The organism is Robertmurraya korlensis NBRC 107688 (assembly GCF_001591645.1).
In the GTDB taxonomy this organism is placed as follows: Bacteria; Bacillota; Bacilli; order Bacillales; family Cytobacillaceae; genus Robertmurraya_A.
Genome location: NZ_BCVH01000014.1, coordinates 1 through 57,671 on the forward strand (window position 1 = coordinate 1; position 57,671 = coordinate 57,671).

General features: G+C 36.8%; 46 protein-coding genes and 2 pseudogenes (1 of these 48 running past the window's edge). 13 read left to right on the top strand and 35 right to left on the bottom strand.

The window, feature by feature from the left end; all coding sequences use genetic code 11:
- Positions 1–339 precede the first annotated feature (339 nt).
- Together BKO01S_RS16675 and BKO01S_RS16680 are read right to left on the bottom strand one after the other, a co-directional pair.
- Positions 340–660, bottom strand: a complete 321-nt coding sequence (locus BKO01S_RS16675; protein ID WP_066056658.1) for a DMT family transporter — start codon at positions 658–660, stop codon at positions 340–342.
- A gap of 26 nt (positions 661–686) precedes the next feature.
- A complete protein-coding gene (locus BKO01S_RS16680) occupies positions 687–1,511 on the bottom strand; it encodes an AraC family ligand binding domain-containing protein (protein WP_066056660.1) in 825 nt (274 codons plus the stop codon).
- Between the two features lie 767 nt (positions 1,512–2,278).
- On the opposite strand from BKO01S_RS16680, the gene BKO01S_RS16685 reads away from it, so the two are divergent.
- On the top strand, positions 2,279–2,932 hold the full coding sequence (locus BKO01S_RS16685) for a trimeric intracellular cation channel family protein (RefSeq protein ID WP_066056663.1): 654 nt from the start codon (positions 2,279–2,281) through the stop codon (positions 2,930–2,932).
- Positions 2,933–3,379: 447 nt separating this feature from the next.
- Here the strand turns inward: BKO01S_RS16685 and BKO01S_RS16690 are convergent, their stop codons facing one another.
- The 7 genes from BKO01S_RS16690 to BKO01S_RS16715 form a co-directional block, all read right to left on the bottom strand.
- Positions 3,380–4,918: a DUF1593 domain-containing protein gene (locus BKO01S_RS16690; RefSeq protein ID WP_066056666.1), complete on the bottom strand. Its 1,539-nt coding sequence runs from the start codon at positions 4,916–4,918 to the stop codon at positions 3,380–3,382.
- Between the two features lie 98 nt (positions 4,919–5,016).
- Entirely contained in the window at positions 5,017–5,502 is a 486-nt protein-coding gene (locus tag BKO01S_RS16695; RefSeq protein WP_369691003.1) for a prolyl oligopeptidase family serine peptidase, read from the bottom strand.
- Complete coding sequence (locus BKO01S_RS25050) at positions 5,478–5,609, bottom strand: hypothetical protein (RefSeq protein WP_269748546.1); 132 nt, start codon at positions 5,607–5,609, stop codon at positions 5,478–5,480. Before BKO01S_RS25050 ends, BKO01S_RS16695 begins: the two co-directional genes overlap by 25 nt.
- Positions 5,610–5,772: 163 nt before the next feature.
- Complete coding sequence (gene glpK / locus BKO01S_RS16700; RefSeq protein ID WP_066056671.1) at positions 5,773–7,263, bottom strand: glycerol kinase GlpK; 1,491 nt, start codon at positions 7,261–7,263, stop codon at positions 5,773–5,775.
- 12 nt (positions 7,264–7,275) lie between these two features.
- Positions 7,276–8,241 (bottom strand): transketolase family protein, encoded by a 966-nt coding sequence (locus BKO01S_RS16705; protein ID WP_066056674.1) that lies wholly within the window; start codon positions 8,239–8,241, stop codon positions 7,276–7,278.
- Complete coding sequence (locus tag BKO01S_RS16710; protein WP_066056835.1) at positions 8,238–9,068, bottom strand: transketolase; 831 nt, start codon at positions 9,066–9,068, stop codon at positions 8,238–8,240. The genes BKO01S_RS16705 and BKO01S_RS16710 overlap by 4 nt, the downstream gene beginning before the upstream one ends.
- Before the next feature lie 17 nt (positions 9,069–9,085).
- Positions 9,086–10,522: an L-fucose/L-arabinose isomerase family protein gene (locus BKO01S_RS16715; protein WP_066056676.1), complete on the bottom strand. Its 1,437-nt coding sequence runs from the start codon at positions 10,520–10,522 to the stop codon at positions 9,086–9,088.
- Positions 10,523–10,901: 379 nt separating this feature from the next.
- On the opposite strand from BKO01S_RS16715, the gene BKO01S_RS16720 reads away from it, so the two are divergent.
- Together BKO01S_RS16720 and ribB are read left to right on the top strand one after the other, a co-directional pair.
- Positions 10,902–11,936, top strand: coding sequence for a LacI family DNA-binding transcriptional regulator (locus BKO01S_RS16720; protein ID WP_066056679.1), 1,035 nt, complete (start codon positions 10,902–10,904; stop codon positions 11,934–11,936).
- Between the two features lie 16 nt (positions 11,937–11,952).
- Positions 11,953–12,549, top strand: a pseudogene (ribB, locus tag BKO01S_RS16725) (3,4-dihydroxy-2-butanone-4-phosphate synthase); the annotation flags it as partial.
- Positions 12,550–13,051: 502 nt separating this feature from the next.
- On the opposite strand, the gene pfkA reads toward ribB, so the two are convergent.
- Entirely contained in the window at positions 13,052–14,011 is a 960-nt protein-coding gene (gene pfkA / locus BKO01S_RS16730) for a 6-phosphofructokinase (RefSeq protein ID WP_066056685.1), read from the bottom strand.
- A gap of 198 nt (positions 14,012–14,209) precedes the next feature.
- Positions 14,210–14,413: pseudogene (locus tag BKO01S_RS24450) on the bottom strand (redoxin family protein); the annotation flags it as partial.
- Positions 14,414–15,252: 839 nt separating this feature from the next.
- Here BKO01S_RS24450 and BKO01S_RS16735 point away from each other — a divergent pair.
- Positions 15,253–16,089: a Cof-type HAD-IIB family hydrolase gene (locus BKO01S_RS16735; RefSeq protein WP_066056687.1), complete on the top strand. Its 837-nt coding sequence runs from the start codon at positions 15,253–15,255 to the stop codon at positions 16,087–16,089.
- Between the two features lie 76 nt (positions 16,090–16,165).
- Here the strand turns inward: BKO01S_RS16735 and BKO01S_RS16740 are convergent, their stop codons facing one another.
- Positions 16,166–17,023, bottom strand: coding sequence for a MurR/RpiR family transcriptional regulator (locus tag BKO01S_RS16740; RefSeq protein ID WP_066056690.1), 858 nt, complete (start codon positions 17,021–17,023; stop codon positions 16,166–16,168).
- A 186-nt stretch (positions 17,024–17,209) separates the two neighbouring features.
- Here BKO01S_RS16740 and BKO01S_RS16745 point away from each other — a divergent pair, with 186 nt between their 5' ends.
- The 4 genes from BKO01S_RS16745 (at position 17,210) to BKO01S_RS16755 (ending at position 19,644) form a co-directional block, all read left to right on the top strand.
- Complete coding sequence (locus BKO01S_RS16745) at positions 17,210–18,220, top strand: Gfo/Idh/MocA family oxidoreductase (protein ID WP_066056693.1); 1,011 nt, start codon at positions 17,210–17,212, stop codon at positions 18,218–18,220.
- Between the two features lie 44 nt (positions 18,221–18,264).
- Positions 18,265–18,975, top strand: coding sequence for a Gfo/Idh/MocA family protein (locus tag BKO01S_RS16750; RefSeq protein WP_369691004.1), 711 nt, complete (start codon positions 18,265–18,267; stop codon positions 18,973–18,975).
- Between the two features lie 106 nt (positions 18,976–19,081).
- The gene (locus BKO01S_RS25235) at positions 19,082–19,222 is read left to right on the top strand and encodes a hypothetical protein (RefSeq protein ID WP_369691005.1); all 141 of its coding nucleotides are present in this window, start codon (positions 19,082–19,084) and stop codon (positions 19,220–19,222) included.
- A gap of 113 nt (positions 19,223–19,335) precedes the next feature.
- The gene (locus BKO01S_RS16755) at positions 19,336–19,644 is read left to right on the top strand and encodes a hypothetical protein (RefSeq protein ID WP_066056696.1); all 309 of its coding nucleotides are present in this window, start codon (positions 19,336–19,338) and stop codon (positions 19,642–19,644) included.
- Between the two features lie 175 nt (positions 19,645–19,819).
- On the opposite strand, the gene BKO01S_RS16760 is transcribed toward BKO01S_RS16755, so the two are convergent.
- The 5 genes from BKO01S_RS16760 to BKO01S_RS16780 form a co-directional block, all read right to left on the bottom strand.
- Entirely contained in the window at positions 19,820–21,538 is a 1,719-nt protein-coding gene (locus BKO01S_RS16760) for a SulP family inorganic anion transporter (protein ID WP_232311265.1), read from the bottom strand.
- 164 nt (positions 21,539–21,702) lie between these two features.
- A complete protein-coding gene (locus tag BKO01S_RS16765; protein WP_066056703.1) occupies positions 21,703–22,668 on the bottom strand; it encodes a formylglycine-generating enzyme family protein in 966 nt (321 codons plus the stop codon).
- 39 nt (positions 22,669–22,707) lie between these two features.
- A complete protein-coding gene (locus tag BKO01S_RS16770; protein ID WP_066056706.1) occupies positions 22,708–24,480 on the bottom strand; it encodes a sulfatase in 1,773 nt (590 codons plus the stop codon).
- Positions 24,481–24,571: 91 nt separating this feature from the next.
- Positions 24,572–26,476 (bottom strand): beta-glucoside-specific PTS transporter subunit IIABC, encoded by a 1,905-nt coding sequence (locus tag BKO01S_RS16775; protein ID WP_066056710.1) that lies wholly within the window; start codon positions 26,474–26,476, stop codon positions 24,572–24,574.
- A 268-nt stretch (positions 26,477–26,744) separates the two neighbouring features.
- On the bottom strand, positions 26,745–27,506 hold the full coding sequence (locus tag BKO01S_RS16780) for a MurR/RpiR family transcriptional regulator (protein ID WP_066056713.1): 762 nt from the start codon (positions 27,504–27,506) through the stop codon (positions 26,745–26,747).
- Between the two features lie 219 nt (positions 27,507–27,725).
- Here BKO01S_RS16780 and BKO01S_RS16785 point away from each other — a divergent pair, with 219 nt between their 5' ends.
- The gene (locus BKO01S_RS16785) at positions 27,726–28,967 is read left to right on the top strand and encodes an anaerobic sulfatase maturase (protein WP_066056716.1); all 1,242 of its coding nucleotides are present in this window, start codon (positions 27,726–27,728) and stop codon (positions 28,965–28,967) included.
- Positions 28,968–29,210: 243 nt separating this feature from the next.
- On the opposite strand, the gene BKO01S_RS16790 is transcribed toward BKO01S_RS16785, so the two are convergent.
- The 3 genes from BKO01S_RS16790 to BKO01S_RS16800 form a co-directional block, all read right to left on the bottom strand.
- Positions 29,211–29,666: a DinB family protein gene (locus BKO01S_RS16790; RefSeq protein WP_066056718.1), complete on the bottom strand. Its 456-nt coding sequence runs from the start codon at positions 29,664–29,666 to the stop codon at positions 29,211–29,213.
- Positions 29,667–29,676: 10 nt separating this feature from the next.
- Positions 29,677–30,075: a MarR family winged helix-turn-helix transcriptional regulator gene (locus BKO01S_RS16795; RefSeq protein ID WP_066056721.1), complete on the bottom strand. Its 399-nt coding sequence runs from the start codon at positions 30,073–30,075 to the stop codon at positions 29,677–29,679.
- Between the two features lie 206 nt (positions 30,076–30,281).
- Complete coding sequence (locus BKO01S_RS16800; RefSeq protein ID WP_066056724.1) at positions 30,282–30,860, bottom strand: LysE family transporter; 579 nt, start codon at positions 30,858–30,860, stop codon at positions 30,282–30,284.
- Between the two features lie 133 nt (positions 30,861–30,993).
- Between BKO01S_RS16800 and BKO01S_RS16805 the strand changes: the two genes are divergently transcribed.
- A complete protein-coding gene (locus BKO01S_RS16805) occupies positions 30,994–31,890 on the top strand; it encodes a LysR family transcriptional regulator (protein WP_066056727.1) in 897 nt (298 codons plus the stop codon).
- A gap of 26 nt (positions 31,891–31,916) precedes the next feature.
- Here BKO01S_RS16805 and ahpF read toward each other — a convergent pair whose 3' ends face one another.
- The 5 genes from ahpF to xylA form a co-directional block, all read right to left on the bottom strand.
- Entirely contained in the window at positions 31,917–33,446 is a 1,530-nt protein-coding gene (ahpF, locus tag BKO01S_RS16810) for an alkyl hydroperoxide reductase subunit F (protein ID WP_066056730.1), read from the bottom strand.
- 11 nt (positions 33,447–33,457) lie between these two features.
- Positions 33,458–34,021: an alkyl hydroperoxide reductase subunit C gene (gene ahpC, locus BKO01S_RS16815; RefSeq protein WP_066056731.1), complete on the bottom strand. Its 564-nt coding sequence runs from the start codon at positions 34,019–34,021 to the stop codon at positions 33,458–33,460.
- Between the two features lie 470 nt (positions 34,022–34,491).
- Complete coding sequence (locus BKO01S_RS16820; protein ID WP_066056734.1) at positions 34,492–35,148, bottom strand: SGNH/GDSL hydrolase family protein; 657 nt, start codon at positions 35,146–35,148, stop codon at positions 34,492–34,494.
- Between the two features lie 127 nt (positions 35,149–35,275).
- Positions 35,276–36,775: a xylulokinase gene (gene xylB / locus BKO01S_RS16825; RefSeq protein ID WP_066056739.1), complete on the bottom strand. Its 1,500-nt coding sequence runs from the start codon at positions 36,773–36,775 to the stop codon at positions 35,276–35,278.
- 74 nt (positions 36,776–36,849) lie between these two features.
- Positions 36,850–38,181 (bottom strand): xylose isomerase, encoded by a 1,332-nt coding sequence (xylA, locus tag BKO01S_RS16830; RefSeq protein WP_066056742.1) that lies wholly within the window; start codon positions 38,179–38,181, stop codon positions 36,850–36,852.
- A 179-nt stretch (positions 38,182–38,360) separates the two neighbouring features.
- Between xylA and BKO01S_RS16835 the strand changes: the two genes are divergently transcribed.
- A complete protein-coding gene (locus BKO01S_RS16835) occupies positions 38,361–39,506 on the top strand; it encodes an ROK family transcriptional regulator (protein WP_084362119.1) in 1,146 nt (381 codons plus the stop codon).
- Positions 39,507–39,585: 79 nt separating this feature from the next.
- Here the strand turns inward: BKO01S_RS16835 and BKO01S_RS16840 are convergent, their stop codons facing one another.
- Both BKO01S_RS16840 and BKO01S_RS16845 read right to left on the bottom strand, forming a co-directional pair.
- On the bottom strand, positions 39,586–40,971 hold the full coding sequence (locus BKO01S_RS16840) for an L-cystine transporter (protein ID WP_066056744.1): 1,386 nt from the start codon (positions 40,969–40,971) through the stop codon (positions 39,586–39,588).
- Between the two features lie 173 nt (positions 40,972–41,144).
- Positions 41,145–41,789: an FMN-dependent NADH-azoreductase gene (locus tag BKO01S_RS16845; RefSeq protein ID WP_066056746.1), complete on the bottom strand. Its 645-nt coding sequence runs from the start codon at positions 41,787–41,789 to the stop codon at positions 41,145–41,147.
- Between the two features lie 193 nt (positions 41,790–41,982).
- Here BKO01S_RS16845 and BKO01S_RS16850 point away from each other — a divergent pair, with 193 nt between their 5' ends.
- On the top strand, positions 41,983–42,336 hold the full coding sequence (locus BKO01S_RS16850) for a winged helix-turn-helix transcriptional regulator (protein ID WP_066056748.1): 354 nt from the start codon (positions 41,983–41,985) through the stop codon (positions 42,334–42,336).
- A gap of 42 nt (positions 42,337–42,378) precedes the next feature.
- Here the strand turns inward: BKO01S_RS16850 and BKO01S_RS16855 are convergent, their stop codons facing one another.
- Together BKO01S_RS16855 and BKO01S_RS16860 are read right to left on the bottom strand one after the other, a co-directional pair.
- Positions 42,379–43,062, bottom strand: coding sequence for a helix-turn-helix domain-containing protein (locus tag BKO01S_RS16855; RefSeq protein WP_066056750.1), 684 nt, complete (start codon positions 43,060–43,062; stop codon positions 42,379–42,381).
- 291 nt (positions 43,063–43,353) lie between these two features.
- Positions 43,354–46,812, bottom strand: coding sequence for a glycoside hydrolase family 3 C-terminal domain-containing protein (locus tag BKO01S_RS16860; RefSeq protein WP_066056751.1), 3,459 nt, complete (start codon positions 46,810–46,812; stop codon positions 43,354–43,356).
- A gap of 285 nt (positions 46,813–47,097) precedes the next feature.
- Between BKO01S_RS16860 and BKO01S_RS16865 the strand changes: the two genes are divergently transcribed.
- Positions 47,098–48,234 carry an MFS transporter gene (locus tag BKO01S_RS16865; RefSeq protein ID WP_084362127.1) on the top strand — a complete coding sequence of 379 codons (1,137 nt, stop codon included), beginning with the start codon at positions 47,098–47,100 and terminating at the stop codon, positions 48,232–48,234.
- A 296-nt stretch (positions 48,235–48,530) separates the two neighbouring features.
- Here BKO01S_RS16865 and BKO01S_RS16870 read toward each other — a convergent pair whose 3' ends face one another.
- The 6 genes from BKO01S_RS16870 to BKO01S_RS16895 all read right to left on the bottom strand — a co-directional run.
- Positions 48,531–51,374 (bottom strand): alpha-L-rhamnosidase, encoded by a 2,844-nt coding sequence (locus BKO01S_RS16870; RefSeq protein WP_066056754.1) that lies wholly within the window; start codon positions 51,372–51,374, stop codon positions 48,531–48,533.
- A 35-nt stretch (positions 51,375–51,409) separates the two neighbouring features.
- Positions 51,410–53,134, bottom strand: a complete 1,725-nt coding sequence (locus BKO01S_RS16875) for a glycoside hydrolase family 3 protein (RefSeq protein WP_066056756.1) — start codon at positions 53,132–53,134, stop codon at positions 51,410–51,412.
- On the bottom strand, positions 53,131–53,793 hold the full coding sequence (gene pgmB / locus BKO01S_RS16880) for a beta-phosphoglucomutase (RefSeq protein ID WP_066056758.1): 663 nt from the start codon (positions 53,791–53,793) through the stop codon (positions 53,131–53,133). The genes BKO01S_RS16875 and pgmB overlap by 4 nt, the downstream gene beginning before the upstream one ends.
- A 411-nt stretch (positions 53,794–54,204) precedes the next feature.
- Entirely contained in the window at positions 54,205–55,110 is a 906-nt protein-coding gene (locus BKO01S_RS16885; protein WP_066056760.1) for an alpha/beta hydrolase, read from the bottom strand.
- An 82-nt stretch (positions 55,111–55,192) separates the two neighbouring features.
- Entirely contained in the window at positions 55,193–56,506 is a 1,314-nt protein-coding gene (locus tag BKO01S_RS16890; RefSeq protein ID WP_066056761.1) for an MFS transporter, read from the bottom strand.
- Between the two features lie 255 nt (positions 56,507–56,761).
- Positions 56,762–57,671 carry the final stretch of a GH39 family glycosyl hydrolase gene (locus BKO01S_RS16895; protein ID WP_066056763.1) on the bottom strand. 1,595 nt of this gene lie beyond the right edge of the window, so 910 of the gene's 2,505 nt are visible here — the last part of the coding sequence; the start codon falls outside the window, past its right edge — the gene reads right to left on this strand; it ends in the stop codon at positions 56,762–56,764.

Genomic DNA, 57,671 nt, shown 5'->3' on the forward strand with positions numbered 1-57,671 from the left:
TGATACCAATAGGTTGAGGCGTCTTCTATTAAATCAACAAGTAGCGTTAAAAGGTTACATGAGGGCAACTGATGTACAAAAAGCGAATAGTTAAACAGAATATAACTTAAGCTGAGTCAAAAAATAAATAACACATAGATGAAAAGGATAGATGATCAGGAGTAAGAAAACCTGAACTTATCTATCCTTTTTTTATTCAACAAAAGCCACCTATAATTTAAGTACATTTGTTCACAAATAACTCTTCTTTAGTAGAAGTTCTTGGCCATTACTTAAGAGAATTCACTTTACCTTTACCGATCAATCAAATCACTTAGGAACACTCCCAATACCCTATTATTATTTTGATAGACTATTTACTAGTTTCCGATTTTTCTTAGTAATGATTTTGGTTTCAGAAAGGAAAAGGCCTGTTAAGGTAAGAAATGTCCCGAAAGTTGCCATCCAAGTTAAAGGTTCGTGCAACACAATCATAGCAGTAATGACTGTAATAACAGGAACAAGATAGATATAGATACTTGCTTTAATAGCCCCTAATTTTTTAATGGCAAAATTCCATGTTACAAAGCAAAGTGCAGATGCACCTAGTCCTAAGTAAATCATATTAAACAAGTAGACTGGATGGGCAAAGCGTTGCCCCATGTTCATTTTGCTATCCATTCTCTTTCCTTTCCACTAAAACCAGCTTATTTAATATCATCTATGTAAATATTCCGGTATTGTCCGGGAGTTAATCCGATGAAGTCCATAAAATAATTACTAAAGTGACTTTGATCCACAAAACCAGTCTGCATAGCCACTTCCAATGGTTTCACCCCTAGCCCTAATAGCTTCTTAGCTTCATTAATACGAACTGTTTGTAAGTAACGATAGGGAGTAATACCGCGTATACGTGCAAATGAGCGTAACAATGTGTATTTATTCATATCGCAAATTTTCACTAAATCATCAAGAGAAATAGGCTCTGAATAACGCATTTCTATAAACTCACAAACCTTTGCGACTTTTTGCTCAATTTTATCCAATTTAATGTCTTTAGCTATTTCACAATACTCTTCAATTATTTGTTCCATTAAGAAATAAAACGTTTCTTCTTTATTAAAATCTGATAATTTATCCAATATCATATGGTGGAGATGCTGCAACAGTTGAGCATGTTCACTGTGAAATGCAACAGGATTAGTAAAGTAAGGAAGATAGTCTCTACCGGTAATCTCTTTTACCACTTTTCGCATTATATCTGGTTTTATATTCAAGCATCGATAATCTAATGTTTTATTATCAATTTGCTCACACGCATGATTATCAAACGGGTTAAAGAAAATAAGATCACCACTATTAATGACATAATTTTTATTCTTACATGACAATTTTCTTTGTCCGCTCTCGATAAAGCCAATGACGTAATATTCATGAAAATGGTTTGGGAATTTTTGCATAATTCCATGAAAACGATATGCCTCGATTTGCAAATCATAATCAAAGCAAACTTCTCTCTCTTCCTGTTTCATGTAAAGAAACTCCTTTCGGTCTTCTGATAAATAGCTTAGCATATTTATATTAGAGCTTCTTGTATGATATTGACTAAATGGAGTTTTAGATTGGGAGGCCATTAAGCAAAACATCGACACTCCCCTATTCCCCTTTTCTACAGCTGCATCAATTGGTGTGATACATGGTGTTTATAAAAGCCGATTAGTGTTAATAGAAGTTCTGCAAATGTCGTTAAGTAAATAGGAATTAACAAAAAAACTCTCAATCCGTGTACACAATGTGTGCACAAAAGTGTGCACAGACTTATTTTTTTTAATTGATTTTAATTGATCTAGATTGACTAACAACATGCTAAAAACCTTGATATACCAGACTTAATTGTTTTTAATTGAACTTATTTTACTCAGTTGTTCAATAGTTTTTCCTCTGGCAGCGTAGAGGTCAGGGGTTCAAGCCCCCTATGCTCCATATACTACATCCCTTACGTATGATCTAATCAATAAAGTTATTTCAATTGTTTCAAAAAAACGTGGATAGTGTTATCGTAAAGAAATAAGACTAACGAAGCTCAGAAGTTTTTGAAATTCGAAGAATAATAACCATCAAAAATGCAATATTTATTAATTAGACGACACGAATGTCGTCTTTTTTGTTACTATTTATTAAGTCAGACTTAAGAGTATAGTAAGAGGAAGTAAATGAACATATCAAAAGAACCACTTTACAAAAAAATATTTTTTCAGATTAGCAATATGAAATAGTAAAGAAAAAGGTGTATGTAAACATGGATTGGCATTTATTTAACATTATAGGAACAATTGCATTTGTTATTAGTGGAGCGGTTGCTGCTTCAGAAGAAGAATATGATTTAATTGGCTTTTACGCCATGGGTTTTGTTGCAGCTTTTGGTGGTGGATTGTTACGAAATCTTATTATCGGAGTCCCTGCAAGTACATTCTGGAACCAACAACCATTATTCTTACTTTCTTTCATAATTATTACGGTTATTTATTTCGTACCTATAGATAAACTAATTCAGTCAAAACACTGGGTATTCTTCTATGGTTTAATAGATGCTATAGGTTTGGCAGCCTTCGCTATTCAAGGAGGCATGATAGCAAAAAATACCGGGTTACCGACTAGTGCAGTTATTGTGTCTTCGTTGTTAACCGGTGTAGGTGGAGGAATTATCAGAGATTTACTAGCAAAGAGACAACCATTTGTATTCAAGTATGAATTGTATGCTCTTTGGGCTATCTTAACTGGTATCATAATTTCCATAAGTGGAGCCTTACCGCCTTTTCCCTCTACCCTATTATTCATTGGAATCGTGTTGTTAAGGATGGTTTCAATGATGTTGAATTGGAAGATACCAAGACCTGTCATACGAATGAGAAAGAGAAATTCGCTTTTAAGTAAAGGCTCTGTTAAACAATAATGTTGATTTTTCAGGTAAATGAAAAGGACTTCTTGTGAAGTCCCAAAGGTCTAGTTTTCCCTTTTCCTTTTGTGATGAAGACACGCCTTACTGCTTGTGAATCGTACCTTTTGAACATGGATTGAACCTTTGCAATTACATCTTCCACTTTTAAGAGTAAAATAATTTTAGTTTGTACAATGGTTCACTTTACTGTACTAAATAACTACTTGACTTTGTATTCCAATAACTCGTGTAGGCTTTCCAAGAACTATTAAAAAAGCGTTATTATATTTTGTTGATTAAACACACCTTTTAGCTTTCCCACGACTTACATCTGGAGGGATTGAGCATCTATCCCTCCGCTATTCTAGCTTTCTTTCAATTAATTCATCAGTAATAGATCAAGCTTTTTAACAGTAATTTATAATTATATCAAAAAACGCATTTACTATGTCTCTGGAGATTCTACCTGGCCACAGTCAATACTACCCTTTGATATGAAGTCAATGGTTGGTCAGCATTATCCGAGGCTTCAAGGATAAAATGCAGTGTTTGTCCATTGACAGCATCTGTAGGAACAGTAAACTGACTCGTTACCTCAATCTCATCTTTTATCAACTCTGCCATATCAATTGTTCCCGGTGAAGGAACATTAAAAGGATAGGTATTATACTCTGGCTTAGTGTTTTCCTCTTCGCTTATGGTAACCAGTTCTATCGTACCCGGATAAGTACCAGCTTCCTCATATTGCCACCAGCGACCTGTGAGATGATCTCCATCTGGATCCTTAACGATTGCCTTTAGAGTAATTGTTTGCCCAGGTTTTACAATTGTATTATCTAAACCAATAACCTTAACTACAGGACTATGATTTGCAGAAGCATACTCCGGTGTAATCGTCCACTTTAATCTTGCTGCAAAGTCTCGTTGAGCAGCTCCGAACCAACGTGCTGAAGAAAACTCTTTCGAAGCAACACCATTTGGATCAAAGTCTTTTCCATTTCGACCACCCCAGCCACCATAGCTGGCATCCATATGGGCATCTAGACCGTTATCCAATAGATTCATAAACATGGATGTGTCGCCTTCCGAGATCCAGGAACCGGGTTCTTCCAACCTGCCAAAAAAGTTAGCATACCAAGGCCAGTAACCAAGTTTCTTTAGTTGCTCTCCATCCAATCCTGCAAAACCGAAGAAATCAGTAAAATCATTCTTATGCATTAGTTTTCCGTCTCCCCAGACTCGATAGAACTCTCCGAACGGTCCAATTACAGATACATTCTCCCTCGTCCAAGCAGCGGAAAGATAATGGCGGTCTTCAGGTTGAACAACTTTGCGTGCTGGATATCCCCATATTTTTGTAGCCATTTCACGGAATTCTATTTCAGACCAGTTTATGCCAATATAGCTTTCATAGATGCCATCTTGGTCTCCGAACGACTGGATGATGACTTTCTTAGAAACTTTTTCATAAATCTCTTTCCATTGATCGCTGTTTTTATATTCCTCTTCAATTGATTTTAGAGCCCTTCCGATTGTTGATTGTCCAGCCCCTGTTAATAGATATAATGGACCAGGCTTATTATCAAGGATCAGGTTCTTTACGAGATCAGAACCTGGGCTATCCTTGGAAATGTCTCCTGGAAACTCTACGTTGCCATGAAGAATTCGAGAGCGCAACTCATCTGGGTGAGGATAACCTTCAGCATGAACCAAAAGATTTGGATATACTTTTGCATAAATGTCGACAGCTTCCTCCATAAAACGCGTTTCTTCATCCCATCGCCAGTTAGTAATCGGACCAATTCCAAATTGAGAGTGTTCCGACTCTCCATAGAACAGCGTACCCTTGCCATCCCCTTTCCAATGTAGACTGCTACTTGTATAGATCAGTCCTTCTGTATCAAACTGATTGCTATAGAGCAGATATCGAACCAAAGTATTTGAATCATCAAGTTCTGGATCGAACATGACAACAGTACGCAATTTTTTATCCCTGACCATATTATCATTCCTCCTAATTTTTAATATAAATCCATGTTATGTGAAGCGGGACACTCGTTTATTTATGCCTCACCTCAACAGGGGCCTTCTTTATCATTTCAATCAACATAAGATGAAAGCCATTCTTCACACAACTTAAACCAATGAATGACATGAAAGTTATAATGGTTTTCGTCTCTAGCTGTTGTTCGATCACACAACGCTAAACCATGCATTCCTTTTTCAAACACATGTAGTTCAAACGGGACATTCTTCTCTCTTAACTTTACAGCAAGCGTTAAAGAATTCGATACATCAACAAGGACATCTTCAAATGTATGCCATATAAACATCGGTGGTGTTTCTTCATCAATATAATTTAAAATATTATACTTCTCAACATCATCATCTGCAGGATTTTTAACTCCAAAGAATCTTTCATTTGCTGTATTTGGCTGATTAATTAACGATGCTGCAAACCCTAATTCATCTTCATCAAACCGATTTGCTGACACAGAAGGATAACATGGGATCGCCAAATTTACCTTTAATTTCTCCTTCGTAGTATGTAATTGTTCAGTTAACCATGGATCCCACCCGGGCAAACGATCACTAAAGGTCTTTTCTTTCCAACATTATATTCTTTCGAATTATTAAGTAAATAAGTTTCCATGAAAGCAGTTTCGTTTAATGTAATCTTCTCACATAACATCTAAATTCTCTCCTATTCATCGCTTTAAAGTAGCTTTGGATGATTAATAGTTTCATACGTGACTCATGAGTTGAGAAGCTTATGTTTCTTCAACACTTTCTACTATTCTTCCTATTTAAAGTTCAACAAAAATCTTAGAAGGTTTTAGAGTATACCAGATAAATTACTTAACCAAAACATAATCAACCGACTGCTTCCATCCTCGATAATACTTATCTCTCTCATTCTTAGTCATTAAAGGTTGATATACTTGATGTTCTTGATTTAGTTTATTAATTTCGTCTATTGATTCCCAAACTCCAATTCCTAATCCAGCTAGGTAAACCGAACCCATTGAAGATAATTCCGGTACTCTTGAAGCGTTTACATTGATATTTAACATATCTGCTTGGTATTGCATCAAGAAACAGTTGTTGGTTCCTCCTCCATCTACCTTTAAGGTTATTATTGGAATATTGGATTCGGATTGCATCAACTCAATAACATCCTTAACCTGATAAGCAATACTTTCTAACGCAGCCCGTACTATGTGTGCCTTTCCTGTAGCTCTACTCATACCCAAAATTGCAGCACGTGTATACGGATTCCAATAAGGAGCTCCTAAGCCCACAAATGCAGGAACAAGGTAAACACCTTTATTATCAGTTATAGAGCTTGCTAATTCCTCAACCTCATCTATTCCATTGATTAATTCGAGCTGATCTTTTAGCCATTTAATTACATCACCGGTACTATTAATAATTCCTTCTAGTGCATATTCCACTTTACCATTTAGCCCCCAGGCAACGGATGTTACTAAACCCTTTGAACCTCTTACTAATTCTCCGGTGTGCATCATAACAGAAGTACCTGTACCATATGTGGCTTTTGCCATTCCCGCTTCAAAACATTTTTGTCCAAATAATGCACCTTGAGAATCACCGATTACACCTGATATAGGTAGTGCTGTGAACGGAAGACCTTGATCTTCCGTCAAACCAAATATCTTATTCGAATCTTTTATACTAGGAAGCATGGATCTTGGTATATCAAATAGATCCAACAAATCATCATCCCATTGAAGTGTATCAATGTTAAAGAGCAGGGTCCTGCTTGCATTTGAATAATCAGTTGCATGTACCTTACCACATGTTAATTTCCAAATGAGCCAACTATCAATCGTTCCTAGCAATAGTTTCCCTTCTTTAGCTCTGTCTTTGACACCATCCACATGATCCAAAATCCATTTAATTTTAGATGCAGAAAAGTAAGGATCCGCCTTTAAGCCCGTTTTGAATTGTATCATCTCTTCGTATCCCTGTTCTTTTAGCTCTTTGCAGATATCAGAAGTTCTTCGGCATTGCCAAACGATTGCATTATATACAGGGACTCCTGTTTCCTTATCCCAAACGACTACCGTCTCCCTTTGATTGGTAATAGCTAAAACTGCTAATTCTACTTGAGAAATGCTAGATGTTTGAACCAGTTCTATTATTAGTTTTTTTACATTTTCATAGATTTCAATCGGATCATGTTCTACCCAGCCTGTTTGCGGATAATATTGCTTATGACTTTTAGAACATTTGTGAATAATTTGTCCTCTTTCATTTACTAGTAACACTTTTGTTCCTGATGTACTCTGGTCAATTGCAAGGATATGATTTTCTTTTCCCATATGATTACCTCATCATTTACCAACCATTTGCATGGCGATATCCTTAACATTTTTCACACTCAAACCATAGTACTCAAAAACTTCAGCGGTTTTCCCAGCAACAGCTGGCTCGTCTGGAAGCCCCAGAATCTTAACAGGAACCGGGTGATTTTGCGAAACAACTTCTGCTACCGCTGAACCTAATCCTCCGTAAACACTATGCTCTTCAATAGTGATGATTTTCCCTGTTTCTCGAGCCGCTTTTAGGATGGCTTCATTATCTAACGGCTTAATTGTATGCATATTGAGAACTCTACAATTGATGCATTCCATCTTTAGAGCTATAGCGGAGTCTAATGCCAATCTAACTGTCTCCCCAGCTGCAATAATGGTAATATCGTTTCCTGGCATCATTGTAACTGCTTTACCGATTTGAAACTCGTAATCTTCTGATACATATGAATCTTCTACTGGATTTCGGCCAATTCGTAGATAAACCGGTCGATTATATTCAACCAATGCTTCAATCATTTTTTTTGCTTCGTGACGGTCAGCAGGCATCATGACATCCAAACCAGGAATAGCACGAGTTACTGCAAGATCTTGTAGAGAATGATGAGACATTCCTAGCGCTCCGTAGCTAATACCGCCACTTATACCGATTAACTTAACATTCGTATTGGAATACGCCACATCTACTTTAATTTGTTCAATACTTCTCATACTTAAGAAACAAGCTGGAGACGCAACAAATGGTTTTTTACCCGAAGCCGCCAAGCCTGCCGCAACCCCAACAAGGTTTTGTTCTGCAATTCCTACCTCTACGATTTGATCCGGTAATTCTTTACCAAAATTCGCAAGGGATGCGGACCCTCTAGAATCGCTAGTTAAGACTAAAATATCTTTATTTTCTTTAGCTAAGTCTAATAAAACCTCACTGATCACTTGACGATTGGCGATCTTATTTCGTTTTGCACCTTTTAGAGCAACATTACTCATTGTAGCACCTCCAGCTGCTTTGAAAGTTCTTTCATTGCCAGTTCATATTCCTCTTTACTAGGTACGTGATGATGCCATTTTGCAACATTTTCTGCAAAGGATATTCCCTTGCCCTTGACTGTATTGGCAATAATTAAGGTTGGTTTTCCAACCACTTTTGGAGTTCCCTCCAAAACATGTACTAACTGTTCTATGTTATTTCCATCTACTTCTATAACTTCCCAGCCGAAAGCTCTCCACTTTTCTCCGAACGGTTCAAGGGACATAACATCTTCCGTACTTCCTGTAATTTGCAAACCGTTACGATCAATGATAGCTATTAAGTTATCAAGCTTGTAATGTGCGGCAGCCATGGCTCCTTCCCAAACAGAACCTTCCGCCTGTTCACCGTCTCCCATTAAGGTATACACTCGGTACGGTTTTCCGTCCTTCTTGGCAGCCAAGGCCATTCCAACAGAGATTGGAAGCCCATGTCCCAAAGCCCCTGTATTCATTTCCACACCTGGTACTTTATTGTTTGGATGACCAATTAATCTAGTATTAAACTGAGAAAATGTTTTTAATTCCTCTTTCGGGAAGAAACCTTTATCTGCCAGGATGGCCCAATAGGACTCAACGGCATGCCCCTTACTTTGAACATAACGATCTCGGTCTTCCCATTTAGGATTGTTTGGATCAACCTTCATAATATGATAATAAAGAACTGTTAAAATATCGGTATTTGATAGAGAGCCGCCTGTATGCCCCGTACCCGCCTCATAAATCATCTTTAAAAGTTCCATTCGAATTTCGGTTGCTTTTTGTTTTAGAAACTCAATATTATTCATCATCAATTCCCTCCAGCTTATTTATTAAGGTCACTCCCACGAAGCCATGCTTTAATTTCACTTTCGGTTGGATCTACTGGATCAGGCTTCAAACCAGGAATATATTCGCATGCCTCAAATAGAGCTGGGATAACATCAGCATGAACACCTACTGAGTGGTGAATATACGGTCCTTTCACTAACTTTTCTTCCCATAAAGGCCAATCATTTACTTCGACCCATACATATGAACCTCTAGTAAATGGCCCTTCAATTCCCTTTGCTTTTCCAAGGAAGATGGAATACTCTCCATGGTCTCCGTCAAAGCGTGCAATTGTCATATCCCCACCCTTAATTTCACCTTCATGTGTTCCTGGTGAATGGTCGTCAAATAAGAAGTGTTTATTTAGCTTTGGCTTTTCTTCCACACTTAACGATACAGGGAAATTACCACAGTGGAATAATAACTCACCATTTGGATTTTCCGGATGACGCACAGTGATATCTGCGAAAAATGTTGGTTTTGTATTTAAAGTTGCTGCTTGAACCATAATGGATGTAATCGCACCATGGATGTCTGTTTCACACGTCACAGGGATTTGTTCGTCTGTTAGAATCGCATTGGCTAAACAAGGCATGATACCAATAATTTCTTGTAAGGTTGACCAACACTGAATCGCAATCGCTGTACTTCCTGTATCCGCAGCTAGTTGTTTCATAGCAACTTTCAAGGATGCGATTCTTCGAACATCCTGTTCAGTTACTCCGCTCCAGTCGAGCTTTTCCTTAATATAGTTCATAGCCTCCTCTAACTCTTGGCTGTCTATCTTTTCGATTTTCAAAGTTTCTTTCTTCAACTCTTCAAGAGTGATCGGATGAATCTGGATTCCGAATGTCTCCAACAATTCACCTTCATTACAGATAACGGACCAAAAATCAGATGGTCTTGTAGATATTTGCAAGATTCGTAGATTGGTAAATTGCTTTACAACATTGGCTGCTGCGATAAAATTCTTAAAACCTCTTTCAAAAACAGGACTATCAACGCCGCAGTTCGTTATATATGTAAACTTGACGTTAAACCTCCTTAGTACTTTACCCGTTGCAAAAAGTCCACATTGCGTATCACGAAGGCGCATCCCATTTTCTAAAGGAGCTTCATCCCGTGGTCCCCAAAGTAAAACTGGCTTACCAATAGCTTTGGCTACACGTGCCACAATGTCTTCTGTTCCAAAGTTACAATGAGGGAAAAACAAAGCATCTACTTCAGCATCTCTAAATTTTTTGATAATCAATGATTCCTGAGAACGATCGTGCAATAATCCTTCTTCATTTATTTCTTCTAAATCGATAATTTCCATTTCAAGTCCAAAACTTTCCACTTTTTCTCTAATTAAATTTTTAAATTTTAGTGCGTCTTCCTTACTAAATACAAATCTCCGAGTTGGAGCAAATCCAAGTTTAATTTTTCCCATAACTAACCTCCGATGTAAATTACTAAATTAGTTTGTTTTATTTAGCTAAACTATTTAGTTATACAGTTAAAACCGCTTACATGTTGTTCATTAAGGGTATTTCCTTGATGTAATATTATCAACCGCTAGATTACTAGTCAACTTTTTTATAAATTTATTTAGTTATAATTATATATTTTTATATAAAATTTATATAAAAAATCAAAAAACAAGACATAAAATGGACTGAGATTACATATAAGAACAAAGATTCAATAGGTTTTATATAAAAAATAACTAAACAAAAACTAATTATTAACTAAACAAAATAAAAGTATGATATAATTCGTTTATATTCAATATAAACAACAACTTTACACTTCTAGGAAGGTGCATTTTTTTGAAAATAGATGATATCGCTAAACTAGCGAATGTATCAAAATCAGCCGTCTCATTAGCACTAAACGGGAAAAACGGAGTAAGTGAAAAAACTCGTAATAAAATTTTAAAAATTGCCGAGGATTATGGCTACATTCCCCGACCTATTATTAAGGCTGATCAGGTTTACCAAATGAATACTAAACTACTGAGACTCGTTGCTGTGACAAATTCAGGGATCGTCACGGAACAATTTGAATCTCTTCCCTTTTTCATGGAGCTAATCAAAAGTATTGATACTGAAATTGGATCTAGTGGTTATTCCTTAATGGTTTCCTCTATAAATATAGAAACATTTGAGGATGAAATATCTAGATTGGAAAAAGAGCAGAAGTCTGCTGGTATATTGTTATTGGGTACCAATTTAACTTCTGAGCAAATCAGAGTTATCTCAGGTATTCAACCTAATTTAGTTGTTTTAGATACTTGCTTTGAAACACTAGATGTTAACTTTGTTGTGATGAACAATATACATGGCGCTTATCAGGCAGCAATGTATTTAATGGAACATGGACATCATGATATTGGTTATGTTCAATCAAATATCAGGATGTATAACTTTGATATGAGGAAAAAAGGGTTTATTCAAGCACTAACAGAAAAAAACCTTACTATTAATGAAAAAAATTGTTTTTCCATCTCTCCAACAACTATTTCATCTCAAGATATTTTTATTGAGAAAGTACGAAATAATATGAACCAACTGCCAACTGCTTTATTTTGCGAAGCTGATTATATGGCAATTAGCGTCATTAAATCACTTACCGAATTGGGTATTAAAGTACCAGATGAAATTTCAGTCATTGGTTTTGATGACATTTTTGAATCACAAGTGATTACTCCTGAATTAACAACTATCCGTGTTAAGAAAGATCGAATCGCACTTCTAGCAGTTGAAATACTAATCCGACAGATTGAAAATAACGACTTTGATAAAGTTAAAGTACTAGTAGATACGGAACTAATTGAAAGAAATTCATGTTCAGAAAATAAATAGTAAGGGTAAAATTGTTATACTGAGCTCGATATTGGATGCCATTGAAGATCTAAAAAAGGGAAAAATCGTCATTGTAATGGATGTTGAAAAGAGGGAAAATGAAGGTGATTTTTTAGCTCTAGCTGAAAATATTACAGCTGAGACAATAAATTTTATGATTCAATATGGCCGTGGATTGGTGTGCTGTCCAATTACAAGAGAAAGGGCAGAGCAATTGGGATTTCAAATCATGGTTTCTGAGAATACGGAAAGTTTAAAGACCGCATTTACTGTTTCCATGGATCACATTTCTTATAAAACAGGAATTTCAGCTTTTGAAAGAGCAGATACCGTTCGTGCAATAGCAAATCCTGAATCTTTACCTAGTGATTTTAGAAAACCAGGACATATGTTTCCCCTAATAGCAGTCGATGGAGGTGTTCTAGAAAGACCGGGACATACTGAAGCAGGGGTTGACCTAGCAAAACTAGCTGGAAGTTTTCCGGCTGCAGTTATTTGTGAAGTAATTAAAGATAATGGAGAAATGGCACGGTTAACAGATTTAAAAGAATTTTCAATTACTCACAAGTTAAAAATAATCACAATTAAGGATTTAGTTACATTTCTAAAGGAAAATAACTCCAGCTACTAACCTCTCCTTTAAGCCAAGTAAGAAATATTGTATAAGTTAACTTTCTGTTTAAGTAGACAGATAAGAGATAAGAGAGAAGCAATAACATCAAAAGAGTAAATACCAACAGCCCTTTGACAAAAACCACTGGGCTTTTTTTATATTCACCATTTTTCCTTTTCACAGCGGAAAAGATATTTATCTGTGATATTGGTTCAGTTATAGACCGTAAATTCCTCTCATTTAGAAAAAACGATGCTTCCTGAGCACCGTTCCGTTGGAAATTTTGATATTTGATAAGGTTTCATGATTCTACAATCTCTTTTACTACTAAATAAACAAATCTAATATCAGAATAAACCCTAATCCGACTACAGCTGTATTTGAGGAAAGTACACTATAGGTAGAGTTGCAACTGTAGCAGCCCCTAATGCAACAAGTAAGTAGGCAAACTCACACTCCTTCGAGTTTGCCTTTCGTTTTTTTATTCTTTTATTCTAATTTACTACATGGATAAACTAAGTGCTAAATCATACAATGACATATCAATTTCGTGTATTTCTGTCGCAGCTTGTTCAAAAGTGGTATAAGTGATTTTACCATTCTTTACGCTAACCATACTTCCATGATCCCCACTCAGGAGGATATCCACAGCTTTTGCCCCCATTTGACTACCAATCATCCGATCATAGGCAGTAGGTGTCCCACCACGTTGTAAGAATCCTAGTACAACGACTCTTGTATCTAGTTGTATGTGGTCTTGTAACTCTTTTTGTATATCCTCAGCACTACACACACCCTCTGCAACAATGACGATACAATCCTTTTGTCCACGATTCCTTGCCGTATGAATACGTGCAATGACATCTTTAATATCGTAAGATGCCTCCGGAATAATGATTGATTCTGCTTCCGAACAAAGTCCAGCCCATAAGGCAATGTCCCCCGCACCACGTCCCATAACCTCCACAATTGAGGTTTTTTCGTGAGAATAAGCGGTATCTCGAATTTTATCAATTGCATCAATTGCAGTACTTACTGCAGTATTAAAACCTATTGAATAATCTGTACCAGCTATATCATTATCTATGGTTCCAGGTATCCCCACAACAGGTAGGCCCTTTTCACATAATTTCAACGCACCTTGAAAAGATCCATCTCCACCTATTACAACAAGTCCATCAATATTTAGCTCCTTTAAATTTCGTATTGCTTCATGTTGCGATTCATCCAATTTAAATCGCTCACTCCTTGATGTACGCAGTATCGTTCCCCCACGCTGTATGATTCCATCAACAAACTTTTGATTCATTGGAACGATATTTCCTTCTAACAGACCCTCATAACCATTGTAAACACCGAATACTTCTAACCCCTTATCGATCCCTCTCAAAACTACCGCCCGTATGGCAGCATTCATTCCAGGAGAATCCCCACCGCTAGTTAGTACAGCAATTCTTCTCATAATTCCCCTTCTTTCATTATGTAATTTATAGAGCGGTTTCAGTTCCATTCCTACTTAGATAATCTCTAAGTATTAAAAACCAAAAATACTTCTTTCTATTTGTCTACCAAGTATTTTATTATTTAATATATTTTTCTTCTTTGTTGCTGTCAACTTATTATAATTAAAGCCTCTCCATTTTTGGAAGAGGCTCTTACTTTATAATAATTCCTTCACAGCATCAACTGCTGCTTCATAGTTTGGACGGTTGGTTCCTTCACTTACATACTCAACATATGTAACTTTATCTTTTGTTTCAATAACAAACACCGAACGTGCTAATAGAAGAAATTCTTCCATATATATACCTTATGCCTTCCCGAATGAAAGATCCTTATGGTCTGAATATGTTTTTACTTGTTCAAATTAATAAATGTAACTGAAGCCATCAATGACTCCTCCTTTTTTTATCAATTATATAAGGAAACTATCAAAATACAATGCTGAATACAACAACCAGGATATTCAAGTTAGAAAATATTGTAGAAAGACAAGTTATCTGAAAAAAAAGACTCTATTGAATTCATTGTTGACTTTTTCACGGAGGTATAGGGAATTCATAAACGGAGAAATTACGGTTAATGTTTATAGTAGGGGCTCAAGAAGCAGATATAAGCGGATTAATTTCGATTAACTTCTATATTTATAACTATTTTTAATAAAGAGAATCTTACAATTCCTCTTGGTTTTACAAACGAATACGTTAGAATTGACGCACTCAAAGTATTCAGTTCACTAATATTTTCTTGAGATTGATTTAACATCTTTTCTACCACTTGTTTTATTTAAATATTTTCTGTGCTTGCATAAAAGTACTCAAAAAGCCTTAACTCATACTGTTTTGATATAGGAAGACCAAATGTTTGAGAACTCGTTTACGGTTAGTTCGACAATAGGCATATTGTTTTTGATGTTACTCATTTTATCCCACTCCTTTCTTATGAGTTTTTCCCCATTCTGTATTAATTATTTTGAAATATTACATCCAACATTTCACAGAAAACTACGAAACAAACTAAGAATGTAACAAGGCGTTTCATTTAGGTAACACATAATTTTAGTTGTTATCCATTACAATAAAACCTCGAACTATTTTCTATTCAAGTGAACGGAAATAAAATAGATATAATCTGACTCTATAAAAATTAGAAGTGATACTAAATATACTTGTCTTCAGGATGAAGAATAGGAAGGTTTAAAAGATGAAAAAGGCTATTTTTTTGGACATCGATGGAACTTTGGTTAACGATAAACTTATAATCCCTGAATCAGCCAAACTTGCCGTACAAAAGGCTAGAGAAAACGGACACCTTGTTTTTATTTGTACAGGAAGGCCAAAATCGCTAATTTCCCCTGATATACTGGAAGTTGGGTTTGATGGGATTATTGGTTCTGCCGGAGGGTATATAGAAATGGACCATGAGGTGTTATTACACGTAAATGTTAAAAAAGAGGATGTAAAGCATGTTGTAGACTTTTTTAACCAACATGGAATCGAGTTTAATCTGGAATCAAACATCGGTATATTTACTCGTAAAAATGGTAACTCTCGTATGCGTTTCATTTTAGAACAATTACATAAAGCTGATCCTAATTCAAAGATAGACATAGAAAAAGGATTTGAGTCTATTTTCGATACTATTATTGAGAGTGAAGACTTACTTAGAGATGATATTAATAAGATTTCCTTTTTTGGATCAAAATTACCCCTTGAGAGGATAAAAGAAGAATTCGCATCTAAATTCACGGTCATTCCTAGCACAGTAGCTGCTTTCGGAGAAAATTGTGGTGAAATATCCATTCTTGGTGTAAATAAGGCAACAGGTATTGAAAAGATCATTAATCACTTAAACATAAAAAAAGAGGATACCTTTGGATATGGCGATAGCTGGAATGATTTAGAAATGCTTGAATTCGTCCACTACGGAATCGCCATGGGAAATGCAAATGAAGCAGTTAAAAATATAGCTAATGATGTTACTGATACACATGATGAAGATGGTATCTATAATAGTTTTAAAAAATATAGATTAATTTAAAAATGTTCATTTTGATACACATTACAAAAACCGCCAATTTGAATCTGGCGGTTTCTTTCTTATATCGCTATTAAACTTAAAGTAGTTCCCATTTTTTTATGGCCTCTTCCTTTTTCTTAAGATTATTAAGGTTACTTGTATACTCTTTCGCATAAATAATTGAAAAAAGTGTATCTAGGATATACTCAAACGATATTTGTGAAGAAAATGTCCCTACTTTGAAGAAGTCATATTCATCATGTGGGACCTCAATGGTCAGATTACATAATCTAGACATGATCGATTCAGAATTACCGGTTAACATGATGGATGGTATTTTCATTGAAGCTAGATATTTTATTATTTTTATGTAAGAAGCTGAATTACCCGTATAACTAATAAAAATTGCACAGTCCAAATCGTCCATGCTTAAAGTGTTCCATGTTGTTTCTCCATATTCATCCGCGATGATTAAGTGCTTGTTAATTTTAATAAATTTGTTTTGAAAGCTACGAGCACGGATCTGAGAATCCCCATTGCCAAATAAATAAACTCGTTTCGCATTTCTAATTATTTCTACTGCTTTATTTAACTGATCCTTATCCAATTTCCCCATTGTTTTTCTAATAGTTTCAATCGTCAAATCAGCCATTTTTTTGGCAATGTTGATAGAACTATCAGTTGGGAGAAAAGGAAAGTTAGGGTCCACATGCGAAATAGTATGTTTATTACTTTGAATTTCATGAATTAATGCTACTTTAAAATTTCTATAACCTGAGAATCCTAATTTCTGACTGAGCCTAATGATTGCAGAGTGGGAAGTAAATGTATTCTCTGCCAGCTCTTGGATATACATATTCGGAACATCCTCTTGGTTCATTAAAATGAAATCAGCGATTCTTTTTTCAGTATCAGTGAACCCTTGCTTCTGTTCGAGTTTCTTTAATAAGGTCATTATTCCCCTCCATTTGTATTGCTACGGCACCATATAAAATGACTAGTTGTTTAAACATTATGTTCATTCTAGTATAACGAATTTTAAGTATTGTTGAAAATCAGGTCCTATCTGTTATAAAAGCGGTCTCAATACTTACTATCTCAAATATAATCAAGCTACCAAAGAAAATTGGAGGAGTTTTTTATGTTAACGATTGCCTATATCGGAAATGGAAAAAGTACCAACCGCTATCACCTACCTTTTTCATTAAAAAATGGAGAAATCCGAGTAAAAAACATATACTCTCCACGAAACAACAGTGTTTGGGGGAAAATTCCTGAAGTGAATTATGTTAATGATATCGATCAAATCTGGATGGACGAAGAGATTCAATTGGTCGTCATTTGTTCTCCAGTAGAACATTATGAATATGCTAAATTGGCACTAGAAAAGGGCAAACATGTATTAGTCGAAAAGCCATTTACACAAACTTCTGATCAAGCAAAAGAGTTATTTGCATATGCAAAAGAAAACAATCTATTTATTCAATGCTATCAAAATCGCCGATTTGATTCAGATTTCCTAACTGTACAAAAGGTTATTAATAGTGGCGTATTAGGAGATATTTTAGAAGTGGAAATGCACTATGATTATTTCAGACCTGAGGTACCAAAGTCTCTAAAGTTTTCTAGAGAACACAGCTATTTATACGGTCACGGATGCCATACAATCGATCAAGTACTCTCGTTCTTTGGTAATCCCAATCATATTACTTATGACGTTAGACAACTTCTTGGAAAAGGACATTTTAATGACTATTTTGATTTGGATTTCTTTTATGATTCCAAAAAGGTTTCTGTTAAATCTAGTTATTTCCGTTTGAAAGAACGTCCTAGCTTTGTCGTTTATGGCAATAAAGGGATTTTTGTTAAACAGACAAAAGATAGGCAAGAAGAACACTTGAAACTATATTATATGCCAACCAATAAGGATTTTGGGATTGATTTACCAGAACACTATGGCGTTTTAACTTTTGTAGATGAAGATGGAAAATATCATGAAGAGAAAGTCATTTCCGAAGTTGGTGACTACGGGCGAATTTACGACGGAGTTTATGAATCGATCATTCATGGAAAAGAAAAAATTGTTAAGGATGAAGAAACAATAAGGCAAATGGAAATTTTAGAAGAAGGAATGAACCATATCAAAGAATAAAAATGATTGTTTGCCATTTAGCAGAAAGAAAGAGGTAGTTCACTTTGAAACTTGCAATACTAGGTTCTGGCCAGATTGTCACAGATTTCTTAACAATGGTGAGAGATTTACCAGATACAGATTTAGTTTCTATCTTTGGAACAAAACAGAGTATACCAAAAATGAAAAAAATGAAAAACAAATATGGGCTTAGAAAAATATATACAGTATATGATGAGTGTTTAAACGATCCCGATATTGATACAGTGTATATTGGATTACCAAATCATCTTCATTATTCTTTTGCAAAAGAGGCATTATTAAGTGGAAAAAATGTCATTTGTGAAAAACCGTTTACCATAAAACTTTCTGAGTTTACTGAGTTAAAAGATATTGCTAAAAGGAATAATCTCATACTAACTGAAGCGATCACAACACAATATTTATCAAATTACATATCCATTAAAGAATCTATTAAAAATCTAGGTGATTTAAAAATTATAGAGTGTAATTATTCTCAATATTCATCTCGATATGATGCTTTCAAAAAAGGGGAAATCTTGCCAGCTTTTAATCCTAAAGCAGGTGGAGGAGCTTTAATGGACATAAATATATATAATATTCACTTTGTGGTTGGGATTTTGGGTAAACCTATTTCAGTAACTTATCTGGCAAACATCAGGAATTCTTTTATTAAACTATCCTACCTGCAAAGTAGTTTGTATTGGCGCAAAAGATTCAACAGCACCTATAAGAACTCTAATTCAAGGGGATAGAGGCTCTATTGTATTAAATGGACCACCTAACATTTGCGATTCTTTTGAGATAAATATATATGGCCAAGAAAGCCGTACGATTGATAACAAAGTGCACCCACACAGAATGTTTGAAGAATTTTGCGAGTTTGCAAGAATGATTAAAGATAGTGATTACTCTAAAGCCAGTCATATGTTAGAACAGAGCCAGATTGTGATGGAAATTGTAGAGGAAGCATTGGCTACGGCAGGAATTGAGTTAGGGTAATAAATTTGATTGTACGTTGAATTAGAATATTGGTCTAGGATCTATACTCTCCAGTTATAAACACTCTATGATATGTCAAGAATTAAGACATAATCATAAGGAGCTGGCGTACTATGATCCATAAACTAAATAAAATAGGTGATACCGATAATAATTGGTCCAACCTTAAAATGATTGGAATTAGCACAGAAGAACACTATCAATGGTTATGGGAAGTTTATCTTCACTATGGAGAAGTAAAACGTATACTAAGCTCAAAGAGAGCAGTTGGTATGTATGGAGGAAGAGAAGCCGCATGGAATTCTGTTGGATATACCCCTCCTGAAGTTGAAGAATATGTTAGTACTTTAAGTAAAATGATAGGACAACTGTACAATCCAACAAAGGAAATAGAAAACCAACACATTCCAGAAATATCATAAAAATAGAAATTGGCCCCTTCTCAGGAGAGTTGGGGCATTGTATTTATCAAGATTTTGTTGCATCTTCAATAATCCAGTCAGATGCGCTTAGTAAATCAGGAAATTCGACAGATTCACGTTGAAAAATGAAAAACCCTTCAAAGTGAGGGTTTCTTTCCACAACAAACATGACATTTTAAATCATATAGATAAAAGGTGTTTCTGTTTCACCTTTGTCATTAGAAGAAAATGATATCTTCTTGTCTTCAAGTAATTTTTCTATTGTTACATAACCTATGTCCTTTTTATATTTTGTACCCCAGCCAGCTCTATAAGCAGTATCTCTTACAGAACCTTTCATTCCTACAAAATACAGTTCGATATTACTTTGTTGTTTTAGTTGATCTTTGAACTCTTCAAGCGATTTACATGCAGTTGTATCCATATCATTAACACCTGAAAAATCTAAAATTACCAAATTCACCTTTGCCCTTTGGAATAGTAAATGTCTAATTTTCTCTTCAAGGTAAAATATGTTCGCAAAATGTAGGGAAGAATCTATTCTTAAAAAAATTACATCGTCAAGTGTCTTAGCTTGAGGAAATCTTCTTAAATCCCGAAACGTTTTTTCCATTTCAAGGTATCCAATTTCTATAATACTTGATTTAAACATTCTACTTAACAATTGGTAGAAACTAAAAGTAGCACCAATTAAGATTCCCCATTGGATACCTACAAGAAGCGTAGCTAGAAATGTAACTAACCAACTCCAACCATCGACGGGTTTAATTTTGATTAATTTTTTAAATTGCTTTAAATCAATTAGCTTATAAACCGCAACAATAATGATTGCAGCTAATACTGCGTTCGGTAGGTAATAAAAATAGGATGTAAAAAATAGGAGTGTAATCAGAATCAGAATTCCTGTAAAAATGGAAACCATTTGAGTAGCCCCACCACTTTGGTGGTTGACAGCACTTCTAGAGAAGCTCCCATTTATCGGCAATATTTGAAAAAAAGATCCGAAGATATTTGCTAGTCCTAGTGCTTTTAGTTCCCGATTAGGATTTATTTTATATTTTTCTTTATCAGCAATCGATTTACCTATTGCTAGTGACTCCATAAATCCAAGTAACGCGATAGTTAGTGCAGGTAGTATGATTTGTTTAACAGTAATTAATGTAAAACTAGGGAAAACAAGAGACGGAAATCCACTTGGAACCATACCAACAATCTTTACCCCTTCTTTGTTTAAACCTAGAGAATAAACACTAATTATAGAAACGAGAATCAATAATAATGCTGCAGGAGCTCGTGGACTTACCTTCTTTAGAATGATTAACAAAGCAATACTAATTATCCCAATTACTAAAGTAATCACATGTAAACTACCAACTCTATTTATAACATCATGAACTAGCAAATGAACTTGAAAGTAATTGCCTAAATCAATCCCTATCAGATGTTTCAATTGACTCAATGCAATGATAATGGCCGCTGCCGAGGTATAACCGCCTAAAACAGCAGGAGAGATAAATCTCACAATAAAACCTAGTTTTAAAACACCGAATAAAAATTGAAATAATCCAACCATTAGAGCTAATAAGATGACAAACGTGACATATTCTGAGGTTCCTGGTTGGCCAACGGTAGATATTCCAGAGAACACTAATAAGGAAGTAATTGCAGTTGGACCAACTGAAAGATGTCTAGAAGATGCAAACAGGGCATAAATAACTAGTGGCAATGTTGATGCATATAACCCCATTACAGGTGGTAACCCTGCCAACATAGCATACGCCATTCCTTGGGGAACTAGCATAACAAAAAGTGTAATTCCTGCAATTAAATCCTTTGACAATATATCACGATTGTATTGTATGTTATTTAGTGGCATAAATTTTTTTAATTTCATATACATCTTTCCTTCTCATTCCATGATTCTCACTCGTTTCTTCATTATATATTTTATATCTTATACCACCCTCACGGCATAGGTATTTTCTTTCCATTCACTCTTTTTCGTTTTCAATAGGTAAATGAAAGGAGGCAAAGTGATATTTGCCTCTAATTACACGCTTATCGAATGTCAGATACACAACGAAACCCTAAATTACTAGAAGACGTATCAGGTGGATTTGAATTACGGGCAGCAACCCGGTAACGATTGCAATATGAGTCATGACAAAGAAATGACCCACCTCTCATTGAACGCCCTCTACCTCTATCAGGTCCCTTTGGATCTTTTATTTTACTATGATCATATCTAGGGTCGAAATAGTCAGAACACCATTCCCAAACATTCCCTGACATATTATAAAGACCATAACCATTTGGCTTAAATGTATCTACAGGTGCTGTTCCTATATACCCATCGCTCATATCGTTATAGGTTGGAAATGTCCCCTGCCATATATTGCAACGATGTTCTCCATCAGGAGTTAACTCATTACCCCAGGGATACCGCTTTTTAACCAATCCACCACGTGCGGCAAATTCCCATTCCGCTTCAGTAGGTAGTCTTTTCCCAGCCCAATCACAGTAAGCCATTGCGTCATTCCATGTCACCTGAACAACTGGATGGTTCATACGCTCTTCAATAGAGGATCCTTTCCCTTCAGGTTGTGACCAATAAGCATCTTTAACAGGTAGCCACCAATGATTAGATGGTTCAGCTAACTCAACCTTGTCCCTATCAACAAATTGATAAAATACAAATGACCAACCATATTTCTCTGACTCAGTAATATAACCTGTATCCTTTACAAAAGCTGAAAAGTCCTTATTCGTTACAGCAAATGTATCCATATGAAAAGGAGATACTTCAACTTCTTTTACAGGGGTTTCTCCATCTTGAGGAAATCCTTCATTAAATGAATCCCCCATATAAAAGCTCCCCCCTGGAATCAAGACCCTTTCTCCATTAGTCTTGGTGGGTTCCTCCAGTAAGGGCTCCCTTGCAAAATCCTTTTCCTTCGTTTCTACATTATGTGTAACTTTATTTCTATTGATGGAACAACAGGTCTTTCTATTATCCGTATTCATAGGGGACTCCTCTTTAAAGTGCTAAATGTTTATTTTGAATTAGTCTATTCTTAAAGCCATATTTAATTGATAAATGGTAAAAGGCTGTTCTTCTTTTGGCACATTCCCCTCTACCCAATGTTGAATTTGCTCCGTATCAATAACATGGCCATTTCCTAGTGAGATAAAGTAATTAGTTAATTCTTCTTTCATTTCACCTTTTAATATACCCTGCAACAATAAATACCCCTCTTTTGTGCCGCTATTACTAAATGAAAGCCCATTTAAGGAGATTTCCTTTTCTTTACCGATACTTTCATGCTCATTTATTAGGTCGTTTTCAGAATTAACTTTATCAAGCCCATAATAAGCATAAAGCTCTTGTGGTGCTTCATTTTCTTTCATTAAATGTTTCATTCTTTGAATCATTTCGAATTCCTTTTTTATATCATAAATCGGTAGTTCTTGTTTTGGATCCTCTTTATAGTTATAAAGTCTATTCTGATATCGTTGATAACTCTTCATCATATTAGTATCTGATTCAACTTTTAATACACTGATCCCCTTAGTAAAGCTAAACGAGTTATCCAAGGTTATATTTGTAAGTTCTTTTGGTGTAAAACGTCTTTCCATTCGCATGGGTGATAATGTATATTCGTATAATTTACCCTCATAATTCGGACTTGGAAATCTCATATAAACGTATTCCCCATCAGAAATATTTATACTGCTTGCATAGGCCCCAAACAATACATCATCATGATTTGGATGCTCCTCATGTATGATTGTTGTTAGTGGTTTTCCATCCATATCATTAGGAATGGTTAAATTAAAAAATTCTAAAATGGTTGCAGGAACATCAATGGTCTGAGCCAACTGCTCACAATGAACATTTTGTACCCTACTACGGGGATCCCAGATAAAAAATGGCAATTGCGCAACTTCATTATAGAAAGGCATAATATTTTTACCCCACCACTCATGTTCACCTAATAGAAAACCGTGATCTGTGTTTACAATGAGCATGGTATCTTCCCATAAATTCCATTCATCCATATAATCCAATACTTTTCCTAAATATTCATCACACATCTTAACTAGTGCTTTATAGTATCCTTGTACCATGTTTCTTTTATCATTGGAAAAATCATCATGGGTATACGTTATCCATCCATCATATTCATCGGTAACACCACACATATCCAAATATTTCTTTGGTACAAAAAACGGTTCGTGAGGGTCAAAGCATTCTATTTGTAAAAACCAATGATCAGCATCTTTGTTTTCTTTTAAAAAATGAAGTCCTGCTTCCACGGTTCGATAGAGAGGGTGATCCTCTTCCCTTTGCATATATTCTCGGTTAACCAAATCCTGAGTGATACTTCCTAATTTTCTTTCCTTCATTTTAGGGTGAAGATTCTCTAGACCCTTAACTTCCATATTCTTTACTACTCTTGGCTTCCACCGATCCCCTTCTTGGCCCCTAATTAATTCATATGAAGAATAACGAGGGTGATATGTAGCACCACCATCTCTCCAATAATGTTTATGATCTGTTACCAAATGAGTATATACACCGTTATTTGTTAAGATTTCTGGCATTGAGTCATCAAACGGCTCGACTGGTCCCCATCCTCTATGAAGAAAATTGTAGCGACCCGTGTGAAGTTCACGACGAGCAGGCATACATGGCAAACTCCCAGCAAAGAAGTTATCGAATCGAACTGATTTTTCTGCCAATCGATCGAAATTTGGTGTACTGATATCTGTTCCTCCGTATGGAGTTAAGTAATCTCTTCTTAAGGTGTCAAACATAACTTGAATTACTTTCATTTGGTACTCAGTCCTTTCCTTTGTTCACAATTTCACTTAAATGAAGTAGAAGGAAAGTAATAGATTACCTTCCTTCTTCTATATAAATATTTTAGCTTACTAGAGTTATTAAACTATCACCATGATTAATTTGATGTTTGTTAGTTGCTATAAAATCATTATACTTATCCGTATTTGTGATCACGACAGGTGTTGTTAGGGAGTAACCGGCCTTTTTAATTTGTTCAATATCAAAATCGATTAGTAATTGACCTTTTTCCACCCTTGCTCCTTGATCAATATGAGTAGAGAAAAACTTCCCTTTTAGTTGTACTGTATCCATTCCTATATGAATCAAGATTTCTACACCATCATCAGTTGTTATACCAACGGCATGTTTCGTTGGGAAAATAGCTGAGATTGTTCCAGAAACAGGTGAAACTAATCTACCTTCAGTCGGCTCAATCGCGATTCCTTTTCCAAGTGAGCCTGAGGCAAAAGCGATGTCCTCAATTTCAGATAATAATCTTACTTCACCTTTTAAAGGACTAGATATTTCTTCATTTTTCTCCAAATTCTCATTTTTCCTTTTGCCTTTATTAGGATCCTCTATTTCCTTTTCCTTCCCTATACCACCGAAAAAGTAAGTTAGCGTAAAGCCAAGGATTACGTTTACAACCATAGCGATAATACCACCCCAGAATCCTAAGGTAATACCTTCTGGGCTTATCTTAGACGGAATTCCGAAAACACCCATTCCACCCATCATGTATGCTTTCGTCCCCATTCCCCCCATAATTGCGCCCCCAACTGCTGAGGTAATAAGGGTTAATATAAATGGTCTTTTTAGCGGAAGTGTAATACCATAAAGCGCAGGCTCTGATACTCCAAAGAATGCTGAAACTGCTGCTGGAATACTAAGTGTCTTTATTTTTTGCTGTTTTGTCTTAACAAAAACTCCAAGTACAACACCCAAAGTTGCCATTGATGTAGCAGATGTTAAAACTAATAGAAAGTCATATCCCATTACACTTAAGTTATTGATTCCAATAGGAATTAATCCCCAATGTAATCCAAACATTACAAATAGTTGCCATAATCCACCAATTACTATTCCTGCTATTAAAGGACTTAAATCATATGCCCAGATGGAAGCATTTCCTAGGAGCATGCCGATCCATGTGGCAATTGGACCAATAATTATGAATGTTAGTGGAACAATTACTAATAGGGTAAAGAAAGGCACCAAGAAGGTTTTAACAACATCCGGAATTACTTTAGAAAAGAACTTCTCCAGTTTAGCCCCTACAAAAGTAGCAAGCACAATCGGAATAACTGAAGATGAGTACGTCATCAAAATAACTGGTATCCCTAGAAACGTTATAAAGACAGGCGATTGAAACATCGTTCCTTCAAATAAAGTATAAAGTGGTTCTCCCGCTCTTAAACCGGTTATAGCTGGATAAACTAATGCTGCTCCTATCGCCATACCAACAAATTGATTTAAGTTGAACTTTTTTGCAGCTGTAAGACCTAAAAAGATTGGGAAGAAAAAGAATAGTGCGTCACCAACAGCATTTAAAATCTGATATGTTCCTGTTGTATTTGTATATATGCCTAATGCTACAAACATTGCGTTAAACCCTTTAATCATACCGGTTGCAGCTAACACACCCAATGTTGGAGCAAATATCCCCGAGATAATATCAATAAATTTATTAAAAAGACCTTGTTTTTTACCATCCTCTTCTTCTGAGGATACTTCAGATTGAAAACCTCCAACTTCTACAACTACTTTGTAAACATCAGGAACATGATTTCCGATAACGACTTGGTACTGGCCCCCACTTTGCATCACTGTTACGACGCCATCCATGTCTTTCAATACATCAGTATTAGCCTTACTTTCGTCTCTTAGCTTAAAACGTAAGCGGGTAACACAATGAACAACACTAATAACATTTTCTTTGCCACCAATATTATTAATTATGTCTTTTGCTAATTGTTCATATTTCATATTGACCCTTCTCCCCTTTTTTCTTTTTCTAATGGACCCAATTAATCACAAAACCCCTTAAAGTGTTACAAGTTCTTCTATTGTCCTATGAACTGAAAGCGCCTTCTATTGGATTATAGTTTATTAACATCGTTGGTTGTAGTATGTTCGGGTCTTTTGGGAAACGGTTTCAACATTTGGGAACATCCGCCTTTGAAAATATATAGAAAAAGTTTAAGAAAAAACGGGGTCTATACGTACCCCGTTTTAAGTCTCAATGGTAGAACTCCTATAAATTTTTGTATTTTATGTAACTATAAGCCAGTAATTCAATAATTACATTGAAAGGACTAGATATAGATAGCAAATTAGATATTTGATTATCCATGTCAACATGAGCAGTAATACTAAATGTTGAATGATTAGCCAACCAATTATTTCCGGTAGAAGTGATTCCAAGTATTTTTACGTTCTTCAGAATAGGTGTTGATAGTTCTTCCTTTAATATTTGGTTATTACCTGATCCAGAGAAAACAATAAGTAGATCTTTTTCACACATTCTCTCAATCATTATCTGATAAAGAGTAGTCTGTAAACCTATAGGAAGAACCTGCATTTCTTTACCTAATCCTAAGAAAATTCTTTGCATCTGTGCAGCCATACTTTGCTGTGAGAGTCCCGTCCCTATTAAATAAACATGTTCGCTTTCATCGATTGCCTGATGTATGTTATCAAGATTCAAATTCTTGAAGGTTTCTATTGTTTTTTTAACGCTCTCGCTTAGGAGATCCCCTAGTTCACTATATGTTATTGAATTCTCAGAAAAAAAATTTCCCCATTTTAAGAAATTTTTCATTTCAGTAAATCCAGAAAAACCTAACTTCTGAGCAAATCTTAAAACAGATGATTTAGAGGTTAAACTATTTTTTGCTAGTTCATTGATGCTCATCTTTGAAATATCCTCTGTACTATTCAGTAAATATCTTGCTATCGCAATATCTCCCTCAGTAAACGAAGTATATTTTTCTTTTATCAGATCTTCGAGTTTCATTTATAAACCTCCCCTAAATACATTCGTTTTAATGTCACCTTTTATTAACAAACAATTATAAATGATATTTCTTTAAAAAAAATATAAATATTCACTTTAGTTTTTACTAATCTAATGCTATCTGTTCCTTTTGTATCTAAATTAGTGATTTATATCATATCCGCTTTTCACGCTAGCTTCTAATATACAGATAATATCACCTTTTGGGAGTGAACATAAATGGCGACAGAGTCTATGGTAGCAACAACCTCACTATCTGGAGTAATGTGGAAAACAGTCTCGGAAGCTTGTAATCTAGCTTGCGATTACTGCTATTACAGTCGGTGCAATGGGAGACCAGACAATATCCAAGTAATAGAAGATGATGTTCTTGAAAAATTTATAAAAGAATATATGACCTTAAAACGAGGGGTGGTTCCCTTTGTATGGCAAGGTGGAGAGCCATTATTAGCAGGACTAAATTTTTTCAAAAAGGTCGTTCGATTACAAGCAAAATATGCTCCTAAAAACACCATTATTAGTAACTCAATCCAAACAAACGGAACATTAATTACTGAAGAATGGGCTAATTTCTTCAGGGAATATAAATTTTTTGTCGGGGTAAGTGTTGATGGGCCTGAATCAATTAACGATAGTCGGAGAGTGACTGGTTCAGGAAAAGGAAGTTATCGAACGATAATGAAAGGCATAGATTGCTTACGTGCAGCTGGGGTTGAATTTAATATCTTGACCGTCTTACATGAAAATAATATTAATCATGCAAAAGAATTAATGGATTTTTATAAGGAACATAGATTTCCCTACATCCAATTTATCCCTTGTATGGATTTCCTTGCTCAAGATATCACCCAAACCGGATCATACTTAATCACTCCTAAAGAATATGGAGATTTCCTTTGTAAAGTTTTTGATATTTGGTATAACAATAGATATCCAGAAATGTCGATTCGCTTCTTTGATAATATGCTTGCCGTCTATCTTAACGAACAACCTCAAATTTGCACGAATCAAAAATCTTGTCCAAAAACACTTGTTTTTGAGCAAAATGGGGATGCATACCCTTGTGATTTCTTTATTGACCAACAATATAAATTAGGAAATATACGAACAGATTCATTAGAAGAAATACTCTCCCATTCTAACATGGATAAATTCCAAGCAATGAAACCTTTACTTCCGAATTCTTGTAAAACATGTGAGTTTCTTAAACTTTGTCATGGCGGGTGCCCACGAAATCGAATTACTGAGAACAACGTAACTGGAGTAGATTATTTTTGTAGTAGCTTCAAACAAGTTTATCGATATGCACATGATAGAATGCTTGAACTAGCTATAAATATTAAAAGAGCGCGTATGAATGAATTAAAGGATAGTGGTTACCGATTTCCAGAAAGAAATGAACAATGTTTGTGTGGGAGTGGGAAGAAATTTAAAAAGTGCTGTGGGCCTTTATTGGTGTAACTTCTTTTTTTAAGAAACAGAATAGGTAATTAGTGGAGTAGACTTTTTTAAAAAAGTACAAAAAGAGCACCATTTACATGAGCGGAACCCTCAAAAGTTAATTTCGCTCTAACTTTTGTAGTACCATCACGAAACCGTGCTCATAATACCCTTTAATGTGTTGAGGTTAACGGGGATATAAATATAATGTTGGGATTCTTGGCATTGATTGTTATTCGGCCCTCCCTCACCCTCACATTTATACTAAAATCCTTTCTTTATCCTTCTAATCTGCTCAATGTGGTTTTGTATGTGTTCTAAAGAGTGTTCTAGTAATTCCTTAAAAGTAAATTCCCCTTCTATATTGTGGGTACCTACTCGAAAAAAATCATCCTCCTCTAATTCATTTAAAATAGGGGTAAAACTGTTGATCATAGTATTTAATAACGAAAGATATAACTGATGATCAAGCGCTTGTGTCTTTAATTGAGATGTCCAAGCATCTTGATCAAAGGCAGTAAGTATTGGATTTTCTTCTGATAAAACTGATTTCATTCGATGAATATGTACAAGTTCAGCATCCGTTACATGGATAATAATTTCCCTTATACTCCAGCTATTTTCATGTGGTTTAAATAAGAATTGGTCATCTGTTACCCCTTCAATTTCATTAACAATTTTATGGTAACTTTCTTTGTATTCGTCAATTAAATGTTTCATATAACCCTCCTTAATGTTGTTTAGCCTTTCTGAACAGCTGGATTTTTTCAATTTCCTCTAAATGTGCCTCTGACAGTTTCTCTAATATCTTTAAACCTTTTGAGGTTACCCGAATCAAAACACTTCTACCGTCCTCTGGATTGTTCTCCCGAGTAACCAGACCTCCCTCTGCACAACGATCAATTAATCCTACACATGCATGATGGGTTATTTGCAACCTTTCAGCCAATTCAGTTGTGGTTACTACACTCCGCTTTGGAAAACCCTGAATAGCAAGTATTAATTGGTGTTGTTGTGCAGTGAGCCCTTGCGACCGGGCAGCTTCCTCACTAAACTTCTGAAACCTTCTAAGTTGATAACGAAACTCTGCTAAATATTCATATACCTCTTTCGATAACAAAGTATCCACCCTTTCTATATTGTTAATTATATCTCAACGTGATATAATTCAAAACAACAAAGTATCTTAATGCGATATAATATGGGTGGAGGCGATTGTTTGTGGCATTTATTGTATCCAACTAGTATCACTGGAATTTTAATATTCCTGATTGGTTCATTTTTAACTGTGAATTCCTATATCGACAATTTCAGGTCCAAACATAGGTAATAAGCCTAAAGAAAAATAGTAACCGCAGAATAAATTAATAGCAGACTCATAACGAATCGAAATAACTGGTCATGCTTGGCAAAGAACTTTTTGAACAGTGATCCAAACCCTGACCACAATAGTAAGGCTAACCATCCTAGAAGAATGGCTAAAGCTAAATAAGCATTTACAGATGTAAGAGAATCATTAAACGGTAAAATAAACGCACTTAACACTGTTAAAAAGAACAAGATGCTTTTAACATTTATGAGTTGAAAAATAAACCCCGAAAAAAAAGAAGACTGCACACCTTGGATATCCCTCTTTGTTGCTTTTGGTAAACAGACCTGCCAGGTTAAGTAAAGAAGATATGTCGCACCAGCTATTTTAAAATATGGCTCTATAACAGGAATCCAATTGTATAGGCTAGTTGTAAATATTCCACTTATTATCCCTATTGCCGCAAACCCCAACAAGATGCCGCTAATAAATCGCCATGAACCAATAAAACCAAACCTCCTTGCTTCATTCATCATAAGAATATTACTTGGACCAGGCGTAATAGATGTAATGATCACATACGAAAGAAACGCTACTATACTCATACTCTCACCTTCTTTTTACTAATTTACTGTCGAACCGCTTTTATTGTATGATAAAAATAATTATTAATAAAATTGAAATTAATAATTTCATTATCATTTTTTTCGATAGATCATACAGCATAAGGAGAACGATATGGAAATTAGACACCTAGTAACGTTTCAATCTATTATAGAAATCGGAAGTTATACAGGAGCTGCTTTGAAGTTAGGATATACTCAATCGACCATAACTTCTCATATTCAGGCACTTGAATCCGAGATTGGTGGAGAACTTTTTACCTATATAAATAGAAATTTGCAGCTTACTCAGTTAGCTAGAGAGTTAATACCTTTAGCAGAAGATTTGCTTTCTACTCACGAACAGATTAAAAGCATGAAGAGCACCAACGAAGTGAAAGGTGTATTAAAAATAGCTGCACCGGAGTCTCTAACCATCTCCATGTTGTCTCCAATAATAAAGGAATATTCCCTAAGGTACCCCAATGTCAAACTAATATTAACCAATGGTACATGTGGACAAAACCAAAATGATTTAATTAGTGGACGAGTAGATGTTGCCTTCATGGTCTATCCCGATATAAAACTCGAAAAATGCATTCATTATTCTTTAGGTGAAGAGAAAATCGTACTAGTAAGTAATATTGAAGGTCCAGAACATTTTGATGAATATAAAAAAAATAACTACAACCAATATTTCATTACAAATGAAGAAGGCTGTAGTTATCGCTCAATGTTTGAAAGAATTCTATTAAGGGAAGGCATCGATACCTTTCAAACAATGGAATTGTGGAGTATAGAAGCAATTAAACAGATTGTGAAAAGTGGTCTTGGATTTTCTGCCTTACCTTACATTACTGTTAAGGAAGATGTAGAAAGTGGCCAGCTTAAACTCTTAAATCATTCTGAAAAGTTCGAACCATTCTATTCTCATATGTTGATCAAAAAGAAAAAATGGTTATCTCCAGCAGTAGAAGGTTTTATTGAGCTTATTTTACAATCTACTAGTACCAACAAAAAAGCTGCCAATTAATCTTGGCAGCTTTTTGCTATTAAAAATTAATTTCTAATAAGATAATCAAATGCACCTAGGGCTGCAGTTGCTCCAGAACCCATAGATATAATAATTTGCTTGTAAGCACTGTCCGTACAATCACCAGCAGCAAATACGCCAGGAATGTTCGTAGCACCATGCTTGTCCACTACGATTTCACCGAAGCGAGTACGCTCAATCGAGTCACCTAACCAATCGGTATTAGGTACCAGACCGATTTGGACGAACACACCTTGTAATTCAACGTGGTGTTCTTCTCCCGTTTCACGATCGGTGAAAGAAATACCGTTAACCTTATCAGTTCCAGTGATTTCCTTCGTTTGAACATTTTTATGAACCGTTACGTTTGGTAGGCTATATAGTCGGTCTTGTAAGACAGAATCAGCTTTCAGCTCAGGCATAAACTCAAGAACTGTTACATGTTTCACAATCCCTGCCAAGTCTATAGCAGCTTCAATACCAGAATTACCTCCACCAATTACTGCAACGTCCTTTCCTTCAAATAATGGACCATCACAATGTGGGCAGTAGGCAACGCCCTTGTTTTTAAATTCTGCTTCACCTGGTACACCAACATTACGCCAACGTGCACCCGTTGAAAGGATAACGGTTTTACTCTTTAAGACAGCACCATTTTCGAGCTCAAGCTCAATAAGGTCTTTCTTTTCTATCCCTTTGGCACGTTGTAAGTTCATTACATCGATACCATAATCTTTCACATGCTCTTCAAGGCTTGCAACAAGCTTCGGACCTTCAGTATATTTCACACTGATAAAGTTCTCTATGCCCATAGTATCCATTACTTGACCACCAAAGCGCTCAGCAACAATACCTGTACGAATGCCTTTGCGGGCTGCATAGATTGCTGCACTCGCACCTGCTGGACCGCCCCCAACAACAAGAACATCGTAAGGATCCTTATCAGAAAGTTCAGAGGCATCAGGGCCAGTCCCCATTTTAGCAAGGATTTCTTCAAGTGTCATACGACCACTGCCAAAGTTTTCTCCATTGAGAAGAACGGTTGGCACTGCCATTATCTCTTTACTTTCAACCTCTTCTTTAAATGCTGCACCGTCAATCATAGTGTGTGTAATGTTAGGGTTAAGAACACTCATAACATTCAGTGCCTGTACAACGTCAGGACAGTTGTGGCAGGTTAGACTGATATATGATTCAAACCGGTACTCGCCCTTAATTTTTTTAATTTGTTCAATTACAGATGGATCTACTTTAGGAGCTCTGCCACTTACTTGTAGTAGCGCCAGAACTAGTGATGTAAACTCGTGACCAAGTGGGATACCAGCAAAAACAATTCCAGTATCTTCTCCTACACGATTTACACTAAAGCTAGGTGTTCTCTCTAATTGAGTGTTTTCTACTTTAATTTTTGATGACATTGTAGCTAATTCGTCCACTAGAGCTAGCATGTCACGAGAAACATCGTCAGAACCTGCACTCACTTTGAGTAAAATTTCACCCTCCATCAGTTCAAGATATTGGGCTAATTGTGCTTTAATATCTGCATCTAATAACATAATCCTGCTCCTTAAATCTTACCTACTAGGTCAAGACTTGGCTTAAGTGTAGCTGCCCCTTCTTCCCATTTTGCTGGACAAACTTCACCTGGGTTATTACGAACATACTGAGCCGCCTTCACTTTGTTTACAAGTGTGCTTGCGTCACGGCCAATACCACCTGCATTAATTTCTACAGCTTGGATCACACCATCTGGGTCGATAATAAATGTACCACGATCTGCAAGACCTTCTTCTTCGTCTAGAACGTCAAAGATACGAGTAATCTTTTGAGAAGGGTCACCAATCATAATGTATTCAATTTTGCCAATCGCTTCTGAATGATCATGCCATGCTTTGTGTGTAAAATGAGTATCAGTTGATACAGAATATACTTCCACTCCAAGATCCTTTAAAGTTGCATATTGATTTTGAAGATCTTCTAATTCTGTAGGACAAACAAAAGTGAAATCTGCTGGGTAAAAACAAACAATGCTCCATTTCCCTTTAAAATTCGCTTCTGATACGTCGATAAATTCTCCCTTTTGGTACGCTTTTGCAGCAAATGGTGCTACTTCTTTTCCAATTAGTGACATAGTAATTATTTCCTCCTAATAGATGTTTAGATGATTCTAAAATACGTTGAAATAACCCTTATTAAGAATCATTATAAATACATAGTTATTATTATTGTATATTAAATATTTTTTGTCAATGAAAATCCTCATTTAAATATGATTTTAAAAACAGATTGAATGACAATTTAACAAGCCAATTGAGAACAACCGATCGTGATAATATTCACAAAGGGATAAATAACTAGGATTGATTTGACAGCAATTCCAACATTCATACAAAAACTATTCTATACAATTATCAATATAACATACCCGAATGAAAAATATAAATATCACCTCTTAAGGGTTTTCTTTACTATCACTCATATAATTGAGAGCGTTTTAGAATTTTTTTCAAAAGCAACAAATTAGAAGCAAAAAGAAGCACAAACCTATAAGGTGAGTGCCTCCTCTTCCTTTCAATCTTTTTACTTATTTCCTCTGTAAAGTTACGAACGGTTCCAATCAAAGCCAACTTTCTTTAAGAATGCGCGAGCCAGAACCATATGCCCGGCAGCTGTAGGGTGGACACGGTCCCAAGCCAATGTGGCTGAATATAGTTCTTTTAATACTGCATTAAAAGCAGCTTGGGTATCAATGAATAAACACCCTTCTTCTTCTGCTATTTTCTTTACCACTAGCCCGTATTGATCCATGGACTGTCGCATCTGGTCTAGCTCGTTGCTTTCTATATAAAATGGAGTCATAAGGATCATCCCCTTCACTAAAGGTTTGGTCTCCTTAACAAGCTTCCTAAGGGTATCCTCATATTCCTCTAGATACACATGCCATTCTTTAATAAAAGGAGTGTCATATTGTCGCCAAACATCGTTGATCCCAATCATGATAGATACCCAATCTGGGTTTTGGCTAATAACATCTTCTTGCCATCTGTTTTTCAGATCGCGAACGGTATTCCCGTTTATCCCCTTATTGACAACTCTTATCCCAAGTTCCGGATAAACCGCTTGCAATAGCGCATCAACATAAGAGACATAGCCCTTACCTAGAGCCTGAAACAACCCTTCTCCTTCTGGTTTTACTCGCTCACAATCAGTAATAGAATCCCCAATAAATAATAGTTTTTGAGACGGCTCAATGATCATTTCTATTCCTCCAGAAAATATATTAGTAACCTGTTTCTATCATTCTAACAAATTCATCTAATGTATGGTTCTGAAGGATCAGCATTCGCGGAAGTTCATATCGATTACTTCCGTCCGGGCTTAGAAATCATTTCCTGAATTCACTTAACTTCTGATTTAATTCTTTTGTTTGTCTATATACCTGTTGATAAATAGCAAATAACTTTCTATAAGCTTTCACATTTTCTTCAATAGGAAGATATGTTTTTGAGGTTTGAATAAATTCTTCTGCACACTTCTTTAGCGATGGATACCAGCCACACCCATAGGCTGCTAACATAGCAGCTCCCATTCCAGGACCTTGTTCACTCGAAAGCTTTTCAATCTTTGCATTAAAAATATCTGCTTGCATCTGCAACCATACATCACTCTTTGCCCCCCCACCGATAGAAACGATGGAATCAATCTTTTTTCCACTGCTTCTAAAAATTTCGATGGATTCATTTAATGAAAAGGTGATTCCCTCAAGGACTGCACGAACAAATTGCTGACGTTCATGTGCCGCATCCACACCAACAAAACTGCCTCGGATAGTTGAATCCGCATGTGGCGTTCTTTCCCCGACGATATACGGAGTAAAAAGTAATCCATTACTTCCAGCCGGTACATTTTCAATTCCATCTAAAAATCGATCAAATGCCTCGTCCTTTGCAAACATATCTTTAAACCAGCTTAAACTATAGCCAGCTGCAAGAGTCACACCCATGGTATAGTAAGCGTTTTCTTCACTATGATTAAAATAATGAACCTTTCCTTCAAAATCTAAATCATTTCTTTCTTCATAAGAAAGCACAACACCAGAGGTACCGATACTGCAGAGAGTTTTCCCCTCTGATAGGATCCCAGAGCCAATCGCACCACACGCATTGTCTGCACCGCCGGCAAATACTTTTATCCCTTCTGACAACCCGGTTTCTTTTGCAACTTTAGCCGTTATGCTTCCAACAAAAGCTTGAGACTCTACTAGAGGTGGACATAAATTAGGTGAGAGGTCAAAGGCTTCTAAGATTTCTGTACTCCATTCGTGCTTGGCCACATTTAGTAATAAGGTACCCGCCGCATCAGAGTACTCCATGTGAACATTCCCCGTCATTCGGTAACGAAGATAATCCTTTGGAAGCAGAAACAAACTGGCTCTCTCAAAAATTTCTGGTTCCTGCTCTTTTACCCAAAGAATTTTAGGTAAAGTAAAACCCTCTAAAGCAGGATTTTTTGTTATTTCGAGTAATTTCTGTTTCCCGACGGTCTCGTAAATCTCTTGACACTGTTTCGTCGTCCTTGTGTCATTCCATAAAATCGCATTTCTTAATACTTGATGCTGATTATCTAGTAAAACTAATCCATGCATTTGGCCGGAGAAGCTCATGCCCTCAATATCGTTTACATCTCCTTCAAATTGTTCCACCAATTCAGCCAAACCTGCTGTCGTTTTTTCCACCCATTCTTCCGGGTTTTGTTCCGAGTAACCAGATTTGTCAATAATAAGGGGGTAAGATTTAGATATCTCTATACACACTTCTCCATTTTGATTAACAAGTAATATTTTTACGGCACTCGTACCAAGATCAACACCAATGACGTATTTCATTTTGTCTCATCCTCTCTATCCAAAAATGTGCTGGAGTAAATATACTGCCAGCACATTTTTGATTATTTTCGTTATTAAACTGTTACACTAGTAAGGGTCTCAAGTATATATTGGTTAATGACTGCTTTTAAGCGTTCTGTTCTACCTGATTGATTTTTGATTTCTGTTAATTGAAGTGCATACTCTTCTAATTCACGGAAGTTCGTTCTTCCTTCTACAATTTCTAGACCAATTCCTTTTGTAAAGCTGCTATAGCGTTCCTCAACGAAACTGTCGAGCACCTTGTCTTCAATTAACTTATTCGCAACTTTTAGACCAATCGCAAATGCATCCATTCCAGCGATATGTGCATGGAACAGATCTTCCGCTTCAAACGATCCTCTTCTAACTTTTGCATCAAAGTTTAGACCGCCACTACCTAAGCCACCATTTTGTAAGATTTCATACATTGCCAATGTATTGGTATATAGGTCCGTTGGGAATTCGTCTGTATCCCACCCAAGTAGTGTATCACCTTGGTTAGCATCAACAGAACCAAGCATTCCATTAATTCGAGCAGTTCTTAATTCATGTTCAAATGTATGGCCCGCCAGTGTAGCATGATTTGCTTCAATATTAAACTTGAAATAATCGGTTAAATCATATTTTTGCAAGAATGCAATACCAGTAGCTACATCAAAATCATATTGGTGTTTGGTAGGCTCTTTCGGTTTTGGCTCAATTAAGAATGGAACATTCAAGCCAATTTCTTTCGCATAGTCTACTGCCATATGAAAGAAACGTGCTAAGTTATCCTGTTCAAGTGTCATATTTGTGTTAAGGAGTGTTTCATATCCTTCGCGGCCACCCCAAAATACATAGTTCTCTGCGCCAAGTTCATTTGCTACCTCTAATGCCTTTTTCACCTTTGCTGCAGAATAAGCGAATACGTCTGCATTAGGGGAAGTAGCTGCCCCATGAACATATCTTGGATTCGTAAACATGTTAGCAGTATTCCAAAGCAATTTGGTTTTGCTAGTTTTCATGTATTCCTTAATCATTCCAACGATCACGTCTTGATTCTCATTCGTCTCTTTTAATGTTCTTCCTTCAGGGGCTATATCAACATCATGGAAGGCAAAAAAAGGAACATGTAACTTTTCAAAAAGCTCAAATGCAGCCTCCACTCGTGCTTTTGCTAAATCTAAGCCTTTTAAATGGTCCCACGGACGAATAGCTGTCCCTACACCAAACGGATCTGAACCATCAGCAGTAAATGTATGCCAGTAAGCAACGGAGAAACGTAGGTTTTCCTCCATCGTTTTCCCATTTACCACTTCCTCAGGATTATAATACTTAAATGATAGTGGATTTTTAGATCCTGCACCTTCAAATTGAATTTTGTTAATTAATTCGAAATACGCCATGGTTCTTCCTCCTAATTTTTAAAAATTTGTTCCTTCCCACTTAGTTTATATGATAAACAAACTAAGTGGGAAGGAACTCTCTTAAGTTAATAATAACATCTATCAACTAAGTTTGTATATTCAATAAACAAACTTTTTATGTTACTATACATGTACTATTACACAAGGAGTTTTTAGCATTGGAAACCATTACATGGAATCAACAAGTTGTAAAAAAAAATAACAAAGCCCTCGTATTACAACTGATTATGGAAAAAGAGCCCATTTCAAGAGCTGACATTGCTCAAGTTTCTGGATTAAATAAAGCAACCGTTTCTTCTTTAGTAAATGAATTATTAGCCGCAGATCTTGTTTATGAATCCGGTCCTGGAGAATCTAGTGGAGGCCGTCGCCCTGTAATTCTCCATTTTAATAAAGTAGTTGGTTATTCCATTGGAATTGATATCGGAGTTAACTATGTATTGTGTGTACTAACTGATTTAAAAGGGAATATCGTAATAGAAAAAAATCACCCTTTTCATAGGTCCCCATATGCTGCTACCATCGAGATTGTTAAAGAAATGGTCCTATCATTAATTGACGAGATGCCTAGCAGTAGATATGGAATTGTTGGGATTGGCGTAGGCGTACCTGGGATTGTTAACAAAGAGGGCTCTGTTCTGTTAGCCCCTAATTTAGGGTGGAAAAACATTCAAATAAAAAAGGATCTTGAGGACTTTTTCCAAGTTCCTGTATTCATTGAAAATGAAGCAAATGCTGGGGTATTTGGTGAACAACAGTTTGGTATTGGTCAAGATTATCAAAACATCATTTATATTAGTGCAGGAATCGGAATCGGCGTAGGGATCATTTTAAACAAAGAACTTTACCAAGGGAAAAATGGCTTTTCTGGTGAAATGGGACATATGATCATAGATATTAAGGGAAAGCCATGTAATTGTGGCAGCAGGGGCTGCTGGGAAGCATATGCTTCTGAACAGGCTCTGTTGGAGAAGGCTGGAGAAAATAGGAATTCACTTGAAACCTTAATACAATTAGCTAGTAGTGAAGATAAAAATGCTCAGAATTTATTTAAAGAAATAGGTACTTACCTTGGATATGGAATCAACAATATTATCAATACCTTTAACCCTGACCAAGTAATTATAGGAAATCGTTTATCGATGGCTAGAGAATGGATCGAGCAACCCATACGTTCGACGGTTGAAAATCACTCGCTCGCATATCATCAAAATGAATTTCAACTAGATTTCTCAAGACTTGGGAATCATTCAATTGCACTAGGTATGTCTGCTTTTGTTGTTGAGAGTTTTATTAAAGCTTGAAGAGATGCAAAACATGCAATTAAATAGGGATTGCACATGCAATCCCTATAAACTTTCTCCATATGCAACATTCTATAAATTAAACCCCGACTGTTTGTTTAGGTTCAACATATACATCAGTATCTAACTCACCCGTTACCTTACTAGTCAAGACTCCAGCCGTCATACTTCCGCTTACATTCAATGCTGTACGCCCCATATCGATTAATGGTTCAACAGAAATTAACAGACCAGCTAAGGCAACTGGTAAATCAAGTGCAGATAATACGAGGATAGCAGCAAACGTTGCTCCTCCCCCAACACCAGCAACACCAAATGAACTGATGGCTACCACTAAAATGACAGTAAAGATAAAACTCGGGCTTAATGGATTGATCCCAACTGTAGGCGCAATCATGATAGCTAACATCGCTGGATAAACACCTGCGCATCCATTTTGCCCAATTGTTAGACCAAAGGAACCAGCAAAATTTGCTATTCCTGTTGGAACCCCCAACTCTTCGGACTGAGTTTTCACATTAAGTGGCAAAGTACCTGCACTAGTTCTTGATGTAAAAGCAAATGTAAGTACTGGGAGTACCTTCTTTACATAAGTAATTGGATTTAAACCCGCCAACGAAAGCAGTAATAAGTGAATCAAAAAGACAATTCCTAATGCTACGTAAGAGGCAATCACGAATTTCCCTAGCTTCACAATTGATTCATAATCACTTGTTGCCGTCACTTTCGTAATGATTGCTAATACCCCATATGGAGTTAAGCGTAAAATCAGCGTTACTACACGCATCGTAATCGTATTTAAAACGTTAACTAGTTTGGCAAATGATTCTGCCACCTCGGGCTCCTTACGCTTAACCCCAAGATAGGCCACTCCGATAAAAGCCGCAAAAATAACAACGGCAATAGTAGATGTTGCTCTAGCCCCGGTTAGGTCTAAAAACGGATTTGCAGGTATCAAAGAAAGTATTTGTTGTGGAATGGTTAAGTTTTCTACTTCTCCTAACCTGACCTCAATCTCTTCGCCACGAGCAGTTTCCGCATCTCCTGCTTGGATTTGAACCGCTTCTAAATCAAATACCAACGTGGTTCCAATTCCAACCGCTGCAGAGATGGCTGTCGTTCCTACTAATATACCAATAATAAGTGCACTAATCTTTCCAATATTTTTTGACAGCTTTAGCTTGGTGAAAGCAGCTACAATTGAAATAAATACAAGCGGCATAACAACCATTTGCAACAACTTCACATAGCCTGAACCTACAATTGAAAACCAATCAATGGTACCTGTAATTACTTCTGATCCTGCCCCAAAAATAAACTGTAATGCGAGACCAAATACAATCCCTAACCCTAACGCGATAAATACTCGTTTTGAAAACGATACATGCTTTTGCTGTAATTTAAATAATCCAAAGATTAATAGAAGCATGACTACAATATTAATGATTGTCAAAGTCACTGTCATCAAAGTCCCCTCCAAACTCAAATTCAATATTTTAATAATATAAACTACATTATCCCTATTTGTAAACTAGGAATTAAATTTAATTCAAATCACAATGATGCTCTCAATACTACCAAATGCTTTCCAAAACAAAGAAACCCCTAATTAGGGGTTCCTTTGTTGAACTGTTACAATTATGCCTTTAGTGCTAACTCAACTAAGCGTTGTGCAGATGCTTTTACTTCTTCTAGACCTGAAGCAATAATTTCCTGTGCTTTATCTGGCATAGCATTATGTCCTTCAATAACAACTTCATCAATGATCTGCATTCCGAACACTCCACCGAAAACATTACGCATATAGTTCACAGCCATTTCCATCGGCGCTGCTTCAGGAGCTGAATATACCCCACCACGAGCATTAAGGAAAATAGCTTTCTTTTCAGGCATTAAGCTAACCATGTTTCCAGACTCATCATATTTAAAAGCAAAACCTGCTGCATATACATAATCAATAAATGTTTGTAATTTTGCAGGAATCGTTAAGTTCCATAATGGGAATGCAAAAACAACAACATCTGTATTAGAAAGTACATCCATTGCTTTTTGTTTTGCAGCCAAAAGACGTGATTCAACGTCTGTTAATTCTCCACCATTTTGAACCTTACCAAATGCATTAAAAAGCTCTTGACCAAAATATGGTGTATCTTCTTCAAATACATCATAAACTGTAACGTTTACGTCTTTTCCCTCTAACTCTGCCATAAACGTTTCGTACATTTTGCTAGAAATCGCCTCTGAAGCAGGGCGGTTATTTGCTTTTACAACTAAAATATTCATATTATATTCTCTCCTCAATTTTATTACTTCGCAAGGCTATCCATACCGTCTAACCTAACTATAATTATTATAATCTGAGTCAAATAATTGTTAAGTACGCACTTAAAAGTGGTATAGTATCATAATGTATACCACTGTATAGCAACAGAATCATTTCGTTCAAATACATTTTTATATAAAGGAGGAAATGAAGTTGGAAATAAAACCTGAGTTGTGTCGTGTGGATGACGCATTAAATATATTAACTGGAAAGTGGAAGCCCATTATCCTTTTGCACCTGTTAACAAAAGGAACTCTTCGATTCGGTGAATTAAAAAGAAGTATGCCTGGAATTACTCAGAAGATGTTAACCAATCAGCTACGTGAATTAGAAGAAGAAGACATTGTTCAACGTGTGGTTTACCCACAGGTTCCACCAAAGGTAGAGTATTCCATCACGGAGTATGGGAAAAGCCTAGAACCCATATTAAGAGCCATGCATGATTGGGGAACACAACATAATTTACATATGAAACAAAAAAAGGTAATAAATAGTAACAACTATTAAAGCTGCCTTGGTTGGCAGCTTTTGCTTTTATGCTTGAAGCCCCTACGCTTTTGATTGTTTATCTCGATAATAACCTGGGGTCACCCCTACATGTTTCTTGAATAACTCTGAAAAATGCCGATAATTATTATAACCAACACTTTCACTTACTTCGTTTACTTTTGCTCCACTGTGCAGCAACTTTTTTGCCTGTTCAATCCTTAACTTCGTCACATACTTTATGTAAGACTCTCCCATTTGTTCCTTAAATAACACACTAAAGTAAGCACTACTTATGTTTGAATGCTCAGCAACTTCTTGTAGACTAAGTTCTTTATTGTAGTTGTCTTGGATAAAATGGAGAGCACGCTCAATGGCGATATGTTTTGGCTCTACTTGATTATTCTCCACCCATTGAAAAATTTGTTTCATTTGCTGTGTAAACCAATGACATAGTTCTAATGACGAGTGCTTGTCGGCAATTTCCAAATGCGGCAAATATCCCTTTTTCCAAAGACTTTCTTTAGCTACCTCCATACTTAGATAAATAAGTCTTAGCATTTTGCCTTTTACTATTTCTGGATCTAATTTCTGTTCTATCATGGAACAATTAAATTCCTCTATTTTTTTTAAAAACGCTTCGAGGTCTAGAGTATGGAGACTGAGTAGAAGTGATCGCTTTTTTATTGTTAGTTCCTCTTCTGTTAAAACCATCCCCTCATTTTCAAATTTGGTGGCCTTTAACATCGTGGTATCAACTCCTTGTCTATGGAATAAAATTCCATTTTAATAGATTGAATAAAATGGGTATATGATTTCTGGATAGTCAAACATATCATTGGAGGGTATTTACTAGAATATTATTCTGGAAGATCAGAAGGAGAAATTTTTAATTTATTTGATACTTATATCATACTAAGATTTCTAAAATTCTGAAAACGCTATCTTTTTTGGTTGATGTCTGTATTTTTTAGGTGTAACTAAAAAAAGAGACCACAGGCGTCTTTTAGACAGACTATGGTCTCTTGCTTAGTTTGATTATTTCTTTACTGGTTGACCTACTTCGAATGATAAGCTATCAATTCGAAGATCTGGAGCGTGGAACACGACATATACCGTATTAAGACCCTTCGGCAATTTCCCCTTCAGATCGACGGTTACATCTGTGTACCCCAGTTCATTCACAGTAACTCCTGCATTTTCAATTGTATAGGTGTTCTTTGCTGTTTTCGGGACTTCTATTTCGGCGAAAGGTTCGCTATTTACAGAGCCAGCATGCAGAGTAATTTTCCCACCTGCTATGTCCGTAGCAACGCTAGCCGTAACTTTCTTCGAACCTGTTAACACTACTTTTGGTAGGGCTACCCATGAACCATCTTGTTTTGAACGAACAGCATGATATTTACCAACAACTTTTTCGGCTTTTAAGCTTTCGGCTGTTCTCGCTTTTGAGACTTCATGATAGACAACCTCATTTGAAGCAAACGAGTGGTCGAACACATTAAAAGGTTTATTGGTTGGTAAAGCTGCAAAAGATTCCCCGTCAATTGAGACAGTACTTTCTGCTTTAATGTCCTCAGAAGAAGAACCAACCATCAATACATAGTTTCCTTCCTCTACAAGGAAATCTCCAGCATTTACATCCCAAATAGCTAGGTCCTTAGGATCAACCTTGAGCGTAACCTTCTTTGTTTCCCCAGCTTGCAACGAAACCTTTTCAAAAGCTACGAGTTGCTTTTGAGGGGCATATTCCCCATAAGTAGATTTTTTATTTTTGGCGTACAACTGAACAACCTCAGATGTATTAACTGTACCTTCATTTTTCACCTGTACCGCTACTTCAAAAGGCGATTGCTCAGAAGCCTTATTAGGCACTTCAAAATCACTATACGTAAAGCTACTATAAGATAATCCGTAACCAAATGGGTATGTGACAGGAGCCTTTGTGTACATATAAGTTAATTCTTGTTCTATTGGATCGGCATTCGTCATATCCAACGTGAATCTTGGATCTATATCATCCAATGTAATGCTTGTATTTCCTTCTGGAATGGAATACTTACTGATTTCTGGGAATGCAGACATATCTGCATACCATGTTGAAGAAAGGCGTCCAGTTGGTGCGTAGTCTCCATATAGCACTTGAGCTAGGGCATAGGAATCATACTGACCTCCATATGGTTGATAAACAATTGCTGAAACGTTCGGGTTATTTTGAATGGGCTCCATTCCGACTGGGAAGCTCGATTTTACAACAACAACCGTCTTTTTCCCTTCTGCAGCAAAAGCTGCCGATACCTTTTCAACCAACTCGTAATCTGCATCTCCCATATTTAAGTCAGAGCGATCATTTCCTTCTCCCGCACTATGGCGTGGTATAGCTCCAACAAATACAACGGCATAATCATCCGTTTTTGCTCGTTTTACAGCTTCCGCTCCTACTTCTTTGACAACGGTTTGTTCAAATTTCACATCATCATTTCGATTCAGTACATTTTCAGCATTTCCAATCGTGGATGACGCTGTTTTCAATTTTCCATCGGCACCGGTTGCAATTACTCGACCATTTGAATAATACCAGTTTGTGAAATCCCCTGAGAATCCTGTTCTGTATCCACTTGCGACAAGGGAAACGGTTTGATCGGCATTTTCTTCTACTCGAATAGTTGGAGGAATCGCACTTGTATTCCCTAACATCTGAGCTAGATCCCAGTCATTATTAGTTAAGTTTAATGGTGTTGCATTGGTGTTTTCAACTGATGCATTCCCTGTTGTTGGAGAAGTCATCCATTTTCCGTTCAGCACGGACCGTAAGCTATACCCCTTTTGACCCCAATCAAATACTTCAAATAGATGAGCAGGGTTATTTACATCTAACGGTTGGGCTGTTGTAACAAGCTGAGAACCCTTTGATACATCTGCTGCATTTTCATCAGCTGTAACGGTCTGACCATTTAGTTTTGATTTTAATGAAACTACTTCAACGGCAGGATCATACGAAACATTATTTGCCCCATTGGCTTTGATAATTGCCAATAGTGGAGAGATCCCAGAGTTATCAATAGTTGGCGTTGTTCTTGCAGAGTATGTGGTCTTAAATCTTGAATCAGCATAAACTCCAGAAACTGCAGCCTTTTTGTTTTTCTCGAGTGGCAGGGCTCCATCGTTCTTTAGAAGAACAATACTTTCTTGCGCAGCCCGTAAAGCTACCTCCTGATGTTCAGGATCACTATATGTAGCAAGCTCCTCCCTTACATCCTTCGCCTCTTCAGCAAACGGATAGTTCTTTGGAATTCCGTTTTCATCTACTTCATTAAAGATACCTACTCGAACCATTTGATTCACATGTGGACGAGCCGCATCTATTAAATCCTCTTTTGTTACCCCGTACTTTCCTTCTTCAACTGCGTCAACTACAGCTGCTACATCGTTTAATGCATTTTGAGGGTTTGGTCCAGGACGACCAGCATTTGCATCAGCTAATATCATTAAGATGGTTGCAGTTGTTCGATCGGTCGCATATTGCGTATCATACCCATTTCCTTGCGCATTTGCTCCAAAAACATGAGCATCTCCATTAAAGTCAGGAGAGCTGTATACACCGTACTTAGAATGATTATTAGCGTGAATTTGATAAGGTGAAAGGATATTCGGAATTCCATTCGTACGTCCAAATGAAGTCATGACCCCAGCTACTGAACCTGAGCTTAATGCTTTCAATGGACTTTTCGTCTGATATTCAAAAATAGATCTTGCACCGGCACTGTTATTTGCTGTTTGACGGAACCACTGTGCATTATATACAGAGTAATGCTTCGTACCAACAGCTGCACGCATCCAAAATCCATCTTCACTTTTTTCTTGATCCGTGCCACTAAGACCGGCTGCCATATTATCAATCATCGTACCAGCCATATGAACATCCTCGGAAAACCCCTCGTCAAATCGACCGCTTAACGGATTAATTCGCATATCGCTTACAACCGTAAATGCAACCGTTGGAGAAGGATCTGCTCCGCCATGAATATTTGACTCCCCTTGCTTCACTTTTAATGTACTAATTTTCTCACTTCCTACTACTTTCCCAATATCCGTAAGAAGTTCTTTATTCCAGGTTTGCCCCATTCCTACTAGCGCAGGGAAATCCGTTGAAATCCCTTGAACATTGTCAGCTGCTGAAAGAGCACCAGGAATCACCTTCCCTTTATTGGGACCACGCTGTAAGGTGTAATGGTTTCTCGAACCAGTTGCATATACAGCTGGTCCTTCTAGACCTGTGTACTCAAAATAAGCATCCACATACTCATCAAGATGGTCAGGCACACCATCAAATAACGGCATACCATCAAATACCCCACCAACTTGATTTTTAAATACGATGTTCTCTTCGGCTTGTTTTTCTGGAGCTTTGAATCCAACCATACTTGCAGTTAGCGAAGTAATAAGCAATACGGACAGTGATTTTCTCCCTATTGTAGAAAGGCGGGATTTCTTCAACTACAGCACTTCCTCTCGGATATATTATTAAGCGCTTTCATTAATGGAGGGACCGGTCTCCTATAAAACTATTTTAATCCCTATCTATTGTTTATCGATAGTGTGCTATTTTTTCGATTGTGTACACATTTTTAAGACAGAGGATAAACTCGGGTAAAAGTGAATTCATTTTAGTTATCATTACTCATAGGATTTTCCTAATTTTTACTAGGGAAAATGAACAGTATACTATAAGTAGTCAGTAGAGATGTTTTACAGATTGAGGTGATTGAATTGGTGTTAAGAATGGTTTTTATTATTACCTTAGGGTTTCAAACCGTCATTAATATGACGAGACCGGTCATTACGTTATATGCCTCAGAGCTCGGGGCTTCACCCTTTGAAATAGGTATCCTTACAGCAGCCTTTGCCTTGTTCCCTCTAATATTTGCGATTCAAGCCGGTAAATTGGCAGATAAACTTGGAGATCGTATTCCTGTTCTAATTGGGTTATTTTCAATTATCGTTGGCATGGCTGTTCCATTGTTTTTCCCAAGCATGTGGGCCTTGTTTATCAGCCAGTTTTTTGTAGGGATTGGAAGTGTATTTATTCCTGTTTCCTTACAGAATGTTCTAGGGAACAGTGCAACGAGAGAGAATCGTGACCACTACTTCAGTATGTTAGGCATGGCGGTAGCAACAGGTGCATTAATCGGGCCCATCATCGGAGGATATGTTACAGAGCATATTTCGTATTCTTTTGCTTTTTTACTATCCATTCTAATTGGGATACTCCCTGTTGTTTTTACCTTTTTCCTCCCTGTAATCAAAAGACAAGCTTCCACAAATAACAATGGAATGCTATCTTCTATTAGACTATTACAAAATCCATTATTACAAAAAGCATTATTTTCAAGTGCCTTAGTATTGTACTCAAGAGATATTTTTGTTGCCTATTTCCCTTTATACGCAAAAAGCTTCCAACTGTCTGACTCCACGATAGGAATTATTATAGCTGTTCAAGGATTAGCGATGATTGTTGTACGCGTTTTTCTACCGAGATTAGTAGAACTATTGGGTAGGGATAGGGTACTACTTATCTCCATCATTATAGCCGGAACCTCCTTTCTGCTTATGCCATTCTCAGAGAATGTGCTCTTTATGGGCGTTTTGAGCTCCCTGATGGGATTGGGATTGGGTTGTGGTCAACCTCTTTCTATGACGACGACGTACAATGCATCTCCAAAAACAAGGACCGGAGAAGTTCTTGGGCTACGTCTAACAACCAACCGATTGTCACAGCTGATTGCGCCTTTATTCTTTGGAGTGATTGGTGCCTCAGCTGGAATGATGTCTGTGTTTTTGGTAAGTGGGGTTTTCTTGGTTTCGGGAACGTTTTTGATTCGACCAGAGAAGGTGAATAGTTCGGATAATTATACTTAAATTGGAGTTCTATTGACCTTTCGCAAACTTATCTACACCAACTAACATACCCAAAGAGCGTTAAACTAAGTTTGCTAGGGTTTTTAAGCCTCAAGTGATCTTCATTTGCTCGATGAACTTCATTTTCTCCAGCTTTTAAGCTTCAAATGATCTTCATTTGCTCGATGAACTTCATTTGCTACCGCTTTTCTGCTTCAAATAATCTTCATTTGCTCGATGAACTTCGTTACATCCGGGATTTTCCCCGTTAATATAAAAAAGCAGACAGTAGTTGTCTGCTTTTCGTAAATCTATCATTATTCAAAACGAACCTGAACTTTAGCTAACATTCCATCTAATTCATCCAATACTTCTCTAGGTACAGGTAAAAACGGTTTGTTTGCCACTTCTCTCAAGGATAAGTGTCCGACTTTTCCTATCATATCCTCAGGTAACATAGAAATCTGTGGTACCTTTGCCACTAGAATACTTTTTGCCTCTTCATTGGAAAGTAATTCGGATAAGGCAAATTCAGTGCTGTAGCTTTCGATATAAGCATTCGTTGGAGTATAGCTAACTTCCCATACTCCGCTTTCCAACTCTACCTGTACATTCTCATGCATTTGTTGTGCGGATAATCCAGACTCTTCTAACAGTTGACCATTAATCAATACCGTTTGTAATGCTGCATCTGGCAATACAAGTGTAGCAGTTGCATTAAATGGAATTGTGAATGCAAAGTGTAGATTTCCTTCCTCATCAATGGACCATTGGCTCTCATACAAACCAGCCGCCGACTGAAAACTAGCCTTTACATGATTGATTCTGCTGTTTGGCTGAGGAGTTAAATTAATATGACGGAATCCTGGTTGATCTTCTACTGGATTAATTCCCGCCATAGTTCTATACATCCATTCCACAATTGAACCGTAAGCATAGTGATTTAAGGAATTCATATCGGTACCACTTATTTTTCCATCTGGCAGTACAGAATTCCAGCGCTCCCAGATGGTTGTTGCCCCCATTGTTACTGCATATAACCAGCTTGGATAATCTTTATTTAGTAACAATGTGTAAGCTACGTCATTGCTTTCGTTTTCTGATAAGACTCTGCAAAGATACGGAGTTCCCACAAAGCCTGTCTTTAAATGATTACCATCATTCTTTAACTTGGCACGCAAATCATTAGCGATTCTTTCGGTAAATTCTTCAGGAACTAACTCCATAAATAAAGCAACAATTAATGCCGTTTGCGTATTTAATGCGAGTCGGCCATTTTTTGTGAAGTACTCGTCCTGGATCGCTGTTCTTACCTCATTTGATAGTTTTTCATACTCTTCTGAGACATCCCCCATGCCTAACACTTTGGCTGCCTTTGCCACAATCCCTGCAGAATAGCAGTAATAAGCGGATGAAATAAAGTTTACTTCCGTTCCACCAGTCGGAAAATTAGGGTTCTCCCCATCTAATGCTAACCAATCACCGAAATGGAAGCCTGTCGTCCAAAGCCTCTTTGAACCGGATTCGTCATCTGCTCTTTTTATATAATCAACCCAAGCCTTCATGCTATCGAATTGCTGTCCTAATATCGCTTTATCTCCATAATGCAAATATACATTCCAAGGAATAATGGTAGCTGCATCCCCCCATGCACTTGAACCGCCACCATTAATATTTGTAGCTGGCACCACCATTGGGACCATACCAGCTTTATCCTCTTGTTCCTTCCAAAGATCATATCCATATTTACTAAAAAAAGCATACGAATCCATATTAAAACAGGCCGTTCCTGAAAAGACTTGTGCGTCTCCCGTCCAACCCATCCGTTCATCTCTCTGCGGGCAATCGGTCGGTACATCTAAAAAGTTCCCTTTTTGTCCCCATAATGCATTCAAAAATAGTCGGTTCACCAAAGGATTACTCGTTTCAATATGTCCCGTTTGGTCCATATCTGAGTACAATACACATCCTGTGAAATCATCAGGATTCAATTCACCCTGCCATCCAGATACTTTTACATATCTGAAACCGTAGAAAGTGAAGTGTGGTCTTACAAGCGTTTCTTCTCCATTGGATATATACGTAAACTTCGCCTGAGCTGTACGTAAATTCTCACGATAGAAATTACCTTCCTGAAGAAGCTCGCCATACTCTAATGTAATTTCCGCACCCTTAGGAGTACGATTTTTAAATTGGATCCACCCCACCATGTTTTGACCCATATCTAACACGGTCTCACCCGCAGGTGTATATAGGACCTCTATCGGTTGTAAGGTTTCTTTAATTACAACAGGTAAACTCAATCTTGCTTTTAATTGATCAAACCCTAAATCGATTTCTTGGACGTTATAGGCTGTACGATCATTAAAGGTTGCATCATACACCTCACCATCATAAATGCTACTTTCTAGAATATTACTTTTTCTCGCTGTCCAAGTAGTATCTGTGGTAATGAGTTGATTGGTTCCATCCTTAAAAGTAACTACGATTTCACATAGAAGTGCAAACTTATCTCCATAAATTTCAGAGGTACCTCCGTCAAAACCAAATCTTCCTTTATAAAGGCCATTTCCTAGCATTACTTCTACCATGTTTTGTCCATTTTTCACATGTTCTGAAATGTCATAGGTTTGGTACTGTAGCCATTTATGATAAGCATTGAAGTGCGGTGTTAAATATTCGTTCCCGACCTTGTCACCGTTGATTTCAATTTCATATAAACCTAACCCGCAAACATAAGCTCGAGCAGATTCAATCTCTTTTTCAATTTTAAAATCCTTCATTAATACAGGCTCGATACTTTTATCTAGTTCTGGTGTAATCCAGCTAGCCTCCCATTGCTCCTCGCCCTTTGCTGTCTCAAACCAAGCGGGATCACTAGTTGCCACATCCCCATTATCTGCCCATACGGTCACTTGCCAGAAATAGCGTGTATACGGTTTTAGTTCGATTGGCAGTTCAAAAGCTAGACTGTCTATGTCTTGACTTTTTCCACTATTGAAAACGATATCAGTAAAATGAATATCTAAAGCCACCTGGATTTGTGCAGCTGTTTGCTTTTTTGCTTCTGTTTCACAGGTGATAAAAGACAGTCTTGGTTTTCCTAGATCAAATCCCAAAGGGTTTGTTATACGATTGGTTTTCAAATTTATTATCTTCATGATTAGAGTCTCCTTTTAACTAGTACTCTTTCTATTTATAGTCTAGTATCCCATTTTCCACAATACGCATCTACTGGACTTGTACCTTTAAATTCTGATCTTCCAGTTATTTTATCAATCACTGACTGAACGACAAACTCATTTGACGAATAGGCATTAATATATGTTTTTATCATTGGTACATCCTGAAGGTGATAAGGGTTGGCTACCGATATAAACATTGTCGGAATTTCGTTCACAAACCAAGGAGCATTTACATTTAAAGGCTGCATCCAATCAATTCTGACAGTTGTTTGATTACTTGCCGTTTCTAGATTCGCTACATATAAAACAAGGTCATATTTTTCTTTTAGAGCATGAACACTCATGAGTAACTCTTTAAAGTTCACCTTACTATTATCGAAGAGATCGACTTCAAATCCTTCTTTTTGAAGGGCTTCTAAAAATGAATCGGTTACAGAAGCTCCTTCTTTCAAGCCACCACTATGGTCACCTAAAATATTTAGTCTGATCCGTTTATATTTATTAGGGCTGATCGGTAGTAATTTTTGTGTGTCCTTTACTAACGTGACGGATTGATCTGCACACTCACTTGCCCATTTCTTATGTTCATCGCTCTGTAAAACGGATAATGCCTCTTGACCAGGTACAATTGTTCCGTCTATTTTTTGATTGTGTAATCCGATAGACAACTTTAAAGCTAATATTCTCGTTACTGCTTCATCTACCCTTTCCACTGAAAGAATACCTGTTTCAATCCCCTTCATCATAAACTCATAATCTTCTCTAATATCGCGATTAAAAAGGAACATATCACAGCCAGATGCAATTGCTTTTGGAACAGCAATTTCTCTCTTCTCCGAAACGGTAAAACCAAGCATTGGCGTCGCGTCTGTAATGATGAGTCCATTAAAGCCTAGTTGGTTCCTTAATAAATCATTTAACAGTTCTGGAGCTAACGTGGCTGGCATAATTTCTTCGTCTTGAATGCTAGGAACGAGTTTTCTAGAATAATGTGGTAGTTTGATATGGCCGATCATAATCGATTTTGCATTAGCCTCAATCATTTCTTTATAAACCATGCCAAAGGTTTGGTCCCACTCTTCTGGTGATAATGAGTTCACTGAAGATAATAGATGGTGATCACGGTCATCTACTCCGTCTCCTGGAAAATGCTTAACAGCTGCTGCTACACCACTTTCGCTTAAGCCTTCCATATAGGCTTTCCCCATCTTTGCCACTCGTTCAGGATTCGAACCAAATGTTCTAACATTTGTGATTGGGTTTTGATAGTTCATATCAATGTCAACGACAGGCGCAAATGCCCAATTACACCCTACCGCTCTTCCTTCACGGCCAGCTACCACTCCTAACTTACGGGCCATATCTTCGTTGTCCGTAGCAGCCACCTGTAACTGCTTCCCAAAATATGTTCCATCCGTGGCGATTCCGTTTCCACCAGCTTCTAAATTAGCAGATATTAATAGAGGGACAGGTGAAAGACTCTGTAATAGTCGGTGAGTTTCCTGTATTTTAGCTCCTTCGTTAGGACGATACATAATGCCGCCTGGTTTAAATTCTTCTATAAATCTAGTTAACTCTTCTTCATTGTCGGAGCTACCAATTGGACAGAATAGTTGGCCAACCTTCTCACGTAAACTCATTGAATGGAGTGTTACTTCAATCCATTGGATATCTTTATCTGATAAAAAAAACGGTTTGGTTTTTAAATGAGCGTACTTACTTTCCACTTGAATCATCGTGAACTCTCCTTTATCTCAAATAATTGTTCAATATTGAGCTTAGTTAAATCCTCAACACCAATATGCGTGTTCTGATAGGTAGAAGCTGCACCAACTCCAACTGCTACCATACCTCCAGCAATCGCAGCCTCAATTCCAGCTTCCGCATCCTCCATGACGATACATTCTTCTGGACGAACACCAAGCTTTTGGGCTGCTAGTAAGAATACCTCTGGATCTGGCTTACTATTTTTAATGCCATTTCCGTCTGCAATCGCATCAAAGCTTGAAGCCATTCCGATTTTTTCTAAAATAAACGGTGTATTTTTACTTGAGGAACCGATGGCTATTTTAATACCTCTTCCTTTTAGGTTCAGAATAAGTTCCCTTACACCAGGCAAAATATCTTTTTCAGATAGATGGTTTAAGAGTTCGCGATAGATCTCGTTCTTCTTCTCAGCCAGAAGAAGTTTTTCACTCTCGCTATAACTTTTAGTAGAATTACTGAGGATAATTTCAAGACTTTCCATTCGGCTGACCCCACGTAATTTTTCGTTTATCTCTCGGTTGAAAGGAATTCCTTCCTGTTCGCTAATGTGTTTCCATGCTTGGTAGTGATACTCATCTGTAGAGACAATCACTCCATCTAAATCAAAAATCACTGCTGACTTATTCATATATCCCATCCTTATCACTTATAGTAAGGTCGTTTCCACCATACTGTATTATTGAAAGCGTTTCATTATTTTTATGATATAAGAATTTACAGGATTACGCTTTCCCCTTTTTGACATTAAAGGGGCCGTTATTTGTTCTAAATGGAATTAACGTATATTGACCCGGAAAAAGTGAGGTTTTATCGTGTGGAGGAAAGCTTGGAGTAGTAGGATTTAATAAAACTTGAGGGGATGAAGGACTTTTTCCTCTTATTCTGCTCCCGTAACGTTCTTCATACGGGCTATGAAGGATGTTTCCCTTTCATTCTCCTTCTCTAACGTTCTTCATACGGCTTATGAAGGACACTTCTCTTTCATTCTAGTAAAGAAACGTTCTTCATTAAGGTTATGAAGAACGTTTCTGTTCAAATGCTATTTAAATTGTTTATTCAACCACCTAGCCGCTAGGTCAAACCACACCTTGCATTCTTCATTTAAATGCTCAGGATTATTTGCGGTTGTTTCATCACAAAGAGATAATCCATGTACTCCACTTTCAAAAACATGCAGTTCATATGGAACCTTCTTTTGCGCTAGTGCTGTTGCGAATCTTAAAGCATTTTCAGCATAGACGAGTGAATCATCTGCTGTGTGCCAAATAAAGGTTGGCGGTGTTTGAGAGGAAATGAAATTCACTGGGCTAACTTCGAAAAGCTGCTCTTCTGTAGGCGTGGCCGTTCCAAATACAGCCTTACTAGCAATATTCCAAAAGTCTTTAGCAAACTGATCTGCCTCTGTGTCCACCTTTTCCTTCATAAGCTGATAATCTACTAGAGGATATCCAAGAATAACAGCGCTAGGCTTAAACACATCACTTTCAACACTAAATTTTTCTTTTAATAGTGCACTATTCCATTGAACTCCCATACTAGCAGCTAAGTTCGCTCCGGCAGAGAATCCACAGACAGCAATCTTTTCAGGGTCCACTAACCATTTAGACGCATGTTCTTTAATTAGTAAAACCGCTTGTGCTAAATCATATAATGGCTGCGGGTAAGCAGACTGTTCATTCGGAGTCGGCAGATTATTAAAATCCTTTACCCACTCCTTAAAATATGTAGTATATCGTAACACAAAGGTATGATAGCCTTGAGATGCAAATCGTAAAGCAACCGGTTCTGCCTCACGGTCCGATGTTCCTAAATATCCACCCCCAGGACAGATAATAATTGCTGGTCGCGTTTGGTCCGTTTGAAATTCCAATGAATTTTCAAGAATATAAGTCTGTAAATACACATGATCACAATTATCCCAAAGACTCATTTTTTCGATTAACATAACCACTCTTCCTCCTTATTTAACAGAATAATGGGCCCGATCTAAAAACCGAACCCATAACTATTTCTTTATAATTATCTTATTATCCTACCTTATTATGAGGAATTTCTTCTGAATCATCTTCTTTCCCTTTAATGGGAGCTCCCATTTCCGGAATGGGAATAACTGCTAATGCTGAAAGAACAGAGAATCCAGCGAGAAGTAGGAAGAATAATGTATATCCATCTCCACCAAACCAGGCGACACCTAGTGCAATGACGGCTGGTGCAGCAAAGTTAACTAATGCAGAAGATAGCTGAACGGTAACATTCATAATTGATAAGTCTTTTCCTGCATCCAGTTTTGAAGGAAGAATACGGTTAACTAGTGCATTATCAACAGCCGTGTACATCCCAAAACCAAAGTTGAAGATAAAGTTACCAACAATGACCCATTTGATATCTTTAGAGAAAGCAAATGCAACGAGACACAGACCCGTTATTAACGCTGCCCCCATAACAAAAGGTTTCTGCTTCTTCACCTTATCAGAAAGGAAGCCTCCAAGAATTCCTGCAACAACCATTAACATAATAGAAGGTGCCGTATAAGCCATTAATTTAAAGATATCTGCTTCGCCTAGATGGAATCTGGCTATATAGAACAAAGTTAATAGTGATAATCCAGCATTTGAAACGTTAATAAATAGTTTTGTTAACAATGCCCATGTGAATGTTGGGTGTTTCTTATAACTAGGATAGAAGTTTTGTACCCGCTTCCAAATTGGTGTATTCTTTGAGGCTTGTTCTGTACCAGCAAAGTAGTTATCTTTTACAAGTAATGCGGCTGCAATTCCCCCAATTAACTGAATAATAGCAATTGCTACCAATTTCTGTTGAACCGTTGAATCTGCAAACACACCCATAATCATTTGACCTGACATAACGAACGCAGGAGCCGCTGCACCAATCAGTCCAGATACACGACCAAACTTTTCAGGGTCTACTTGTTCAGGTACAATCGCAAAGCAAGACAGAGAAACCATTCCATAAAAGAATTGAACTAAGCAAAAGCCAACCACTAAAACCGGAATAGATGGGGCATATGTTAATAACAGCATGGATAATGCACCACCGATACTTCCTGCTATCATCCACGTTCTTCTTCTACCAAACTTCAAGCGAGTCTTATCTGCGATCACCCCTCCTAGAGGACCTAAAAATACAATCGCAAGACCACCGATCCCAGCAACCATCCCATAAACAGCGGTTACATTTTCCTCTCCAACAAGTCGAATGATATTAAACTGAATGAGACCAAAACCTAATAATACCAGAGGAGCAACTGCTGTACCTACTCCTAAAATAGCTGCAAAAACTAATCGAAATAGCGGTGTTTTATTCCATGTTACACTTTCCATTTGATTAACCTCCCTTTATTAACTACCTAAGCGCTTTCAAAAATCCTATAAAACTACTACATAACATAAGTGCAGAATGAACAATTTTTTCTTTTTATCCTGGAAACGCTTCCTATGTACTTCATTATAGGCATATGAAAACCTTTACACTATCCGATATTTGTGCAAAGAGAGACCGTAAATTGTCATTTCTACTCAGAAAGGACTTTTCTAACTGACTAGCTACAACAAAAAAAGGCAGGTATTTTATCCTGCCTAAAGCGTTCTTTGTGGGAAAATTTCTATTAATTGGACTTCGTGGGGCTGAAGAGTTTCTTCTAAGATCAATTCTCCATCCACTTTTACCTCTCTAATAAACTTATTAGGCACGGAAGAATGCATTAAGTAGTCCACTTCTTCCTTATCCATTTGAATAGGTGCTCCCATTTCAACCCATTGGTCATAGCTACTACCACTCTCGCGGTTAATTTTGTGTTGCTTAATTTTATAAAAACCTTTATCCAAACCAGTTACTTGAAGAGTCATTCGAAGATCATCTTTATCGAGAAATACTTTATAGCGATCGATTAGATTAATATTTGCATGCTGATTCATACAATATAATCTGTCGTAATGACAATAATGATAAAGAAGGATTTGATATCCTCTAGAATTTTTAGTAACAAAATATCCATCCCCTGAAGCTAGTAGCTCATCTCCTAGTTTTCCTAGAAACTCATACGCATAAAAGGCAGGCTTTCGAATACCATTGTTTGTCGTTAATCCAAGTCCACCATGATACGTTTCGAGAGCTACCCTTTGTTCCTCAATAAAGTCTGTCAACGTCCAGTAACCAAAGCTTTGAATTTCATCGATATTTTCCAGTAGATTCTTAACGACAAAAGCTGCTTTAAAGCTTGTATCATTTGTCAAATCCCGGTGAAATGCGGTTGAATTCCATTCCGTTAAATGAACCTCCACCTGTTCCATTTCTTTCTCAGCAAGAATGTCCTTTAGTCGTTTAAGCTTATGTTTCAAAAAGTCCTCGTCTCTTGAAATATAACCAAATTCAAAAGACTCCTCGTCTAACAATTTTCTTTTCTTATTGATATCCTTTTCTTCATGTGAGTAACAATGGAACGTAATAAAATCTGGCACACAATTCTCATTCCTACAAAAATCTAAA

What these genes read in the sequence shown, in the direction of transcription:
- BKO01S_RS16675 (WP_066056658.1), bottom strand. Translation starts at nt 660, where the DNA reads ATGGATAGCAAAATGAACATGGGGCAACGCTTTGCCCATCCAGTCTAC.
- BKO01S_RS16680 (WP_066056660.1), bottom strand. Translation starts at nt 1,511, where the DNA reads ATGAAACAGGAAGAGAGAGAAGTTTGCTTTGATTATGATTTGCAAATC.
- BKO01S_RS16685 (WP_066056663.1), top strand. Translation starts at nt 2,279, where the DNA reads ATGGATTGGCATTTATTTAACATTATAGGAACAATTGCATTTGTTATT.
- BKO01S_RS16690 (WP_066056666.1), bottom strand. Translation starts at nt 4,918, where the DNA reads ATGGTCAGGGATAAAAAATTGCGTACTGTTGTCATGTTCGATCCAGAA.
- BKO01S_RS25050 (WP_269748546.1), bottom strand. Translation starts at nt 5,609, where the DNA reads ATGTTATGTGAGAAGATTACATTAAACGAAACTGCTTTCATGGAAACT.
- glpK (WP_066056671.1), bottom strand. Translation starts at nt 7,263, where the DNA reads ATGGGAAAAGAAAATCATATCCTTGCAATTGACCAGAGTACATCAGGA.
- BKO01S_RS16705 (WP_066056674.1), bottom strand. Translation starts at nt 8,241, where the DNA reads ATGAGTAATGTTGCTCTAAAAGGTGCAAAACGAAATAAGATCGCCAAT.
- BKO01S_RS16710 (WP_066056835.1), bottom strand. Translation starts at nt 9,068, where the DNA reads ATGAATAATATTGAGTTTCTAAAACAAAAAGCAACCGAAATTCGAATG.
- BKO01S_RS16715 (WP_066056676.1), bottom strand. Translation starts at nt 10,522, where the DNA reads ATGGGAAAAATTAAACTTGGATTTGCTCCAACTCGGAGATTTGTATTT.
- pfkA (WP_066056685.1), bottom strand. Translation starts at nt 14,011, where the DNA reads ATGAGAAGAATTGCTGTACTAACTAGCGGTGGGGATTCTCCTGGAATG.
- BKO01S_RS16735 (WP_066056687.1), top strand. Translation starts at nt 15,253, where the DNA reads ATGAAAAAGGCTATTTTTTTGGACATCGATGGAACTTTGGTTAACGAT.
- BKO01S_RS16740 (WP_066056690.1), bottom strand. Translation starts at nt 17,023, where the DNA reads ATGACCTTATTAAAGAAACTCGAACAGAAGCAAGGGTTCACTGATACT.
- BKO01S_RS16745 (WP_066056693.1), top strand. Translation starts at nt 17,210, where the DNA reads ATGTTAACGATTGCCTATATCGGAAATGGAAAAAGTACCAACCGCTAT.
- BKO01S_RS25235 (WP_369691005.1), top strand. Translation starts at nt 19,082, where the DNA reads ATGTTTGAAGAATTTTGCGAGTTTGCAAGAATGATTAAAGATAGTGAT.
- BKO01S_RS16755 (WP_066056696.1), top strand. Translation starts at nt 19,336, where the DNA reads ATGATCCATAAACTAAATAAAATAGGTGATACCGATAATAATTGGTCC.
- BKO01S_RS16760 (WP_232311265.1), bottom strand. Translation starts at nt 21,538, where the DNA reads ATGAAATTAAAAAAATTTATGCCACTAAATAACATACAATACAATCGT.
- BKO01S_RS16765 (WP_066056703.1), bottom strand. Translation starts at nt 22,668, where the DNA reads ATGAATACGGATAATAGAAAGACCTGTTGTTCCATCAATAGAAATAAA.
- BKO01S_RS16770 (WP_066056706.1), bottom strand. Translation starts at nt 24,480, where the DNA reads ATGAAAGTAATTCAAGTTATGTTTGACACCTTAAGAAGAGATTACTTA.
- BKO01S_RS16775 (WP_066056710.1), bottom strand. Translation starts at nt 26,476, where the DNA reads ATGAAATATGAACAATTAGCAAAAGACATAATTAATAATATTGGTGGC.
- BKO01S_RS16780 (WP_066056713.1), bottom strand. Translation starts at nt 27,506, where the DNA reads ATGAAACTCGAAGATCTGATAAAAGAAAAATATACTTCGTTTACTGAG.
- BKO01S_RS16785 (WP_066056716.1), top strand. Translation starts at nt 27,726, where the DNA reads ATGGCGACAGAGTCTATGGTAGCAACAACCTCACTATCTGGAGTAATG.
- BKO01S_RS16790 (WP_066056718.1), bottom strand. Translation starts at nt 29,666, where the DNA reads ATGAAACATTTAATTGACGAATACAAAGAAAGTTACCATAAAATTGTT.
- BKO01S_RS16800 (WP_066056724.1), bottom strand. Translation starts at nt 30,860, where the DNA reads ATGAGTATAGTAGCGTTTCTTTCGTATGTGATCATTACATCTATTACG.
- BKO01S_RS16805 (WP_066056727.1), top strand. Translation starts at nt 30,994, where the DNA reads ATGGAAATTAGACACCTAGTAACGTTTCAATCTATTATAGAAATCGGA.
- ahpF (WP_066056730.1), bottom strand. Translation starts at nt 33,446, where the DNA reads ATGTTATTAGATGCAGATATTAAAGCACAATTAGCCCAATATCTTGAA.
- ahpC (WP_066056731.1), bottom strand. Translation starts at nt 34,021, where the DNA reads ATGTCACTAATTGGAAAAGAAGTAGCACCATTTGCTGCAAAAGCGTAC.
- BKO01S_RS16820 (WP_066056734.1), bottom strand. Translation starts at nt 35,148, where the DNA reads ATGATCATTGAGCCGTCTCAAAAACTATTATTTATTGGGGATTCTATT.
- xylB (WP_066056739.1), bottom strand. Translation starts at nt 36,775, where the DNA reads ATGAAATACGTCATTGGTGTTGATCTTGGTACGAGTGCCGTAAAAATA.
- xylA (WP_066056742.1), bottom strand. Translation starts at nt 38,181, where the DNA reads ATGGCGTATTTCGAATTAATTAACAAAATTCAATTTGAAGGTGCAGGA.
- BKO01S_RS16840 (WP_066056744.1), bottom strand. Translation starts at nt 40,971, where the DNA reads ATGACAGTGACTTTGACAATCATTAATATTGTAGTCATGCTTCTATTA.
- BKO01S_RS16845 (WP_066056746.1), bottom strand. Translation starts at nt 41,789, where the DNA reads ATGAATATTTTAGTTGTAAAAGCAAATAACCGCCCTGCTTCAGAGGCG.
- BKO01S_RS16855 (WP_066056750.1), bottom strand. Translation starts at nt 43,062, where the DNA reads ATGTTAAAGGCCACCAAATTTGAAAATGAGGGGATGGTTTTAACAGAA.
- BKO01S_RS16865 (WP_084362127.1), top strand. Translation starts at nt 47,098, where the DNA reads ATGGTTTTTATTATTACCTTAGGGTTTCAAACCGTCATTAATATGACG.
- BKO01S_RS16870 (WP_066056754.1), bottom strand. Translation starts at nt 51,374, where the DNA reads ATGAAGATAATAAATTTGAAAACCAATCGTATAACAAACCCTTTGGGA.
- BKO01S_RS16875 (WP_066056756.1), bottom strand. Translation starts at nt 53,134, where the DNA reads ATGATTCAAGTGGAAAGTAAGTACGCTCATTTAAAAACCAAACCGTTT.
- pgmB (WP_066056758.1), bottom strand. Translation starts at nt 53,793, where the DNA reads ATGAATAAGTCAGCAGTGATTTTTGATTTAGATGGAGTGATTGTCTCT.
- BKO01S_RS16885 (WP_066056760.1), bottom strand. Translation starts at nt 55,110, where the DNA reads ATGTTAATCGAAAAAATGAGTCTTTGGGATAATTGTGATCATGTGTAT.
- BKO01S_RS16890 (WP_066056761.1), bottom strand. Translation starts at nt 56,506, where the DNA reads ATGGAAAGTGTAACATGGAATAAAACACCGCTATTTCGATTAGTTTTT.